The organism is Pseudomonas sp. GW821-FHT12A04, from assembly GCF_058807755.1.
On the sequence record NZ_JBXAQZ010000004.1, the window covers coordinates 170,906 to 225,603 of the forward strand.

Here is a 54,698-nt window from a genome sequence, read left to right on the forward strand (position 1 = left end):
AAACCACCGAAGCATTTCGCCTTGTGGTTCAGCCCCTCAGGCTACGAGCGGATTGCCTTGCGCGGTACTTTCGAGAAAGAAAACGAACAGGGCTTCTACGCCTATCAACTGAGCCTGAGCGATACCGATGAAGCCGAGCGTCTGCGCCAGTTCATCCTGCAACAGCATCGTTTGACTCATCCCGCGCTGCATCTCTGAACGTCAAGTATCCAGAGTACCCGCCAGGAACTGCTTCAGACGCTGGCTCATGACCTCCCCTTCATTGCCCAGGCAACCGATCGATGACCCGGCCAGGCTTTCCTGTGCCAGGTCAGAAGCATCGCCGGCCAACAACAATCGGCACTCCAGACTCATGGCCAGGCGATTCAGACGCCGCGGCAACTCGGGAGCCGGCACATGATTGGAAAACAGCACCAGAGCCAGGGGCTTGATCCTTTCACACATCAGCGCCAGTTCCTCGAATGGCTGGCCCATGTTCAGTACGCGAACGGCCAATGGCCCGGAACTCAGGAACAGGGCGGCGACCAACAGTTCCAGTTCCCGGCAATTGCCATCCAGGGCACAGATGACCACGCGACGCGGCTGTTTTTCGCGCATCAACAACAGACGCTGCAACATCCGGGAACGCAAAAAGCCATCCAGGAACAGCCACTCGCTGGTGCCGCCGAACTGGTCCTGGCGTTGCAACAACCGCTTCCAGACGGGCATCAGAATGCCCTGGAACACCACCGGCAGGGAGTAGCTGGAAAAGACTTGCCCGTAGAGCTCCTCCAGCCGAAGCTCGTCAAACCCGTTGACCGCAACATGAATCTGCTGCCGCCACTGCGCGTAATCGGCTTCCACGAGGTTGTTGGGGATGATATGCGACAACGCCTGGAGTGGCTCGGTCCTGGCCAGGATCTTGCCGATCCTGCTGACGGCAACCCCGCGCTCGATCCAGCCGAGAATGCTATGGACACGCTCAATATCGGACATCGAATACAGTCGATGCCCACTGTCGGTGCGTGTTGGAACAATCAGGCCATATCGTCGCTCCCAGGCTCGAAGCGTGACCGGGTTGACACCTGTCAGTCGCGCCACCTCGCGAATGGGAAAGAGCTCTTCCTGTTCGAGAGCGACGGCCTGCGTGGAGCCTGAAGCGACGTCTGTAAATATGGGCATCCTGTTGAAACATCCTTGTATCGTCCAAGGCGTATTCTAACGCCCCTGCCCCGTAAAGTTTCCGTAAAAAAATTCCATGCCGCGAACGAGCGAAAAACGCCGCAGACGCGATTGACTGAATCAGGAATAATCCTTGCTTGTTTCGAGTCGCAGCCCACCACCCCGGCGCTGTGCCTGGCGAAGTTCCTATCCGGAGCGACGCAAATGCCTTACGGAGATACACAATGTCTACCCCTCCCGTCACGCTGATGGTTGCACGCCGCGTTGCCAATGGACGCTACCAGGACCTGATCGCCTGGCTGCGCGAAGGCGAACAACTGGCCACCGATTTTCCCGGTTATCTCGGCTCCGGTGTGCTCGCTCCGCCGCCCGGCGATGACGAATTCCAGATCATTTTCCGCTTCGCCGACGAGCAGACCCTGCAGGCCTGGGAACATTCCGCTTCGCGCAGCGCCTGGCTCGGACGTGGCGGCGACTTGTTCGCCCACCCGACAGAACACCGGGTCAGCGGCATCGAGGGCTGGTTCGGTGCCGTCGGTCAACGCCCGCCACGCTGGAAACAGGCCGTGGCGATCTGGCTGGCGTTCTTTCCGGTCTCGCTGCTGTTCAACTTTGTGCTGGGGCCGCTGTTGAGTGACATGAGCCTGCTGCCGCGGGTGTTCATCAGCACCCTGTGCCTGACGCCGCTGATGGTTTACCTGTTCATTCCATTGTCGACCCGTTTGCTGGCCGGCTGGCTGAACAGCACGCCGGCACGCCCATTGCGTGCCGAACCCTCCACACAGAATCATTGATCCCTTCTGTGGGAGCGAGCTTGCTTGCGATGAGGGCGTGTCAGTCAACATATGTGTCGTCTGACAGTCCGCAATCGCGAGCAAGCTCGCTCCCACACTTGTTTCCCTCGCAATAGGTAGAGCGCTCCCGTCGCTGGTATAGTTTTGCTCTCACCGCGATGCGAGCCGTTCATGACTTCTTCCGCAGCCCCTGTCCTCATTACCGGCGCCGGCCAGCGTGTCGGCCTGCACTGCGCCCGACGATTGCTGGAAGATGGCCATCGGGTGATTTTCAGCTACCGCAGCGAGCGTCCCGGCGTACAAACCCTGCGCGACCTGGGGGCCACCGCGGTGTTCGCGGACTTCGCCAGCGAGGCCGGGATCTTCGCCTTCATCAACGAGTTGAAAACCCATACCGACAGCCTGCGGGCAATCGTCCACAACGCTTCCGAATGGCTGGCTGAAACGCCGGACACCGACGCCGCGGCATTCACCCGCATGTTCAGCGTGCACATGCTGGCGCCCTACCTGATCAACCTGCATTGCGCCGACCTGCTGCAACGCTCGAGCCCCGCCGACATCGTGCACATCAGCGATGACGTGACCCGCAAGGGCAGCAGCAGGCACATCGGCTATTGCGCCAGCAAAGCCGGGCTCGACAGCCTGACCCTGTCCTTCGCCGCCAGGTACGCGCCGGCCATCAAGGTCAACGGGATCGCGCCGGCCCTGCTACTGTTCAACCCTGAAGACGACGCGGCCTACCGCGCCAAGGCGCTGGCCAAGTCCGCGCTGGGCATCGAACCCGGTTGCGAAGTGATCTACCAGAGCCTGCGCTATCTGCTCGACAACCCTTATGTCACCGGCACCACCCTGACCGTCAATGGCGGAAGGCACATCAAATAGTGTCCCGCGAGGATTTTCCATGACGTTATCCCTGCCCCAGAATTATCGAGAGATCCTCATCGGTCTCGGTGAAAACCCCGACCGCGAGGGCTTGCTCGATACGCCGACGCGTGCAGCCAAAGCCATGCAGTACCTTTGCCATGGCTATGAACAAAGTGTCGAAGAGATCGTCAATGGCGCGCTGTTCGCCTCCGACAATGATGAAATGGTAATCGTCGACAACATCGAGCTGTACTCGCTGTGCGAACACCACATACTGCCCTTCATCGGCAAGGCGCATGTGGCTTATATTCCAACCGGCAAGGTGCTGGGCCTGTCGAAGATCGCGCGGCTGGTGGACATGTTCGCCCGGCGCCTGCAAATCCAGGAAAACCTCACCCGGCAAATCGCCGACGCGGTGCAGCAAGTGACCGGCGCGGCAGGCGTCGCAGTGGTCATCGAGGCGCAGCACATGTGCATGATGATGCGCGGCGTCGAGAAACAGAATTCGACCATGAACACCTCGGTGATGCTCGGTGCCTTCCGCGAGTCGAGCAATACCCGCCAGGAGTTCCTGCAATTGATTGGACGGAGCAAGTAGCAATGCCACAACTTCAGCCAGGCATGGCACGCATCCGGGTCAAAGACCTGTGCCTGCGTACCTTCATCGGCATCAACGAGGATGAAATCCTCAACAAGCAGGATGTGCTGATCAACCTCACCATTCTGTACGCAGCCCAGGAAGCGGTACGGGACAACGACATCGATCACGCGTTGAACTACCGGACCATTACCAAGGCAATCATCGCCCATGTGGAAGGCAACCGCTTTGCGCTGCTCGAACGTCTGACCCAGGAAATTCTCGACCTGGTGATGGCCAACGCATCGGTGCTGTACGCCGAGGTCGAGGTCGACAAGCCCCACGCGTTGCGATTCGCCGAGTCGGTGTCGATAACACTCGCGGCAAGCCGCTGAGCTTCAAGCTTCAAGCCGCAAGCGGTAGACTTCAAGCCACCGCAATCCAACTTGCAGCTTCAAGCGTGCCGCTTGAAGCTGTCTCGCAGAGACCGCCATGACCGATCAACAACGCCTGGAACTCGAAGCCGCCGCCTTTCGTCGGCTGGTGGCCCACCTGGACAGCCGCAAGGATGTGCAGAACATCGACCTGATGAACCTCTCGGGCTTTTGCCGCAACTGCCTGTCCAAGTGGTACAAGGCCGCGGCCGACGACCGCCAGATCGAGGTCAGCCTCGACGAAGCCCGCGAAGTGGTTTACGGCATGCCGTACGCCGAATGGAAAGCCCAATATCAGCAAGAAGCCAGCGCCGACCAGCAAGCGGCGTTCGCCAAAGGAAAACCCAATGAGTGATTTGAACACCCTGCGCGCCAGCCTCAAGACCGGCGAACACGCCTTCGCCGACACCCTTGCGTTCATTGCCGCCGGTTACGACTACCAGCCTCAGGCCTTCAACAACGGCGGTGTGGAAAACGCGGCCGGGCAGAACGAAGGCTCGTGCAAGACCCTGGGCCTGGCGCTGCTCGAAGGCTTGAGCGATGAAGAAGCCTTGCTGGCTTTCGGCGAGCACTACCGTTCGGTGCTGGCGACGCCTGAAGGCAGCGATCACGGCAATATCCGCGCGTTGATTGCCCATGGTCTGGCCGGTGTGAAGTTCTCTGAACAGCCGCTGACACGCCGCTGATTTGATTTGTAGGAGCGAGCCCGCTCGCGATGGACTGAAGAACGCCACGGGGTGTCAGGCTCCCAGCGTCATCGTTCACCACCATCGCGAGCAAGCTCGCTCCTACAGGTTTTGTGTTCATGACGCGGAATTGATCACAAGCACAACCCGACTTTTAAGATTGACCCGGCAACTTTATTTCGTTTGCCCCCTACCGCTGCTCACGGCTTAGATAAAAAGAAGTCCTCCTTCTTCCGAGTCGGTCATTCATGCGCAGCGAAACCATCAGCCAGTCGATCAACATCGTTCACCCTGTCACGCTCAGCCACGGCAAGAATGCCGAGGTCTGGGACACCGATGGCAAACGCTACATCGACTTTGTCGGCGGCATCGGCGTGTTGAACCTCGGCCATTGCCACCCGCGCATCGTCGAGGCCATTCGCGAACAAGCCACCCGTCTGACCCACTACGCGTTCAACGCTGCACCCCATGTGCCTTACCTCGAACTGATGGATTGCCTCAGCGCATTCATGCCTGTGGCTTACCCGGTCAGCGGCATGCTCACCAACAGCGGCGCGGAAGCGGCGGAAAACGCCCTGAAGATCGTCCGTGGCGCCACCGGCCGCAGCGCGGTCATCGCCTTCGACGGCGCTTTCCACGGCCGCACACTGGCCACCCTCAACCTCAATGGCAAAGTCGCGCCGTACAAACAGAAAGTCGGCGTACTGCCGGGGCCGGTGTTTCACCTGCCCTTCCCCAGCCAGGACAACGGCGTCACCTGTGCCGAGGCCCTCAAAGCTATGGAGCGCCTGTTCAGCGTCGAGATCGATGTCGAAGATGTCGCCTGCTTTATCGTCGAACCGGTGCAGGGTGAAGCGGGTTTCCTGGCCATGGACGTCGAGTTCGCCCAGGCGCTGCGCAAGTTCTGCGACGACAAGGGCATTGTGCTGATCGCCGATGAAATCCAGTCCGGTTTCGGCCGTACCGGGGAGCGTTTCGCCTTCTCGCGGCTGGGCATCGAGCCCGATCTGATCCTGCTCGGCAAAAGCATCGCCGGCGGCGTGCCGCTGGGTGCGGTGGTCGGGCGCAAGTCGCTGCTCGACAATTTGCCCAAGGGCGGACTCGGTGGCACTTACTCCGGCAATCCCATCGCCTGTGCAGCGGCACTGGCAACCCTGGACGAAATGACCGATGCCAACCTGCATGCCTGGGGCACCCAACAGGAAGAAGCGATTGTCGGTCGCCATGCAACCTGGCGCGCGAACAACCTGACGCCGTACCTGGGACGCCTGACCGGCGTCGGCGCCATGCGTGGTATCGAGTTGATCAACGCCGATGGCTCGCCCGCACCGACACAATTGACCCAACTGCTGGCACTGGCGCGCGACGCTGGTTTACTGCTGATGCCGAGCGGCAAGTCGCGGCACATCATTCGCTTGCTGGCGCCGCTGACCATCGAGGCTGCGGTGCTGGAGGAAGGGCTGGATATCCTTGAGGCGTGTCTGAAGAAATTGGCCTGATCCACAGCGCCCACTGTAGGAGCGAGCATGCTCGCGAAGAACCTGAGGGCCCTGCGGGGTGTCAGGCTCCCAGCGTTATCGTTGACGACCATCGCGAGCGCGCTCGCTCCTACAGGGACATGTGTATTTTCCGAAGGCACAAAAAAACCGGCCGACGCCGGTTTTTCGTTTCTACAGAATCAAGCGTTCTGCAGATTATCCAGGTAACGCTCGGCATCCAGTGCCGCCATGCAACCTGCGCCAGCCGAGGTGATGGCCTGACGGTACACGTGGTCTGCCACGTCACCAGCGGCGAAGATACCTTCGAGGCTGGTGGCAGTGGCGTTGCCGTCACGGCCGCCCTGCACAACCAGGTAGCCGTCTTTCAGGGTCAACTGGCCTTCGAACAGCGAAGTGTTCGGGGTATGGCCGATGGCAATGAACACGCCGTCGACTTTCACTTCGTCGAAGCTGCCGTCGTTGTTCTTCAGGCGGGCACCGGTCACGCCCATGTTGTCGCCCAGCACTTCATCCAGGGTCGCGTTCAGCTTCAGCTCGATCTTGCCTTCGGCGACACGGGCGTTCAGCTTGTCGATCAGGATCTTCTCGGCGCGGAAGGTTTCACGACGGTGGATCAGGGTGACTTTGCTGGCGATGTTGGCCAGGTACAGGGCTTCTTCGACAGCGGTGTTGCCGCCGCCGACCACGGCCACCGGCTTGTTGCGATAGAAGAAACCGTCGCAGGTTGCGCAGGCGGAAACGCCTTTGCCCATGAAGGTTTCTTCCGATGGCAGGCCCAGGTAACGAGCGCTGGCGCCGGTGGCGATGATCAGGGCGTCACAGGTGTAAGTCGCGCTGTCGCCGGTCAGGGTGTATGGCTTGGCGGCGAAGTCGACGGCATTGATGTGATCGAAAACGATCTCGGTTTCAAAGCGCTCGGCGTGCTCGCGCATCCGCTCCATCAACGCCGGGCCGGTCAGGCCGTGGACATCGCCCGGCCAGTTGTCGACTTCGGTGGTGGTGGTCAGTTGACCGCCGGCCTGCATGCCGGTGATCAGCAGTGGCTTGAGGTTGGCACGGGCGGCATAGACCGCGGCGCTGTAACCGGCAGGGCCGGAACCGAGAATAATCACTCGCGAATGACGGACTTCAGACATGACCTGCTCCTGTTGACCGGCCCGGATTACCTGGCACGGAACGCCGGATTGCCGGCTGGAATAAAAAAGAACGGTTGAAAGCACTTGGGGAAGGCTTGACCCGACCGTCCTGTAAAAAGATTGGGTGCAGCGTATCGAGGGGGCGAAGATTAAGGAAATACGGTTTAACAATCCAGCTCATAGGTGGTCTCTATGGCATCTGACCGACGATATCGACGTCTTTGTTACAGTGAATGTCGATACCGCCACCGCGCTTTCGCCTGTGAAGCAAAGCCGGTAAGGTCGGCGCGTTTTCCCTCTGCTCGGAGCACCTTATGCCCGCCCCTGTTCTGTCCGGCCCGCAATACCTGCGCGAAGGCCTCAAGCTGGTGTTGAGCCCCAGCCTGCGTTTGTTTGTGCTGTTGCCATTGGCAATCAACCTGGTGCTGTTCGTCGGATTGATCTACCTGGCCAGCCATCAATTCAGCCTGTGGGTCGACACCTTGATGCCATCGCTGCCCGACTGGCTGAGTTTTCTCAGCTACATCCTCTGGCCATTGTTCGTGGTGCTGGTGGTGTTGATGGTGTTCTTCACCTTCACCATGCTCGCCAACGTCATTGCCGCGCCGTTCAACGGCTTCCTCGCGGAGAAAGTCGAAGTGGTGGTGCGCGGCACCGACGACTTCCCGGCCTTCAGTTGGGGTGAGTTGATCGCCATGATTCCGCGTACCCTGGCCCGGGAAATGCGCAAGCTCGGCTATTTTCTGCCCCGGGCGATCGGGCTGTTCATCCTCTCGTTCATCCCGGTGGTGAACATCATCGCCGCGCCGCTGTGGCTGTTGTTCGGGGTGTGGATGATGGCGATCCAGTACATCGACTACCCGGCGGACAACCACAAGCTGGGCTGGAACGAGATGCTCGCCTGGCTGCGCGAGAAGCGCTGGCAGAGCATGAGCTTCGGCGGCAGCGTGTACCTGGTGCTGCTGATCCCTGTGGTGAACATCCTGATGATGCCGGCTGCCGTGGCCGGGGCGACGCTGTTCTGGGTGCGTGAGCGCGGGGCAGAAAACCTGGTGACCCAGCGCTGAGTCACAAATCCATCATCCCGACGTCACACTGACGACATGGCCCCAGCCGACACTGGGGTCATGACGACAGCTCTGCATATCACCCTGATCACCGAAACCTTCCCACCGGAAATCAACGGCGTGGCCAATACCCTTGGTCGCTTGTGCGACGGTTTGCGCGCGCGCGGGCATCAAGTGGAGCTGGTGCGGCCGCGTCAGGGCTGCGACCAGCAACTGGGCAGCGACGATGAATTGCTGCTGTGCCGCGGCTGGCCACTGCCGGGCTATCCCGGCCTGCAATGGGGTCAGTCGTCGATGCACAAGCTGCTGCGGCGCTGGACGCGTCACCGCCCGGATGTGCTCTACATCGCCACCGAGGGCCCGCTGGGTCTTTCTGCGTTGCGTGCGGCACGGCGACTGGGAATTTCCGTGGTCAGCGGTTTCCACACCAATTTCCAACAGTACTCCAACCAGTACGGGCTTGGTTTGCTCACGCGCCTGCTCACTCACTACCTGCGCTGGTTCCACAACCGCTCGACCATGACCCTGGTGCCCAGCGTCAGCCAACGCATGGAACTGGAGCGGCGGCATTTCGAGCGCCTGGCGTTGCTGTCCCGAGGGGTCGACAGCGAATTGTTTCACCCGGCCAAACGCTTGAATGCCCTGCGCGAGCAATGGGGGCTGGCCGAGGCAGACATCGCCGTCATTCATGTCGGACGCCTGGCCCCGGAAAAAAACCTTGGCCTGCTCAAGCGCACCTTCAATACCCTCAAGGCGAGTTATCCCCAGCGCACGCTGAAACTGGTCGTGGTCGGCGATGGCCCGCAGCGCCAGGAACTGGAAAACGAAATGCCCGAGGCGATTTTCTGCGGCACCCAACGGGGTGAAGCCCTGGCGTGTCACTACGCGTCAGGCGACGTGTTTCTGTTTCCGAGCCTGACCGAAACCTTTGGCAATGTGGTGCTTGAAGCACTTGCCTCGGGGCTCGGCGTGGTCGCCTACGACCAGGCGGCGGCGGCCCAGCATATTCGTCATGGCTACAACGGCGTATTGGCGATGCCGGGGGATGAAGAAGCGTTCTGCGATGCAGCGGCATGGCTGCTGGAGGAAAGGGAAGCCTTGCGCAATGTCAGGCTCAATGCGCGCCAGCATGCCAGTCGCCAGGGTTGGGCGACGATTATCGAGCAGTTCGAGGGACAGTTGCGCGGTGCCTGTGCCGGGGAGATGGTGGTGCCGAATGCACCGACTGTTCCCTGATTTTTCAGTGATCTTGAGTCAGTCATCGCGAGCAAGCTCGCTCCTACAGGATTTGTGTACAACGCACACCCTGTGGGAGCGAGCTTGCTCGCGATGAGGCCTTCCCGGTCGCCGCTTAAACCAGCGTCATCAACGCCTCACGGCTGAACGGCAGAATGTCCTCTTCACGGCCGTCACGCACTTTCTGCGCCCAGTCCGGGTCCACCAGCAACGCACGACCGACCGCCACCAGGTCGAACTCATCGTTGTTCAGGCGCTCCAGCAGTTTTTCCAGGCTGGCAGGCTGCGCGACCTTGTCGGTGTTGACCATGAACTGCAGGAACTCGCCGTCCAGGCCGACGCTGCCCACGGTGATGGTCGGCTTGCCGGTGAGTTGGCGGGTCCAGCCAGCCAGGTTCAGCTCGGAACCGTCGAACTCCGGCTCCCAGAAGCGGCGGGTCGAACAGTGGAAAATGTCCACGCCTGCGTCGGCCAACGGCTTGAGGAACTCGCCCAAGGCTTCAGGGGTTTGCACCAGACGTGCGGTGTAGTCCTGCTGCTTCCACTGGGAGAAACGGAATATGATCGGGAAACCTTCACCGACCGCGGCACGCACGGCCTGAATCAACTCAATGGCGAAGCGCGAACGGTTGGCCAGGCTGCCGCCGTATTCGTCGGTACGCTGGTTGCTGCCTTCCCAGAAGAACTGGTCCACCAGATAACCGTGGGCACCGTGGATTTCCACGCCGTCCATGCCGATGCTCTGGGCATCCCTGGCGGCCTGGGCGAACGCGGCGATCACGTCCTGGATATCCTGTTTGGTCATGCCGTGAACCACGACCTGGCCTTCCTTCAGTTTTTCCGACGGGCCATAACCCGGCACGCTGGCGTCCGGCTCGGTGCCGATCCGGCGCACGCTGCCCACATGCCACAACTGCGGAACGATCTTGCCGCCTTCGGCGTGAACGGCGTCGACGACTTTTTTCCAGCCGGCCAGGGCTGCTTCGCCATAGAAATGCGGAACGTTCGGGTAGCCGTTGGAAGCCTTGTGACCGACGGTGGTGCCTTCGGTGATGATCAGGCCGACGCCGGCTGCGGCGCGGCGGCGGTAGTACTCGATCACTTTGGAATTAGGCACGCCGCCTGGGGAAAAGGAGCGGGTCATCGGCGCCATGACGACGCGGGTCGGCAGTTCGAGGGTGCCGAGGTGGAACGGTTTGAACAGGGCTTTGACGGGCATGGGACGCTCCACAGAAATGACTTTATGACGGCGATAATATGGAGGTTCGCACGTACTGAACAGCACTATTGATTTGGGTGATGTAGGAGCGAGCTTGCTCGCGATGGTGGTCAACGATAACGCTGGCGGTCTGATGCCCCGCGGTGTTCCTACAACCATCGCGAGCGAGCTCGCTCCTATAGGGGGGATATCAGCTCAGCGCTTTTTCAATCGCGTGAACGATGGTCGGATCATCCGGCGCCGTGCGTGGCGAGAACCGTGCCAGCACACGCCCGTCCTTGCCCAGCAGGAACTTCTCGAAGTTCCAGGTGATGTCGCCGGGAAACTCCGCGCCCTCTCCCGCCAGCAGGCGATACAACTGATGACGTTCATGCCCGTTGACTTCCAGCTTGCTGGACAGCGGAAAGGTCACGCCATAGTTGAGGCTGCAGAAATCCTTGATTTCCTGCTCGGTCCCCGGTTCCTGCCCGGCAAACTGGTTGCACGGCAAGCCCAGGACGCTGAAGCCCTTGGCCTTGAATTGCTGATGGAGGTTTTCCAGCGCCGCGTACTGCGGGGTCAGGCCGCATTTGGAGGCGACGTTGACCACCAGTACGACTTGGCCTTTGAAAGGCGCCAGAGGTAGCTCCTGTCCATCCAGGGCTGTCAATTTAAGGTCGTGAAAAGCACTCATGGCGTACTCCAGATTCCCGTGTTCTTCTCGAAACAGCCACTTGGCGGTGTCATCAGGGACGGCCGCAGACTAAAAAGGCGCCCACAAGGCGCCTCTCCAGTTATCTGAGCTTAGCGCAGAAATCAGTGGTGATGGCCACCTTCGCCATGGACGTGACCATGAGCGATTTCTTCCTGGCTGGCGTCACGGATGGCAACGATCTTGACCTGGAAATTCAGGCGCTGACCGGCCAACGGGTGGTTGCCGTCAACGGTGACGTCGTCGCCGTCCAGATCACGGATGGTCACGATCTGCATCTGGCCGTCCGGAGCGGAAGCGTGGAACTGCATGCCCACTTCCAGCTCGTCGACGCCTTCGAACATGCTGCGGCTCAGGGTGCTGACCAGTTCGGCGGCGTATTCGCCGTAAGCGTCTTCCGGTTCAACGGCTACGGTCAGCTCGTCGCCGACAGCCTTGCCTTCCAGAGCCTTTTCCAGGCCCGGGATGATGTTGCCTGCACCTTGCAGGTAGACCAGCGGCGCGCCGCCGGCGGAGCTGTCGATGACCTCACCAGCGTCGTTGGTCAGGGTATAGTCGATGGAGACAGCCTTATTGGCGGCGATCAGCATGGGGCGAGACCTTTTGCATAGGAAAATTGAAAGGCCAAGTTTAGCGAAGCAATCGTCCGAAAGCGAACACAACCCGGACAGACGGGATTCGACGATCACAGGCTTCCATCAGGACGAGGACGGACACTGGGTGGCCGAGCTTTCCTGCGGCCACACCCAGCACCTGCGGCACCAGCCACCCTGGCAATCCCGCGCCTGGGTCATGGACCCTGTGCAACGCCTTGAAAAAATAGGCCAGCCCTTTGCTTGCGGTTGGTGCGCACAGGGCTCGGTTAGCGATAACCTTGGCGACTGAATTTCGGTAGATCGTCAGATATAGATGATCACCTTTGCCATGCTCCTTCAGAGAATCCGCATGCAAACTTTTTTTATCGCGCCCACCGATTTTGGTGTGGGTCTGACCTCCATCAGCCTAGGGCTGGTACGCACCCTTGAGCGAGCCGGGCTCAAGGTCGGTTTTTTCAAACCGATTGCCCAGCCGCATCCGGGCGACACGGGCCCGGAACGTTCCACCGAACTGGTGGCGCGTACCCACGGCTTGAAACCGCCCCAGCCCCTGGGCCTGGCCCATGTCGAGCGCATGCTCGGCGACGGCCAGCTCGATGAGTTACTCGAAGAAATCATCACCCTTTATCAGCAGGCTGCCATCGGCAAGGACGTGCTGATCGTCGAAGGCATGGTGCCGACCCGCAGCGCCAGTTATGCCGCGCGGGTCAACCTGCACCTGGCCAAGAGCCTCGACGCCGAGGTGATCCTGGTCTCGGCACCGGAAAACGAAGTGCTGACCGAGCTCTCCGGTCGCGTCGAGTTGCAGGCGCAGTTGTTCGGCGGCCCGAAAGACCCGAAAGTCCTCGGTGTGATCCTCAACAAGGTCAAGACCGAAGAAAGCATGGAGGCCTTCGCCACGCGCCTGAAAGAGCATTCGCCGTTGCTGCGCAGTGGTGATTTCCGCTTGCTCGGCTGCATTCCGTTCCAGCCGGAACTGAACGCCCCGCGCACCCGCGACGTCGCCGACCTGATGGGCGCGCAAGTGCTCAACGCCGGTGATTACGAAACCCGGCGCATGACCAAGATCATCATTTGCGCCCGCACCATGCGTAACACCGTGGAGTTGCTCAAGCCCGGCGTGCTGGTGGTGACCCCTGGCGACCGCGACGACATCATCCTCGCCGTCAGCCTTGCGGCCTTGAACGGCGTGCCTCTGGCCGGCCTGCTGCTGACCAGCGACACCCTGCCCGACCCACGCATCATGGACCTGTGTCGCGGTGCCCTGCAGGCCGGATTGCCGGTGCTGTCGGTGAGTACCGGCTCCTACGACACCGCCAACCTGCTCAATGGCCTGAACAAGGAAATCCCCATCGATGACCGCGAGCGCGCCGAAATCATCACCGATTTCATCGCCAGCCACCTCGATGCCAACTGGCTGCATCAGCGCTGCGGCACACCACGGGAGATGCGCCTGTCGCCAGCGGTGTTCCGCTATCAACTGATCCAGCGCGCCCAGGCGGCCAACAAGCGCATCGTACTGCCCGAAGGCAGCGAGCCGCTGACCGTGCAGGCCGCCGCGATCTGCCAGGCCCGTGGCATCGCTCGCTGTGTGTTGCTGGCCAAGCCCGAGGACGTGCAGGCCGTCGCCCGTGCCCAGGGCATCGAGCTGCCACCGGGCCTGGAAATCATTGATCCGGACTCGATCCGCGAACGCTATGTCGAGCCGATGGTCGCGCTGCGCAAAAGCAAAAGCCTCAATGCGCCAATGGCCGAGCAACAACTGGAAGACACCGTTGTGATCGGCACCATGATGCTGGCCCTGGATGAAGTCGACGGCCTCGTATCGGGCGTGATCAACACCACCGCCAACACCATCCGCCCGGCCCTGCAGCTGATTAAAACCGCGCCAGGCTGCACCTTGGTGTCGTCGGTGTTCTTCATGCTGTTTCCGGAAGAGGTGCTGGTCTACGGCGACTGCGTGATGAACCCGCACCCGAGCGCCAGTGAACTGGCCGAGATCGCCCTGCAAAGCGCTGATTCGGCCGCCGCGTTCGGCATCACGCCACGAGTGGCGATGATCAGCTACTCCAGCGGTGAGTCGGCCAGCGGCGAAGAAGTCGAGAAGGTCCGCGAGGCAACCCTGCTCGCCCACGAACAACAGCACTCGCTGCTGATCGACGGCCCCTTGCAGTACGACGCCGCCGCCAACGAAAGCGTGGCCCGGCAACTGGCGCCGAACAGTCAGGTGGCCGGTCGTGCCACGGTTTACGTATTCCCCGACCTCAACACCGGCAATACCACGCACAAGGCCGTACAGCGCAGCGCCGACTGCGTCAGCCTCGGGCCGATGCTGCAAGGCCTGCGCAAACCGGTGAACGATTTGCCGCGCGGCGCGCAGGTCGATGACATCGTCTACACCATCGCCCTGACCGCGATTCAAGCCGCCAACCGACCTATGGATGTGTAAATGCTGGATTTCTTACCTGCTGCGCTGCGGGGCGTGATCGCCTCGCTGCTGTTGGCATTGAACACGATTCTGCTCTGCTCGTTCCTGTTCTGCGTGGCACTCGTCAAGGTATTGCCGTTCGCCCTCACCCAGCGCCTCGCGGGCTGGCTGATGAGCCATACCCACGAAGCCTGGATCAGCATCAACAAAGGCTGGATGAACCTGGTGCGCCGCACACGCTGGCACATCAGCGGCCTGCAAGGCCTCGACTATCAGCATTCGTACCTGATCACCAGCAACCACCAGAGCTGGGTCGACATCCTGGTGCTGCAATACGTGCTAAACCGGCGCATTCAGCCACTGAAGTTCTTTCTCAAGCAGGAGCTGATCTGGGTTCCGGTGATCGGTCTGGCCTGGTGGGCGCTGGGCTTTCCGTTCATGAAGCGTTACTCCAAGGCCTATCTGGAAAAGCACCCGGAGAAGAAAGGCAAGGACCTGGAAACCACCCGCAAGACCTGTGCGAAATTCCGCGACAACCCGGTGGGCATTTTCAACTTCGTCGAAGGCACGCGCTTCACCGAGGGCAAACACAAGCAACAGCAGTCACCCTTCAAGTACCTGCTCAAGGCCAAGGCCGGTGGCATTGCCTTTGTGCTGGATGCGATGGGTGAGCAGCTTGAATCCCTGGTCAACGTGACCATCCACTACCCCGCCGGGCGCCCGGGTTTCTGGGATTTGCTGTGCGGGAACGTTGCGGACGTGGTGGTGCACTTTGAAGAACTGAAGATCCCGCCGCAGTTCATCGGCAAGAACTATGACCAGGACGGTGAATACCGCCTGCAGTTTCAGGGCTGGATCAATCAGTTGTGGCTGGACAAGGATGCATTACTGGAACAGCTGCACCACGAATTCCCAGGCAAACACTAATCCCTTGTGGGAGCGAGCTTGCTCGCGATTGCGGACTGACATTCAACATTGATGTCGACTGATCCGCCGCTATCGCGAGCAAGCTCGCTCCCACAGGTTTAGTGTTTGTTTTGACTGATTACCAGACACAAAAAAACCCGCCGATGATCACTCATCGACGGGTTTCTTTTTACCGGTCAGCGCTTAGATCGCGCCACGCTCACGCAGCAGACCCAGCACTTGCTTGACGCCTTCCTCCAGCGACACGGACTGGGTGTCGATCACCAGGTCGGCATCCAGCGGCACATCGTACGGGAAGGACTCGCCCGGGATGTTATCCCCGGCCGCCGCGTACAAACCTTGCGGATCACGCTCGGCGCAGACCGTCGGCGAAGCCTGGACGTAGACCGTCAGCAGACGCTCCTTGCCGATCAGTTCCCGGGCCTGTTCACGCCCTTCGGCACTCGGGGCAACGAACGCAGCGAGGGTCAGCAGACCAGCCTCGTTGAACTGACGCGCCACGTGCGCGGCACGACGCCAGTTCTCGGTACGCCCGGCGCGATCCTGTGGCAGACCTTTGTTCAGGTCGTGACGCAGGTTCTGGCCATCGAGCACGAACACCGCGCGCCCCAGGTCGAACAGCTTGCGTTCAACCGCATACGCCAGGGTGCTTTTGCCCGCGCCCGACAAGCCGCTGAACAACACGGTGGCCGGTTGCTGGCCGAAGCGCTGTGCACGCTCTTCGGTGGCGACATGGGCCAGTTTGCCGTGGTGCGTACTGGTGCCATGGGCCAAAGGCTGGGCGACGATCATGCCCGCGCCAACGGTGCCGTTGGTCAAGCGGTCGATGATGATGAAGGCGCCGGTGGTGCGGTTGCTGTCGTAACCGTCGAGGGCAATCGGCGCATCGAGCGCGATCTTGACCTTGCCGATTTCGTTCAGCTGCAACGCACTGGCCGGACCTTCTTCCAGGGTGTTCACGTCGACCTTGTTGACGATGCTGGCGATGGAGCCCGGCACGTAACTGGTGGCGCGTTTGATGTCGTACTTCTTGCCCGGCAGCATCGGCTCTTCAGCCATCCACACCAGCATCGCTTCGAAGCTGTCGGTGACTGGCGGCACGTTGTCGGCATGTACCAACAGGTCGCCACGGGAAATATCGATTTCGTCTTCCATGGTCAGCGTTACAGCCTGACCAGGACCTGCGTGCTCCAGTTCACCTTCGAAGGTGACGATGGATTTCACGCGGCTGCTCTTGCCCGACGGCAGGACCACGACTTCGTCGCCTTTCTTGACGATGCCGCTGGCCAGGGTGCCGGCGAAGCCACGGAAGTTCAGGTTCGGACGGTTGACGTACTGAACCGGGAAACGCAAGTCGGTGAAGTTGCGATCGCCCGCCACTTCCACGGTCTCGAGGATCTCCATCAGCGACTGGCCGGTATACCACGGCGAGCGCTCGGACTTGTTCACCACGTTGTCGCCTTTCAGCGCAGACATCGGCACGAAGTGCATGCTGGTGGGCTTGAGCTTCAAGCCTTCGGCGAACTGCAGGTAGTCGGCCTTGATCGACTCGAACACACCCTGGTCGAAGTCCTTGAGGTCCATCTTGTTGATGGCCACGACTATGTGCTTGATGCCCAGCAACGAGGCGATGAAGCTGTGGCGACGGGTCTGGGTCTGCACGCCGTAACGGGCGTCGACCAGGATGATCGCCAGGTCACAGGTGGAGGCACCGGTGGCCATGTTGCGGGTGTACTGCTCGTGGCCTGGGGTGTCGGCGATGATGAATTTGCGCTTGGCGGTGGAGAAGTAGCGGTACGCGACATCGATGGTGATGCCTTGTTCACGCTCGGCCTGCAGGCCGTCGACCAGCAGCGCCAGGTCGATGTCTTCGCCGGTGGTGCCGACTTTTTTCGAATCGCGGGTAATGGCTTCCAGGTGATCTTCGTAGATCATCTTGGAGTCGTGCAGCAGGCGCCCGATCAGGGTGCTCTTGCCGTCGTCGACGTTACCGCAGGTCAGAAAGCGCAGCAGCTCTTTACGTTCGTGCTGGCCCAGGTAGGCGAGGATGTCCTCGCTGATCAAATCAGATGCGTGCGACATGACAACCCCTTAGAAATAACCCTGACGTTTTTTGTCTTCCATCGAGCCTGCGCCATCGTGGTCGATGACACGGCCCTGGCGCTCGGAAGTTCGCGTCAGGAGCATTTCCTGAATGATGTCCGTGAGGCTTTCGGCCTCGGACTCCACCGCGCCCGTCAACGGGTAGCAACCAAGGGTACGGAAACGCACTTTCTTTTTGACGATGCGCGCTTTGTCTTCGTCGCTCAGGTGCTCGAGGATGCGCTCGTCGTCGATCATGATCAGCGTGCCGTTCTTCTCGATGACTTCACGCTCGGCGGCGAAATACAGCGGAACGATCGGGATGCCTTCAAGGTAGATGTACTGCCAGATGTCCAGCTCGGTCCAGTTCGACAGCGGGAAGACGCGGATCGACTCGCCCTTGTTGACCTTGCCGTTGTAGACGTTCCACAGCTCGGGGCGCTGGTTTTTCGGATCCCAGCGGTGCTTGCTGTCGCGGAACGAGTACACGCGCTCTTTGGCGCGGGATTTCTCTTCATCGCGACGAGCGCCGCCGAATGCTGCGTCGAAACCATACTTGTCGAGTGCCTGCTTGAGGCCCTCGGTCTTCATGATGTCGGTGTGCTTGGCGCTGCCGTGGGTGAACGGGTTGATGTCCTGCGCCACGCCGTCCGGGTTGACGTGGGTGATCAGGTCGAGGCCCAGCTCGGCGACCATCTTGTCGCGGAAGCTGTACATCTCCTTGAATTTCCAGCGAGTGTCGACGTGCATCACCGGAAACGGCAGCTTGCCCGGGAAGAACGCCTTGCGTGCCAGATGCAGCATCACGGCGGAGTCTTTACCGATGGAGTACAGCATCACCGGGTTATCGAACTCGGCGGCCACCTCGCGGATGATGTGGATGCTTTCCGCCTCCAGCTGTTTCAGATGCGTCAGTTTGTCGACCATGGCTACTCACGAAAACTTTCTTATGAACGGCCACCGGGCCGTGTTCGAGCGGGGATCCTAGCACAGCGCCCCCTTCTAATCAGGACGCCAACTAGATCGAAAGAGCATATGAATATGCCTGCCTGTTTGGCCTGTAGGAGCGAGCCTGCTCGCGATGGTCGTCAACGATAACGCTGGGAGTCTGACACCCCGCGGTGTTCTCGGGTACATCGCGAGCAAGGCTCGCTCCTACAGGGATAGCGTTTCGTCAGATCGGATTCGGGCAATCGATGAAGATGTGCTCCAGCGCAAACCGACGGGCCAGATAATCCCCCAGCGCCTGAACGCCGTAGCGCTCGGTCGCATGGTGACCGGCGGCGATGAAGCTGATGTCGTTTTCCCTGGCGCTGTGGAAGGTTTGCTCGGAAGCCTCGCCGCTGAGGTACAGATCGACACCCGCCAGAATGGCTTGATCGATGTAACCCTGGCCACCACCGGTGCACCAGCCGACGCGGCGTACCATGGCGCTGCCTTCGATCAACAGCGGCTCACGCCCCATCACTTCCTGGACGCGGCGGGCGAAATCCCGGGGCATCATTGGCTCATTCAGCGAGCCGACCAGGCCGACAATCTTCAGGTTGTCCGGGTCCAAAGGACCTTCGACGGTGATGTCGAGCTGTCGCGCGAGCTGCGCGTTATTGCCGACATCCGGGTGCAGGTCCAGCGGCAGGTGATAGGACAACAGGCTGATATCGTGCTTGAGCAGGGTCTTCAAGCGGCGCTGCTTCATGCCGGTGATGCACGGATTTTCACCTTTCCAGAAGTAGCCATGATGCACCAGCACCAGGTCTGCGTTGGCCTCCACGGCCGCATCGAGCAAGGCCTGGCTGGCGGTGACCCCACTGACAATGCGCATCACTTGTGGCCGCCCCTCGACCTGCAGGCCGTTGGGGCAATAATCGGCGATTTTGGCGCTGTTGAGGTAGCGGTCGGCTTCTTCGACCAGGGTGCTCAGGGCGACGGCCATAAAAGACTCCTAAATATCCCGTTCAGAGGCGCGTGCGGCCTCGTATAATGCGCGTCATTATGAGCGGTCTCAGACCGCCTGCAACTCTCTCAGGAACTGCTTAATGCTCAAGGCGCTGCGTTTTTCCGGCTGGCCGCTGTTGGCCGGCGTGCTTGTCGCTCTTTTGATAATCCAGCGTTACCCGCAGTGGGTCGGGCTCCCGAGCCTCGACGTCAATCTGCAACAAGCGCCGCAAACCACCAGCATGCAGCAGGGTCCGGTGTCTTATGCCGAAGCGGTATCCACCGCGGCGCCATCGGTGGTGAACCTGTACACCACCAAAGTCATCAACAAACCCAACCATCCGCTGTTCGAAGATCCGCAGTTTCGTCGCTTCTTCGGCGATAACTCGCCCAAGCAGAAACGCATGGAGTCGAGCCTCGGTTCCGGCGTGATCATGAGCCCGGAAGGCTACATCCTGACCAACAACCACGTGACCAGCGGTGCCGACCAGATCGTGGTGGCGCTCAAGGACGGCCGGGAAACCCTGGCGCGAGTGATCGGCAGCGACCCGGAGACCGACCTCGCGGTTCTGAAAATCGACTTGAAAAACCTGCCGGCGATCACCGTGGGGCGTTCCGACAACATCCGCATCGGCGATGTGGCGCTGGCCATCGGCAACCCCTTCGGCGTCGGCCAGACCGTAACCATGGGCATCATCAGCGCCACCGGGCGCAATCAATTGGGCCTGAACAACTACGAAGACTTCATCCAGACCGATGCGGCGATCAACCCGGGCAACTCAGGCGGTGCGCTGGTGGATGCCATCGGCAACCTGACCGGTATCAACACGGCGATCTTTTCCAAGTCCGGGGGCTCCCAGGGCATTGGGTTCGCAATCCCCGTGAAGCTGGCGATGGAAGTGATGAAGTCGATCATCGAGCACGGCCAGGTGATTCGTGGCTGGCTGGGTATCGAGGTGCAGCCGCTGACCCAGGAACTGGCCGAGTCGTTCGGCTTGTCCGGTCGTCCAGGCATTGTCGTGGCGGGAATTTTCCGCGATGGCCCGGCACAGAAGGCCGGTCTGCAACTGGGTGATGTGATTCTTGCCATCGATGGCGAACCGGCCGGTGATGGCCGTCGCTCGATGAATCAGGTAGCGCGGATCAAGCCGACCGACAAGGTCGCGATCGAGGTGATGCGCAACGGCAAGGAGCTCAAGCTGATGGCTGAAGTCGGCCTGCGTCCGCCGCCGGCTCCGATCAAGGAAAAAGAAGAAGAGTAAGCGGACAACCCAAAAACCTGTGGGAGCGAGCTTGCTCCGGGCGGCGCTCCGACGATGAGGCAATAACATTCAACATACTCGTTGACTGTAAATCCGCTATCGCGAGCAAGCTCGCTCCCACAGGGTCGTGCCTGGTTTTACAAGTCGCCCAGGCCGTCGATCAGCGCCTGATTCTGCTCCGGCGTGCCGATGGAGATCCGCAGGAACTGGGCAATCCGCTCCTGCTTGAAGTGCCGGACGATCACGCCTTGCTCGCGCAGCTTAGCCGCAAGCCCCGCCGCATCGTACCGGGGGTGACGGGCAAAAATGAAGTTCGCCGCCGATGGCAGCACTTCAAAACCCTTCTCCTCCAGCTGTGCAACGACCTTCTCGCGATTCTCGATCACCAACCGGCAGGTCTTGTCGAAATACTCGCGATCCTCGAACGCGGCGGCAGCGCCGACATTCGCCATGCGATCCAGCGGATAGGAGTTGAAGCTGTTCTTGATCCGCTCCAGCGCCTCGATCAGGTCCGGATGGCCGACCGCCAATCCAACCCGCAGGCCCGCCAGGGAACGGGACTTGGACAGGGTCTGGGTCACCAGCAGGTTCGGATAACGGTCCACCAGGGTGATTGCCGTCTCGCCACCGAAGTCGATGTAGGCCTCGTCGACCACCACCACCGAATCCGGGCTCGCCTTGAGAATCTGCTCCACCGCTTCCAGCGCCAACAGGCAGCCGGTCGGCGCGTTCGGGTTGGGGAAGATGATCCCGCCGTTCGGCCTGGCATAGTCCGCCGGGTTGATCTGGAACTGCTCGTCCAGCGGCACCGCGTCGAACTTGATGCCGTACAAACCGCAGTAGACCGGGTAGAAGCTGTAGCTGATGTCCGGGAACAACAGCGGCTGATCGTGCTGCAGCAAACCGTGGAAGATGTGCGCCAGCACTTCATCGGAACCGTTGCCGAGGAACACTTGATTGCTTTGCACACCGTAGTACCTGGCGACCGCGTTCTTCAGCAGATCGCTGTTCGGGTCCGGGTACAGACGCAGGTTGTCGTTCAGTTCGGTTTGCATCGCGGCCAAGGCTTTGGGCGATGGACCGTACGGATTTTCATTGGTGTTGAGCTTCACCAGTTTTGCCAGCTTCGGCTGCTCGCCCGGGACGTAAGGCACCAGATTCTTGACGAACGGGCTCCAGAATTTACTCATGTTCAGTTCCCCTGCCCTTGTGGAAAGTCTTCGTCGACGATGCGGTACTCGGCGCTACGCGCGTGGGCGGTCAGCGATTCGCCACGGGCCAGCACGGAAGCGGTTTTGCCCAACTCGGAAGCGCCCTGCTCGGAACAGAAGATGATCGACGAGCGTTTCTGGAAGTCGTACACACCCAGCGGCGAGGAGAAACGCGCGGTGCCGGAGGTCGGCAATACGTGGTTGGGACCTGCGCAGTAGTCGCCCAAGGCTTCAGAGGTGTGGCGGCCCATGAAGATCGCGCCGGCGTGGCGGATCTGCGGCAGCCAGGCTTGTGGATCGGCAACGGACAATTCGAGGTGCTCCGGCGCGATGCGGTTGGCCACTTCGATGGCTTGCTCCATGTCGCGCACCTTGATCAGTGCTCCTCGGCCATTGATCGAGGTTTCGATGATCGCGGCGCGCTCCATGGTCGGCATCAGCTTGGCGATGCTGGCGGCGACCTTGTCGAGGAATTCGGCGTCGGGGCTGACCAGAATCGCCTGGGCGTCTTCGTCGTGCTCGGCCTGGGAGAACAGGTCCATGGCGATCCAGTCCGGATCGGTCTGGCCGTCGCACACCACCAGGATCTCGGAGGGACCGGCGATCATGTCGATTCCGACCTGGCCGAACACGTGGCGCTTGGCGGTGGCGACATAGATGTTGCCCGGGCCGACCACTTTATCGACCTTCGGCACGCTTTCGGTGCCGTAAGCCAATGCGGCAACGGCTTGAGCGCCACCGATGGTGAACACACGGTCAACGCCGGCGATGCAGGCAGCGGCCAGCACCAGTTCATTGATTTCACCGCGCGGGGTCGGTACGACCATGACCACTTCGGTGACGCCGGCGACCTTGGCCGGAATCGCGTTCATCAACACCGACGACGGGTACGACGCCTTGCCACCCGGTACGTACAGGCCGGCACGGTCCAGCGGCGTGACTTTCTGGCCCAGCACGGTGCCGTCGGCCTCGGTGTAGCTCCAGGAGTCCTGCTTCTGTTTTTCGTGGTAGCTGCGCACACGGGCGGCGGCGACTTCCAGCGCTTCGCGCTGAGCCACGGTAATGCGCGTCAGTGCCAATTCCAGACGCTCACGCGGCAGGATCAGGTCGGCCATGGACTTCACGTCCAGGCCGTCGAACTGGCGGGTAAAGTCCACCAGTGCCGCGTCGCCACGTTCACGCACAGCCTTGATGATGTCCAGCACCCGCTGATTGACCGAGTCGTCAGACACACTTTCCCAGCTCAGCAGATGATCCAGATGATGCGCGAAATCCGGGTCAGCAGCGTTGAGTCGGCGAATTGCAGTCGGTGCGGTCATAGCGAGAGCCTCATAGGAATGGCAAAAACTCAGGCGCCCTAACTTAGCAGTCGTTTCCGCTTGGGCACCTGAGAATTCTGGCTATGAGGCGGATAGACGGGCGCGACTTAACGTCGCGCAGGTGAATCAGCCGCGGTGTCGAGACTCCACTGCCTTGCGCAGGGTGTCGATCAACGCCTGGATACGGGCGTGCTGCATCTTCATCGAAGCTTTGTTGACGATCAGCCGGGAGCTGATGGCAGCAATGAAATCCTGTGGCTCCAGACCGTTGGCCCGCAGCGTGTTACCAGTGTCGACCACGTCGATGATCTTGTCCGCCAGGCCGATCAGCGGCGCCAGCTCCATCGAACCGTAGAGCTTGATGATGTCGACCTGACGGCCCTGTTCGGCGTAGTAGCGCTTGGCAACGTTGACGAACTTGGTGGCGATACGCAGGCGGCCCTTGGGCTCGACCGCGCCGACCTTGCCGGCGGTCATCAGCTTGCACTGGGCAATTTGCAGGTCCAGCGGCTCGTACAGGCCCTGGCCGCCGTATTCCATCAGCACATCTTTACCGGCGACACCGAGGTCGGCGGCACCATGCTCGACGTAAGTCGGCACATCGGTGGCACGCACGATCAGCAGGCGTACATCTTCCTGGGTCGTGGGAATGATCAGCTTGCGGCTCTTGTCCGGATTCTCGGTCGGCACGATGCCCGCTTCAGCCAGAAGCGGCAGGGTGTCGTCAAGGATGCGGCCCTTGGACAGTGCGATGGTCAACATGGGAAACGTCAGTCCTTATCAAGGTACTCATGCCCGGTCGCAAATGGCGCCGGACACACATCGAGCCGAAAACGGCTCGACTTCAACAAATCAACGGGCATGTCCTTATGCCCATACAGCAGGGACTAGCCCGGAACGCGGCGGATCTTGGCGCCCAGCATCTGCAGTTTTTCTTCGATGCACTCGTAGCCACGGTCTATGTGGTAGATGCGGTCGATCAGCGTGTCGCCTTCGGCGATCAGGGCCGAGATCACCAGGCTGGCCGAAGCACGCAGGTCGGTCGCCATCACTGGCGCGCCCTTGAGCTTTTCGGTGCCGGTGACGATGGCGGTGTTGCCTTCGACCTGGATCTTGGCGCCCATGCGGTGCAGCTCGTAGACGTGCATGAAGCGGTTTTCGAAGATCGTCTCGATCACAGCGCCGGTGCCTTCGGCAATGGCGTTGAGGGAGATGAACTGCGCCTGCATGTCGGTCGGGAACGCCGGGTACGGAGCGGTCCGCACGTTGACGGCTTTCGGACGCTTGCCGTGCATGTTCAGCTCGATCCAGTCTTCGCCACAGGTGATTTCGGCACCGGACTCACGGAGTTTTTCCAGAACGGCTTCGAGGATGGTCGGATCCGTATCCTTGACCTTCACACGACCACCGGTCACCGCCGCCGCCACCAGATAGGTGCCGGTTTCGATGCGGTCAGGCATTACTTTATAAGTGGTGGTGTGCAGACGCTCGACGCCATCGATGGTGATGGTATCGGTACCGGCGCCGGAAACCTTGGCGCCCATGGCGTTCAGGAAGTTCGCCAGGTCGACCACTTCAGGCTCGCGAGCGGCGTTTTGCAGGACGCTACGGCCCTTGGCCAAGGCCGCGGCCATCATGATGTTTTCGGTACCGGTCACACTGACGGTATCGAAGAAGAAGTGCGCACCGCGCAGGCCACCTTCAGGCGCCTTGGCCTTGATGTAGCCGCCTTCGACGTCGATGACGGCGCCCATGGCTTCCAGGCCACGGATGTGCAGGTCAACCGGACGCGAACCGATGGCGCAACCGCCAGGCAAGGCGACTTCGGCTTCACCGAAACGAGCAACCATCGGACCGAGCACCAGAATCGACGCACGCATGGTTTTAACCAGTTCGTAAGGTGCGACCAGGGTCTTGATGGTGCGCGGGTCGATTTCGACGGCCAGCTTCTCGTCGATCACAGGTTCGATACCCATGCGCCCGAACAGCTCGATCATGGTGGTGATGTCGTGCAGGTGCGGCAGGTTGGCCACAGTCACCGGGCCATCGCACAGCAGGGTAGCCGCCAGGATCGGCAGGGCAGAGTTCTTTGCCCCGGAGATGCGGATCTCGCCGTCAAGACGAGCACCGCCAGTAATAATCAATTTATCCATAAGAATCTCGACGCCCTTGGGCTCAGGTGCGCTCGGCCCAGGCCGCGCTGCTGAAAAATTTCATAGTGACCGCATGGATGCTGCCATCGGTGATCCATGGGTTCAAATGGGCATAGACCTGCTGCTGACGCTTGACCGGGCTTAACGCCGCCAGTTCATCGCTAATCACGTTCAGCTGGAAATTGCAGCCTTCGCCCTCGACTTCTACTTTCGTTCCGGGCAGCTTTCCTTCAAGAAAGCTCTTAACTTCGTTGGCCTGCATGCTCAACCTCAATCGGCGCCCTGTGCGCGCGGGTCGGACATCATACAAAAAAGCCCCGCGCCTGCGAACCCCGCCAAGCAGGACTCAGACGGGGGGCTTATTCATAGATGCGGGTTAGGGATGCGCCAACAGCTCGGTCAGCTCGCTGACCTGAGCGATTTCACGCATGTCTTCCGGCATCCCACGGATGCTCAGGGCCTTGCCGGCCTCCTGCGCATCACGGATAAAGCACAGCAGCAACGACAAACCGACACTGCTGGACTTGGTTACCGCCGAGCAATCGACCACCAGCGCTGCAGCGTTGCTGGCTTTGATCAGCGCCTTGCCCTGCTCGCGCAGGCCAGGGCCGGTGCGGTAATCCAGCACGCCACTGAGTCGCAGCTCGCCCGCTTCGTCCATCTGGACTGCCGACTCACTCATTGGGCTGACTGCTCTGGTTTCTTGTCGGTGGCTTCCTTGGCCTTGGCGACTTCCCCGGCCCAACCATTGATGGTCTTGTCCAGGTCGTTGCCATTGCGCTGCATCGCATCGGCGAACTGATCGCGGAACAGCTTGCCGATATTGATGCCATTGATGATGACGTTACGCAGTTTCCACTCGCCGTTGATCTTTTCCAGCGTGTAGGACACTGGATAGATCGCGCCGCTGCTGCCTTTGACAGTCATGCCTACACTGGTACGGTCGCCCGACTCGTCTTTGGCCGGCTCAACGGTGATGCCCTGGTTGTTGTACTCCAGCAAGGCATTGCCATAGAACTGGAACAGCCCCTTCTTGAAATTTTCTTCGAAGGTCTTCATCTGTGCAGGCGTAGCTTTACGCGAGTACTTGACCGTCATGATGCTCTTGGAAATACCCTCGGCATCCACGACCGGCCCGACGATGGTGTTCAGTGCCGCATAAAAGTCTTGCGGATCCTGCTTGTACTTCTCTTTGTTTGCCGCCAGGTCCGCGAGCATACGGTTGGTTGTGTCCTGCACCAGATCGTGCGCCGAAGTCGCCGCTACGGCGTGGGACACCAACGGAAACACCGCGAGCATTACCAACAGGCCACGTCGCAAGATAGAGATCATTTAACAGTTCCTCATTTAGCTTCTTTGCTAACGGTATTGAGCAGGAATTTACCGATCAGGTCTTCGAGCACCAGCGATGACTGCGTGTCATGGATGGTTCCACCATCCTTGAGCAGGGTGTCTTCCCCGCCCACGCTGATACCGATGTACTTCTCGCCCAACAGGCCAGCAGTCAGGATAGATGCAGTGGAGTCCGCCGGCAGATTATCGATGCGTTTTTCCAGCTGCATGGTCACCCGACCGGTGAAACTGTCGCGATCCAGATCGATGGCCGTGACCTTGCCGATGGTCACACCGGCCATGGTCACCTTTGCTCTGACCGTCAAACCGGCGATATTGTCGAAGTAGGCGTAAAGTTTATACGTGTCGGTGCTCGGAGTCGGGGACAGGCCACTGACCCGCAACGCCAACAAGAGCAAAGCCAGGATGCCAGCCAGCAAGAAAAGGCCGACACCGATTTCCAGGGTGCGGTTTTGCATCAGAAATCTCCAAACATCAAGGCGGTCAGAATAAAGTCCAGGCCGAGTACTGCCAACGAGGCATATACAACGGTCTTGGTAGTGGCACGACTGATCCCCTCGGAAGTGGGTTCGCAGTCATAGCCTTGGAATACGGCGATCCAGGTCACGACAAAGGCAAAGACGATACTTTTGATGATCCCGTTGAGCACATCGTCGGCGAACGTCACGCTGTTCTGCATGTTCGACCAGTAGGAGCCCTCATAGACCCCCAGCCAGTCGACCGCTACCCACGAGCCGCCCCAGATACCCACCACGCTGAAAATCATCGCCAGCACCGGCAGGGAGATGAAACCGGCCCACAGGCGTGGCGCGATGATGTACTTGAGCGGGTCGACCCCGATCATTTCCAGGCTGGACAACTGCTCGGTGGACTTCATGTTGCCGATTTCGGCGGTCAACGCCGAACCTGCGCGCCCGGCGAACAGCAAGGCGGTCACTACCGGCCCCAGTTCACGCAGCAGCGTCAGCGCCACCATCTGCCCGACAGCCTGCTCCGAACCATAGCTGGAAAGAATGTTGAAGCCCTGCAGCGCCAGCACCATGCCGATGAACACCCCGGAGACCACGATGATCACCAGGGACATCACGCCCACCGAATGCAACTGCTTGACCAGCAGCCCGAAGCCGCCACCGATACCGCCCCGGCCGAGCAAGGCATGGAACAGGAACAGGCTCGAACGCCCGAACACCGCCAGCACATCGATGCCGGCCTGGCCGAAGCGGCGAACGCGCTCCATCAATGAAATTCTGCGCATCAGCGCTTCCCCAGAAGATCTGCGCGGTAATCCGTCGCTGGAAAGTGGTACGGAACCGGGCCATCGGGTTCGCCGGTCATGAACTGACGAATGCGCGGTTCATCCGAATTCATCAACTCGTCAGGCGTCCCCTGCCCCAACACCTGCCCATCGCCCACCACATAAATGTAGTCGGCAATGCTCGCGGTCTCGGCCAGGTCGTGGGATACCACGATGCTGGTGATGCCCAGCGCATCGTTGAGCAACCGGATGAGGCGCACCAGAACGCCCATTGCGATGGGGTCCTGGCCGACAAAGGGCTCGTCGTACATGAGGATCTGCGGGTCGAGCGCAATCGCCCGGGCCAGCGCAACACGGCGTTTCATGCCGCCGGAAAGCTCGTCGGGCATCAGTTCGATAGCACCGCGCAAGCCCACGGCCTGCAATTTGAGCAGGACAATGTCGCGGATCATTTCATCCGGCAGCTGGGTATGAACACGCAACGGAAAAGCGACGTTCTCGAAGACATCGAGGTCGGTAAACAGTGCGCCGCTCTGAAACAGCACGCCCATGTGCTTGCGCGCGTCGAACAGGTCGCTGCGCGACAGTTTTGGCAGGTTCTGACCGTTGACCCAGACTTCGCCCTTGGTGGGCCGCAACTGGGCGCCCATCAGACGCAAGAGCGTGGTCTTGCCACACCCGGAAGGCCCCATGATGCCGGTGACCTTGCCGCGCGGGATACGGATATCGACATTATTGAAAATGCTGCGCGCACCGCGCTTGAAGGACAGTCCCTTCAGCTCGACCGCGTAGGCTTTATCGGCACTCATCTAAACTCCTTGCGATGCAGCCTCTCACTCGGACGCCTGGCTTTCTGACAAAAGCACATACCTCCCGGGCAGGCCGAACTGGCGGCGAACTATATCACTGCAACGGCTGCGCGCCCAAGGCCAAAGCCAGGTCATGTTCAGCCGCATGACAGGTTGAAGGCCCCGTTTAGAAGGTTTCCGGCAACAAGGATGGCAATGCGCGACGAACTAGCGTGAGGGATTCGATCATAACCGTTATAATCGCCGCCTTTTCATCAGGCTATACGATTTCTGACATGAGCCAATCCAGCGACCTGATTCAATCAGCACAACGCACCATCCGCCTCGAGGTAGAAGCCGTGCAAGGCCTGCTACCCCATATCGACGCAGATTTCGTACGCGCTTGCGAGATGATTCTGGCCAGCAAAGGCCGCGTGGTCGTGGTCGGCATGGGCAAGTCGGGACACATCGGCAACAAGATTGCCGCGACCTTGGCCAGCACCGGCACCACGGCGTTTTTTGTGCACCCGGCTGAAGCCAGCCACGGTGACATGGGCATGATTACCCGCGACGACATCATTCTGGCGCTCTCGAATTCCGGCTCCACCAATGAAATCGTGACCCTGCTGCCACTGATCAAGCGCCTGGGCATTCAGTTGATCAGCGTGACCGGCAAGCCTGACTCGCCGCTAGCCAAGGCCGCCGAGGTCAACCTGAATGTTCACGTCGAGCACGAAGCCTGTCCGTTGAACCTGGCCCCCACCTCGTCGACCACCGCCGCCCTGGTCATGGGCGATGCCTTGGCAGTCGCGCTGCTGGAAGCCCGTGGCTTTACCGCCGAAGACTTCGCCTTTTCCCATCCCGGCGGCGCCCTGGGCCGACGCCTGCTGCTGAAAGTGGAAAATGTCATGCACGCCGGGCAAGAGTTACCGCAAGTACAGCGCGGCACCCTGCTGAAGGACGCGCTAATGGAAATGACCCGCAAAGGCCTGGGCATGACCGTGATCCTGGAGGCCGACGGAAAGCTGGCCGGGATCTTTACTGACGGTGACTTGCGTCGCACGCTGGACCGTAGCATCGACATCCATAGCGCTACCATCGAACAGGTCATGACAGCACACGGCAAGACTGCCCGCGCCGAGATGCTCGCCGCCGAAGCGCTGAAAATCATGGAAGACCATAAAATCAACGCGCTGGTCGTAGTCGACAGTGAAGACCGCCCGGTCGGCGCCTTGAACATGCACGACTTGCTGCGTGCAGGAGTAATGTAATGAGTGCGGACCTGCTGCAACGCGGCAAACAGATCAAGCTGGCGGTGTTCGATGTCGATGGCGTCCTGACCGATGGGCGCCTGTACTTCCTCGAAGACGGCAGCGAGTTCAAGACGTTCAACACCCTCGACGGCCAGGGCATCAAGATGCTGATGGCCGCCGGCGTGCAGACCGCCATCATCAGTGGCCGCAAGACCCCGGTGGTCGAGCGGCGGGCCAAAAACCTCGGTATCCCGCACCTCTATCAGGGTCGCGAGGATAAACTGGTGGTACTCGACGAACTGCTGGCCCAACTCAACCTGAGCTATGAACAGGTGGCCTACCTCGGCGACGACCTGCCGGACCTGCCGGTGATTCGCCGCGTCGGCCTGGGCATGGCGGTGGCCAATGCCGCCAGCTTCGTGCGTGAACACGCCCACGGCATCACCCTCGCCCGTGGCGGCGAAGGTGCCGCTCGCGAATTCTGCGAATTGATCCTGCGCGCCCAGGACCGCCTCGACGCGGCCAATGCGGCGTACCTGTGAGCCCACTATGCTGAGCAAAAAATTTCGCAACACCCTGATGTTCAGTTGCATCGCGGCGATATTCGCTGCGGTTGGCTACTGGAACATCAGCCCGGAACGTTTCCTCGACAAGCCGGTAACGCCGGTCGATGAAAGCGCGATCGACTATTACGCCATCAACGCCCACAGCGTGCAGTACCTGCCCGACGGCAAGCTGCAATATGATCTGGTGTCCGACAAGGTCGAGCACGTGAAAGCGACCGAGGTGACATTGCTGACCAACCCCGACCTGAATGTGTTCCGCGGCACTGAATTCCCGTGGCACGTCCAGAGCCTGCGCGGCGAGGTCAACCCTGATGGCACACAGGTCGAACTGATCGATGACGTGCGCATCACGCGCTTCGACGAGAAAAACCGTAGAACCCTGATCACCAGCACCCGCATGACCGTGTTCCCGCAGCAGCAATATGCGCAGACCGAGCAAGACGTTAGAATCGACGGCGCTGGCGGTGTATCGACTGGCAAGGGAATGAAAGCGTATTTGAAAGAAAGCAGGATACACCTGCTATCGAACGTAAGAGGACAGTATGAGGCTCGTTAAAACCCTCCCGATTTTGCTCAGTCTGGGCGCAGCACTGGGAAGCGTGAGCGCCTGGGCTCTGCCGGAAGACCAACAGCAGCCTATCCGTATTCAGGCCGACGATGCCCAGCTGGACGACAAGCAAGGTATTGCTACCTATAAGGGTGACGTGATCATCACCCAAGGCTCGATGAAGGTGACAGGCAACACCGTTACCATCACCCGCACCCCGGCTGGCGACATTGACGTAGTGACCTCGGTGGGCAACCTGGCGTACTTCGAGCAATTGCAAACGGCTGGCGATACCAAGCCTGTCCAGGGTTGGGGCGTGACGATCCAGTATCACGCTTCGCAAAATCGCGTCGTACTGATCGACAAGGCCAAAGTTGTCGACAAGGACAACAACGTCACCCAAGGTGAGAAAATTGTCTACGACACGGACAAGAAACTCGCCAGCGCCGGTCGCGCCACAGGCAGCAAAGTCACCGAGGCGCGTCCGCGTATCGACATGGTGATCCAGCCGAAGAAGAAAACCGACGAGAAAAAGGCCCAGTAATGGCAACTCTGAAAGCTCAGCATCTGGCCAAGAGCTACAAGAGCCGCCAGGTCGTGCGTGACGTCAGCCTGTCCATCGACAGCGGCCAGATCGTCGGCCTGCTTGGCCCGAACGGCGCCGGCAAGACCACCTGCTTCTACATGATCGTCGGCCTGGTGCAAGCCGATCAGGGCCGTGTCCTGATCGATGACCTGGACGTCAGCCACCAACCGATGCACGGCCGCGCAAAGGCCGGTATCGGCTACTTGCCGCAGGAAGCATCGATCTTCCGCAAACTGTCGGTGGCCGACAACATCATGGCCATCCTCGAGACCCGCAAGGAACTCGACAAGGCCGGTCGTCGCAAGGAGCTGGAAAGCCTGCTGCAGGAATTCCACATCAGCCACATCCGCGACAACCTGGGCATGAGCCTGTCCGGTGGTGAGCGCCGTCGCGTGGAAATCGCCCGCGCCCTGGCCACCAACCCGAAATTCATCCTCCTCGACGAGCCCTTCGCCGGCGTGGACCCGATTTCGGTCGGCGACATCAAGCAGATCATTCACCACCTCAAGGCCAAGGGCATTGGCGTGCTGATCACGGACCACAACGTTCGTGAAACCCTGGATATCTGTGAAACCGCCTATATCGTCAATGACGGCCAACTGATTGCCGAAGGCGACGCAGAGACCATCCTGGCCAACGACCTGGTCAAGGAAGTGTATCTGGGCCATGAGTTCCGCCTGTAAGCGCTGAGCCGTGCCCAGGCAGCTTGCCCGGGCACCTGACCAGCCACTCACCAGCGCTTCCGTGCCGACAAGCGTGGTCAGCCCTCGACAAGGGCAGCGCTGCAACACAGCTTTATAGTTTTTTATTGTTACAGCGCTCTAGGCAAACCCTTTAGTTTCAGGCATATAATTTGCTTAAGTTTGGCGCCCCGGCGCCCTGTAGTGGATGGCGCATGTGCGCCGGCGAATAAGGTGTTAAGCCCCTGCCATGAAACCATCGCTAGTCTTGAGAATGGGCCAGCAGCTGACGATGACACCGCAGCTGCAACAGGCCATCCGCCTGCTCCAATTGTCAACCCTGGACCTGCAACAGGAAATCCAGGAGGCCCTGGAGTCCAATCCGATGCTCGAACGCCAGGAAGAAGGCGACGACTTCGACAATTCCGACCCCCTGGCCGACAACGCCGAACAAAAGCCCAACACCGACATCCAGGAGCCCTCCTACCAGGAAAGCGCCCCGACGGTTGATAACCTCGATGAGGGTGACTGGAACGAGCGTATCCCCAACGAACTCCCCGTCGACACCGCGTGGGAAGACGTTTACCAGACCAGCGCCAGCAGCCTGCCCAGCAATGATGATGACGAGTGGGACTTCACCACCCGCACCTCGGCCGGCGAAAGCCTGCAGAGCCACTTGCTGTGGCAACTGAACCTGGCCCCGATGTCCGACACCGATCGCCTGATCGCCGTGACCCTGATCGACTGCATCAACAATCAGGGCTACCTGGACGAAACCCTCGAGGAAATCCTCGAAGCGTTCGACCCGGAACTGGACATCGAACTGGACGAAATCGAAGCCGTCCTGCACCGCATCCAGCAATTCGAGCCCGCCGGCATCGGCGCCCGCAACCTGGGCGAATGCCTGCTGCTGCAATTGCGCCAGCTGCCTGCCAAGACCCCTTGGCTGGCCGAGGCCAAGCGCCTGGTCACCGATTACATCGACCTGCTTGGCAGCCGCGACTACAGCCAGTTGATGCGTCGCATGAAGCTCAAGGAAGATGAGCTGCGCCAGGTCATCGAGCTGGTCCAGAGCCTCAACCCGCGCCCGGGCTCGCAGATCGAGTCCACCGAAGCCGAGTACGTCGTTCCTGACGTCATCGTGCGCAAGGACAACGAGCGCTGGCTGGTGGAGCTCAATCAGGAGTCGGTGCCACGGCTGCGGGTCAATGCCCAGTACGCCGGTTTCGTGCGCCGCGCCGACACCAGCGCCGACAATACCTTCATGCGCAATCAGTTGCAGGAGGCCCGCTGGTTCATCAAGAGCCTGCAAAGCCGCAATGAAACCCTGATGAAGGTTGCCACCCAGATCGTCGAGCATCAGCGCGGCTTTCTGGAGTACGGCGACGAAGCCATGAAGCCGCTGGTCCTGCATGACATCGCCGAAGCGGTCGGCATGCATGAATCGACGATTTCACGGGTGACCACCCAGAAGTTCATGCACACCCCCCGGGGCATTTATGAACTGAAGTACTTTTTTTCCAGTCACGTAAGCACCTCCGAAGGCGGCGAATGCTCGTCCACGGCGATCCGGGCGATCATCAAAAAACTGGTTGCAGCGGAAAATCAGAAAAAGCCGTTGAGTGACAGCAAGATCGCTGGTTTACTGGAGGCACAAGGCATTCAGGTGGCTCGCCGCACCGTCGCCAAGTACCGCGAATCCCTCGGGATCGCGCCTTCGAGCGAACGCAAGCGGTTGATGTAGGGCCACGCCACAGCGTTCCAGTGGTAGATCATCTGATCTGCCGCTTTATGCACTGGCAACGAAGGAGAAGCTGTATGCAAGTCAACATCAGTGGACACCAACTGGAAGTGACCGAACCTCTTCGCACCTACATCGGCGAAAAACTCGAACGATTGGAGCGACATTTCGACAAGATCACTAATGTGCAGGTCACGATGACCGTCGAAAAACTGAAGCAGAAAATCGAAGCCACGCTGCATATTCCCGGGAATGAAGTGGTCGCCAACGCGGAACATACCGATATGTATGCCGCGATCGACGCACTCACCGACAAGCTGGATAAACAACTCAAAAAGCATAAGGAAAAGACCCAGAGCCTCCTCCAGGGCGCAACCGGTCGTTAACACTCCCAACCCATGATCCGACTTGAAAGTATCCTGACCCCCGGCCGTTCCCTGGTGAACGTGCCGGGAGGCAGTAAAAAGAAAGCCCTCGAACAAATTGCCAATCTTATCGCCCGCGAAGTGCCGGCCCTGGAGATGCAAGATGTCTTCGAGGCGCTGATCGCCCGTGAAAAACTCGGCTCCACCGGGTTTGGCAATGGCATCGCTATTCCACATTGCCGTCTCAAGGGCTGTGTTTCGCCCATCAGTGCATTGATGCACCTGGACGCCCCTATCGATTTCGACGCCATCGACGGCGCGCCGGTTGACCTGCTGTTCGTGCTGTTGGTCCCGGAAGCCGCCACCGATGCGCACCTTGAGCTGCTGCGACAGATCGCCAGCATGCTCGACCGCAAGGAAGTTCGCGAAAAGCTGCGTAGTGCTACAAGCAACGAAGCCCTGTATCAGGTTGTCCTTGACGAGCAAAACGGTCAGTAATCATGCGCTTGATCATCGTCAGTGGCCGTTCCGGCTCAGGTAAAAGTACCGCCCTCGACGTTCTTGAGGACAGCGGCTACTACTGCATCGACAACCTGCCAGCCGGTCTGCTGCCGGAGCTGGCCGAACGCGCCCTGGTTCATACCGAGATGTTGCAGCCGCTGGTCGCCGTTTCCATTGACGCGCGCAACCTGCCCAGCCACCTGTCACGCTTCCCCGACCTGCTCGAGGAAGTCCGTGCCCGCCACATCCAGTGCGATGTGCTGTACCTGGACGCCGACGAAGAAACCCTGCTCAAGCGTTTCTCGGAAACCCGCCGACGTCACCCCCTGACCAACGCCAACCGCTCGCTGGCCGAAGCCATCAGCGTCGAGAGCGTCCTGCTCGGGCCGATTGCCGACCTCGCCGATCTCAAGATCAACACTACCAGCCTGAACCTGTATCAACTGCGCGATGCCATCAAACTGCGTCTGTTGAATCAGCCGGAGCCGGGGACTGCGTTCCTGGTGGAATCCTTCGGCTTCAAGCGCGGCATGCCGGTGGACGCCGACCTGGTGTTCGATGTGCGCTGCCTGCCCAACCCTTACTGGAAACCGGAGTTGCGCGAACAGTCCGGGCTCGATCAACCGGTTGCCGAATACCTGGCGGCTCAGCCGGATGTCGAAGAGATGTTCCAGGACATTTCCACATACCTGCTAAAGTGGCTGCCTCGCTTTGCCGCCAGCAACCGCGCCTACGTCACCATTGCCATTGGCTGCACTGGCGGACATCACCGTTCCGTCTACCTGACCGAGCGTCTGGGGCAAACGCTGCAACAATCCCTGAAGAACGTCCAGGTCCGCCACCGCGACCTCAGCTAAAGGATTCACATCGCGATGCCTGCTCTGGAAATCGAAATCATCAATAAACTGGGTCTGCACGCTCGCGCTTCTGCAAAATTCGTTGGGGTAGCAGGTCAGTTCCCGTGCCAGATCAGGGCCGGACGTACACCACAGTCCATGGTCGATGGCAAAAGCATCATGGCGATGATGATGCTGGCCGCCGGCAAAGGCACCACGATCCACTTGAGTACAGAAGGCGAGCAGGAACAGGAAGCGCTGGATGCTCTGGTGGCGTTGATCAACAACTTCTTCGACGAAGGCGAGTAATACAACCACAAAAGCCCCTCACCACAAATCAAGCGAGGGCTGTATCCATCACCATCATCAAACAAAACCCCATCAGCAGCCCGAGGCTGGCAAGCTTGTCATGACCATTGCGGCGCGACTCGGGAATGACTTCGTGGGTCACCACCAGCAGCATCGCCCCCGCCGCCAGCGCCAATCCCAAAGGCAGCAGCAGTTCAGCCAGGCTCACCAGCCACGCGCATAGCAGTGCGAACACCGGTTCTACCAAACCTGACGCCGCACCGATCAGGAACGCCTTGCCCCGGGACATCCCTGCCCCGGCCAGCACCAAAGCGATGACCAACCCTTCCGGTACATCCTGCAAGGCAATGCCCATGGCCAGGCTGTCGGCGTCAGGCATTGCGCCACCGGCCGAAACACCTACCGCCATGCCTTCCGGGATGTTGTGGGCGATGATGGCAAATACGAACAGCCAGATCCGCGGAGCAATGACCGGTCGTTCCAGCGTACCGACCAGCATGTCCGGGCTGGCGCCAGAGACCTTCCGATCCACCAGGAACAACAGGAAGGCGCCGAGCATAATGCCGAAGCTGATCAGCCCACTGGACGCCCAAGGTGACAGTCCAAGCCCTTCGGCGGCAGAGATGCCCGGAACGATCAGCGAAAATGCCGTCGCAGCCAGCATCACGCCAGCGCCAAAGCCAAGCAAAGTGTCGCTGAGCATCTGCGGCATCCGCCGAATCACCAACACCGGCACCGCGCCCAGCGCGGTACCCAAGGCGCAGATCGCACCGCCCTGCAGTGCGCGCAGCAACTTCGGCTCAAGGTCGAGCCATGCCAGCCCATGGGCAACCAAAAGGCTCATTCCCGCCAGCAGTAACAGCGATCCAAACGCGTAACGAAACATCCGTCCATTTCCGATCGCCAGTGTTTCAGTGCCCATAGTCCAGCCTTGGATTGTTTTTATGGAAGACTTAAACCAGTGCGGCCTGATAGCGCGCAGCGACTTGCGGCCAATTGATCACGCGGTAGAACGCGCTGATGTATTCCGGACGACGGTTCTGATAACGCAGGTAATAGGCGTGCTCCCAGACGTCGAGACCCAGAATCGGGGTATTGCCGCTCATCAACGGGCTGTCCTGGTTACCGCTGCTTTCCACTACCAAGGTCTTTTGCGGGGTCACGCTCAGCCAGGCCCAGCCGCTGCCGAAGCGGGTCAACGCGGCCTTGGTAAAGGCTTCCTTGAAGCTGTCGAGACCGCCCAGTTGTTCATCGATGGCCTTGGCCAGCACGCCTTCGGGCTCGCCACCACCGTCGGGCGCCATGACTTCCCAGAACAACGAATGATTGGCGTGGCCGCCACCTTGGTTGATCACCGCCGTCCGTAGTTTTTCCGGCAGTTGCTTAACGGCGGACACCAGCTTCTCCACGGGCCACTCGGCATACTCGGTGCCTTCAACAGCCGCGTTCAGGTTATTGATGTAGGTCTGGTGATGCTTGGTGTAGTGGATCTCCATGGTCTGCGCATCGATGTGCGGCTCCAGGGCGTCGTAGGCGTACGGCAAGGCAGGCAAGGTAAAAGCCATGTTCAATGGACTCCATGATGATGAGGCGCAGGCGAAGCGACATCGATGTGCAGCAGCCGATGGGTACGCGGATACTCGCCGTGCTCACTGATGAAATTCAGCAGCTCGACGTAGGTCTTGCTGCTCTGGCGCAACGCGGCTTCTCGCAATGTTTGAGGTAGCCGCGGGTCCTGCATGGTCTGCAGCAGCCGTTGGTGGATGGCACACAAGTATTCGGCGCTCTCCTCCGGCTGATTCAGACGCAAGTGCAGGTCCGCCAGGTTGTGATGGGAAATCACGCAGGCCGCTACCGCTTCGTCGGCATCCGCCCAGCGCTCGAACAACACCTGGGCCAGAGCCAATGCCTGCAGGTACGCCTCGCGGGCATCGACCAGTTCACCCAGCATGAAAAAGCGATTGGCTCTTTCGATCGTGCGTTTCCAGTGCTCCATGGTGCGCCTCCAAAGCGGTAACGGGGCTTAGACGCCGCCCGCTGTGAGTTTTTCCGGGTTGAGCAATTCTTCCAGCTGGCTGCGCGACAGGTCGGTGTGTTCCAGCGCGACGTCAATCACCGGCCGACCTTGCTGATAGGCCTTCTTGGCAATCTCGGCAGCTTTCTGGTAACCGATGATCGGGTTGAGCGCGGTGACCAGAATCGGGTTGCGTGACAGTGCTTCCTTGATCCGGCCTTCGTTGACCTTGAAGCTGGCGATGGCCTTGTCTGCCAGCAGACGGCTGGAATTGGCCAGCAACTCGATACTGCTCAGCAGGTTCTGGGCGATGATCGGCAGCATCACGTTCAGTTCGAAATTGCCCGACTGACCGGCGATGGTGATAACACTGTCGTTGCCGATGACCTGAGCCGCGACCATCGCGGTGGCCTCTGGAATGACCGGGTTGACCTTGCCCGGCATGATCGAAGAACCCGGCTGCAAGGCTTGCAGTTCGATCTCGCCAAGGCCGGCCAGCGGGCCGGAGTTCATCCAGCGCAGATCGTTGGCGATTTTCATCAGCGACACGGCAGTGGCCTTTAGCTGTCCGGAGACGGCAACGGCAGTGTCCTGGGAGCCGATCAGCGCGAACAGGTCCTTGCCTGGCTGGAACTCAACCCGGGTCAATTTGCTTAGCTGCTGACTGAAACGCGCCGCGAACTCGGGGTGGGCGTTGACACCCGTGCCCACCGCCGTGCCGCCTTGAGCCAGGGATTGCAGGCTTGGCTGCAAGTCCTGCAGATGGCCGATGTTGGCCTTGAGCTGCTGCGCCCAACCGTTGAGCACCTGGCTCATGCGCACCGGCATGGCGTCCATCAGGTGCGTACGCCCGGTTTTGACGTGGTGATGAACCTGCTCGGCCTTGCGCTCGATGACCTGCACCAGATGCGTCAGCGCCGGCAGCAGTTGTTCATGGAGCGCCAGTGCTGCGCTGACGTGAATGGTGGTCGGGATGATGTCGTTGCTGCTCTGCCCGCAGTTGACGTGATCGTTGGGGTTCACCGCCTCGCCCAGCAAGCGGCTGGCCAGCGTGGCGATCACTTCGTTGGCGTTCATGTTCGAGCTGGTGCCGGAACCGGTCTGGAACACATCCACCGGGAAGTGCTGCATGAAATCACCTTCGAGCAAGCCCTGGGCTGCGTCGACGATGGCTTTGCCCTGGGCTTCGCCGATCTGCTTGAGCTCGACGTTGGTGCGGGCGGCCGCTGCCTTGGCCAGGATCAAGGCGCGGATGAACTGAACCGGCATCGGTTTGCCGCTGATCGGGAAGTTATCCACCGCACGCTGGGTCTGTGCGCCGTAGAGGGCGTCTTCCGGGACCTGAAGCTCGCCCATACTGTCGCGTTCGATACGGGTATTACTCATCGGGAGATCCTTGCATCAGTTCTATGAGAGGAATCGAGGGCTGCAACTCACAGGTAGCGAGTTGCCAGGTGTAGCTCTGCCAGCGCTTGAGGCGGCATTTGCACAACGAGAGGCGTTCCAGTTCGCGCAGCGGGCGCCAGGCCTGGTCGAGACAGTAAGTGCGCCAGTGCCACGGCAGCGCGACATCGGCGGCGGTATCGAGCAACAATCGGAAGGAAGTTTCGGCGACGGTCCACGGCGAGGTGGCCGTGCAACACGCCAGGTACCGGCCTTCGGCCAGGTAGTGGTCGATCAGGCGAGGCTCGTCGGGGTTCATCGCGCAACGGATCTGGCGACTCATCCAGCGCCAGCTTTCGAGATAAGGCTGCTCTTGCAAGGCAGAACTCATGATCCGGGGCTCATTCGATAATGAGATTTATTATTATATGATAATGAGAACCAAAACAAGTCCGTGCCGACACAGCAGATCCATTGTGGGAGCGAGCCTGCTCGCGAAGGCGTCATCACTTTCAACATTGATTTCGTCTGACACGCTGCTATCGCGAGCAAGCTCGCTCCCACAGGGGATCTGAGTTGTAGCCAACAAAAAAGGCGCGCCACCCAATGGGTGGCGCGCCTTTTGGTGAAGCGGCCGAGGCTTAGCTGCCTGCCACCGTCATCCGCTCGATCAGCACCGAGCCGGTGCGAATGTTACTGCGCAGTTCCAGGTCATTACCCACGGCAACGATCTGCTTGAACATGTCGCGCATGTTGCCGGCGATGGTCACTTCCTGGACCGCGAACTGGATTTCACCGTTCTCGACCCAATAACCCGCTGCACCACGGGAGTAATCGCCGGTGACCATGTTGAGGCCCTGCCCCATCAATTCAGTCACCAGCAAGCCACGCCCCATGCGCCGCAGCAACGCCGCCTGGTCTTCGTCGCCATGGGTGACGAACAGGTTGTGCACGCCACCGGCGTTGGCCGTGCTCGGCATGCCAAGCTTGCGGCCGGAATAGGTGCCGAGGATGTAAGACACCAACTCGCCCTTTTCGACAAACGGTTTGGCGTAGGTTGCCAAACCATCACCGTCGAACGCTGCACTGCCCATGGCACGCATCAGATGCGGACGTTCGTCGATGGTCAGCCACTCCGGAAACAGCTTCTGCCCGAGGGTACCCTCAAGGAAGGACGACTTGCGATACAGGCTGCCGCCGGAAATCGCCGACAGGAAACTGCCGAACAGCCCCCCAGCCAACTCTGCGGAAAACAGCACCGGCACCTCGCAAGTCGGCACCGGACGCGCGCCCAGACGACTTGCCGCCCGTTGCGCAGCGCGTTGACCGATGCTCACCGGGTCGGCGAGCAGATTGCCCTGGCGGTTCACGTCGTACCAGTAATCGCGCTGCATCTGGCCATCGGCCTCGGCGATCATCACGCAGCTCAGACTGTGCCGAGTCGATGCGTAACCGCCGATAAAGCCGTGGCTATTGCCATAAACGCGGCAGCCCTGATGGGTACTGAGGGTGGTGCCGTCGGCGTTCTTGATCCGGCTGTCGGCGGCAAACGCCGCGGCTTCGCAGGCCAGGGCCTGTTCGATGGCTTGTTCCGGAGTGATGTCCCATTGGTGGAACAGGTCGAAATCCGGAATATCGCGCGCCATCAGCGCGGCATCCGCAAGGCCCGAGGCTTCGTCTTCTGAAGTGTGCTTGGCGATAGCCAGTGCAGCGGCGACGGTTTCGCGAATCGCATCAGGACCGCTGGCCGAGGTGCTGGCCGAGCCTTTGCGCTGCCCCACGTACAAGGTGATGCCAAACCCCTGGTCGCGGTTGAACTCAACGGTTTCGACTTCACGCTGGCGCACCGAAGTCGACAACCCCTGCTCCAGCGACACCGCCACTTCACAGGCGCTGGCCCCCTGGCGCTTGGCTTCAGCGATGATCTGCTCGACTTGTTCCTGCAGTGCCGGCAACGCTTGTGGGCCGACGCTTTCAACTGCACTCATGCTGTTCTCCACTCAAATTCTGCTTTCGGTAACGGTCATCGAGCGACCGGGCCGGACAAGCGGCCCCCGACTGGTTATCATGGCGGCGTTTCTTTGCGGACGGCCACCATGGTTGATTCTTACGACGACTCCCTCGATACGGGAGAAAAAAGCAAATCCCAGGTCAAACGCGAGCTGCATGCTCTGGTTGACCTTGGCGAGCGCCTTACAACACTCAAGCCTGACTTGCTGGCAAAACTGCCCTTGACCGACGGAATGCGTCGGGCTCTGGCCGATGCGCCCAAGCACACCGCGAACATCGCGCGAAAACGGCACCTTCAGTTCATCGGCAAACTGATGCGCGATCAGGACACTGCCGCCATTCTGGTTCTGCTCGATCAACTCGATGCCTCCACCCGTCAATACAACGAACGCTTCCATAACCTGGAACGCTGGCGCGATCGTCTGATTGCCGGCGACGATGCCGTACTGGAAAAATTCGTCGTCGACTACCCGGACGCGGACCGCCAGCAATTGCGATCCCTGATCCGTCAGGCCCAGCATGAGGTTGCGCAAAACAAACCTCCTGCTTCCAGCCGTAAAATCTTCAAGTACATCCGTGAGCTGGACGAGACTCAACGCGGTCTGCGTTAATTCTCGAAGCGGGTGAGCTGCCTCGCAGCTCACCCGCAGCCTCACTTCTTACGACCCCGTGCCACCCACGGTGATCGCATCAATCTTTAGCGTTGGCTGGCCGACACCCACCGGCACCGACTGCCCATCCTTGCCACACGTACCCACGCCGCTGTCCAGCGACAGATCATTACCGACCATCGACACCTTGCTCATGGCTTCCGGCCCGTTGCCGATCAGGGTCGCGCCCTTGACCGGAGCGGTAATCTTGCCGTCCTCGATCAGGTACGCCTCGCTGGTGGAGAACACGAACTTGCCGCTGGTGATATCCACCTGACCGCCACCCAGGTTGGCGCAGTAAATGCCGCGCTTCACCGAAGCGATGATTTCCGCCGGGTCGCTTTCGCCGGCGAGCATGTAGGTGTTGGTCATGCGCGGCATCGGCAGGTGCGCGTAGGATTCGCGACGGCCGTTACCGGTGCGTGCCACGCCCATCAGGCGGGCGTTGAGCTTGTCCTGCATGTAGCCTTTGAGTACGCCGTTTTCGATCAGCGTGGTGCACTCGGTCGGCGTGCCTTCGTCGTCGACACTCAACGAGCCACGGCGACCGGCCAGGGTGCCGTCATCGACAATGGTGCACAGCTTCGACGCAACCATCTCGCCCATGCGACCGCTGTAGGCCGAACTGCCCTTGCGGTTGAAGTCGCCTTCCAGACCATGACCGACCGCTTCGTGCAGCAATACGCCCGACCAGCCGGAACCGAGCACCACCGGCAAGGTACCGGCCGGTGCCGGAATGGCTTCGAGGTTGACCAGCGCCTGGCGCAACGCTTCACGGGCATAGCCCATGGCGCGGTCTTCGCCGAGGAAATAACGGTAATCGGTCCGACCGCCACCACCATGCCCCCCGCGCTCGCGGCGACCGTTCTGCTCGACAATCACGCTGACGTTGAAACGCACCAGCGGCCGTACATCCGCCGCCAGACCGCCGTCGGTGGAAGCCACCAGAATCCGTTCCCAGACACCGGCCATGCTCACGGTGACTTGCTGGATGCGAGGGTCGAGGGCGCGGGTCGCGGCATCGATTCGCTTGAGCAAATCGACTTTCTCGGCACGGGTCAGCACTTCCAGGGGATTGTCCGGCGCATACAACTGCGCGACATCCTGGCTGGTGAATGCCTGCACGGTGCCATTCTGGCCAGCGCGGGAAATCGAGCGGGCGGCCCGCGCCGCCGCGCCAAGGGCTTCCAGGGTGATGGCATTGCTGTAGGCAAAACCGGTTTTTTCACCCGATTGCGCGCGCACGCCCACACCTTGGTCAAGGTTGAAGCTGCCTTCCTTGACGATGCCGTCTTCCAGCGCCCAGGACTCGGAGATCTGCCCCTGGAAATACAGGTCGGCCGCATCGATGCCCGGCCCGGCCAGGTCGCCTAGCACGCCTTGCAGGCTCTCGATCGTGACGCCACCGGGCGCCAGCAGGTGTTCACTGACTGAGGACAACAACTCGCTCATATGCTTTACGCCTTAAATTCGTCGTTCTGATGCAGGTCGCTGGGCGCCCTGCGAGAAAAAGCGCCGGTGACTGGACACCGGCATCCGCGCCCGGATGGACGCCTGTTCGCTGCTGTCGCGTTCGGCCAGCAGCACGGCCTCGCCTTGATCCTGTTGTGCCAGCACACGCCCCCACGGGTCGATGATGGCAGCATGACCGAAAGTTTCCCGCGGCCCCGGATGCGTCCCACCCTGGGCAGCCGCGAGCACATAACATTGTGTCTCGATGGCCCGTGCGCGAATCAGCACATCCCAATGCGCCGCGCCGGTCACCGCCGTGAAGGCCGAAGGGGCGGTAATCAGTTCCGCGCCGGCCGCGCGCAATTCGCTGTACAGCTCCGGGAAGCGCAAGTCGTAACAGACCGTCAGGCCAACCCGCCCAACCGGTGTGTCCGCCACCACGACCCCACTGCCATAAGCATAGTCATCGGATTCACGATAACGGCCGCGATTGTCGGCCACGTCGACGTCGAACAGGTGCAGCTTGTCGTAGCGCGCCACCGTTTCACCCTGGTCATCGACCAGCAACGAACAGGCATGCACCTTGGCCGCCGGTTGATCCACCGGCGGCAACGGCAACGTGCCGGCCACAATCCATAACTTGAGGTCGCGTGCGGTCTGTTTCAACCAGGGCAGAATCGGGCCTTCGCCCAGTGCTTCGGCGCGCCCGATGTCGGCAATGTCGCGCCGGCCCATGGCGGCGAAGTTTTCCGGCAATACCGCGAGCTTCGCGCCACCGGCGGCCGCTCGCTCGAGCAGCCGACGGGCCTGGGCCAGATTGGCCAGCACATCGCTCTGGCTGACCATTTGAATCACCGCTAGAGACATGGCCTTTTCCTTATTGAAACCAACACAGACCTTGTAGGAGCGAGCTTGCTCGCGATGAGTTTGAATGCGACGCGTTTTTTCAGACAGCCTGCGTCATCGTTCACGTCCATCGCGAGCGAGCTCCTACAAGGGGCGAGCCGCAATGGCCATGCTACTCCATAGGCCCGAAGGATGGCGTTTCAAAAAGCCTTGTCGAAGGCAATCTTCGGTTCTTTCCAAGGCCCTTTGACGGTGTACTTCACACTGGCGAAACGGGCGACCCGGTCTCCGATCAGCTTGTCGATCAGGAACAGCGCCCCGCCGACCGCAGGTGCACCGACGATCAATGCGGCAATCGGCAGGTTATTGGTCACCGGCAAGGTCACCATCAGTTTCGCATCGATCTGATCGGCCACCATGTTCAGGGTGCCGTCGAGTTCAATGGTGCTCGACGGCCCCGTCAGCTGGATCGGCTTACGGGTGACATACACACCATTGGTCCCGACCAGCAGCCCCTTGACCCGGTCATAACTCAGGCCTTTGCCGAACAGGTCGGAGAAATCCAGGCGCAGGCGCCGGCCGATGGAGTTGAAGTTGAGCAAGCCAAATACCCGCAGCGCCTGGGCACTGCCCTCAACCTCGACGAACTGACCCTGATTAAGGGTCGCATCAAGCGTGCCGGAGAAACGCTTGGTCGCCACCCAGGCCGGTGAGCCGGGCCAGCGGCCATCGACATCCATATAGAAGTCCTGGCTGGTGACGCTCGGCGCAAACCCCCAGCCCTTGAGCACATCGGCGAGGTTCTTGCCGCTGATACGACCCTTGTACCAGCTGTTGCTGGCGCCAGGCACGCCTTCCCAACCACCGCTGCCCACCAACAGCATGCCCTTGAGGCCCAGGTCCAGGGAGTTGAACTCTATGCCCTTGGGCGTCGGACGAATTTTCAGCGACCAGCCCCCCACCAGATCCTGCCCCTGGAATAGCTGATTGATGGTGATGTCCATCGCGGGGATTTTTGTCGGGTCCACCGACGCCAGCGGATCCGGCGAGTTTTCATCGGCCAGCACGGTCGGGTCCGGTGCGGGCAGGCGCACAGTTTGCAGATTGATCGTGATCGGCGTGGCTTTCGCATCGGGAAGGCTGGCGCTGCCATTGATCTGCTGGCTGTCCAGTTGTAGCGCCCAGGCGGAAGGCTTGCGCGCCAGCTGGATCGAGGCCTGATCGAGGGTGGTGCCGATACCGCTGAGCTTGCCCACCTTGAAATCCGCGCCGCTGAGCAGTTGCCTGGCGCTGCCGCCGGGGTCTTGTCCGGCGTATCTGTCCACCAGATCCTTCCACGGGCCAACGTCCAGCTCCGACAGCACGCCCCGTATCCGCAGGCCTTTGGTGCCAGGCAAGACGGACTCGCCGCCACCGAGGAACAACTCCCCGCGACCGTCGGCGAAACTACTGGCCGGGGCCGCGAACGTGAAACTCGCCAAGTCCCCGTAGTTGACCCAATAGCGCCGCTCGGCGCCCTGCAAGGTCATGCGGAACGTGGTGTCGCGCCCGGCCTCGGAGGTTATGCCGAACGGTGCAGGCAAGTCGACGGCCACGCCCTTGAGGCTGGAATTGACCATCAACTGGCTGTCGGCGCCGTCCAGGGTCAGTTGCAGTTGATACGGGATCACACCGCTCACCGGCAGAGGCTGGGTGACCTTCAGCCAGTCGGTCAGTTTCTTGACCTCGACCTGCCCTGACGCGGCCACCCGGGTACTGTGCTTGCCCGGGCTGCCATCGGCAAATATCTGTGCGGTGACCGGTTTGTCGAACGCCCGGGCGCTGATGTTCTGCCCGCTCAGGCCTTTGCCGCTGTCAAAACGGAAATCACCTTTGAGTTGGGTCAGTTCCAGCGCAGGTTCGGCCAGTTTCAAGCGCGCCTTGGCGGTCTTGAAATCGACGAGGATCTTCGGCTCCTCGCCTTTTGCCAGGGGAATATCGAGCTTCAACTTGCCTTGCAGGTCACCCTCGCCTTCCCAGCCGGCAAAGGTTGCTGCGGTGCCGATCGGTGCTTCCTGGAGGATTTTCAGGCCATCGCCCAAACCGCCGGCAAATCCGCCATCGAGGAACAAATGAACGTTCTGCCCGGCCGGCACATGGGGAATGTCGACGTAGATATCGTTGACCTGGGTGTCGAGCAACTGGCCCGTGCTGGCCAGAATCCGCACGCCGCTGTCTTCGACAAACACATCACCGCTGACCTTGCTGACATGGGGCCAGCCCGGCTGGAAGGCCAGTTCGGCATCGTGAACCTTGAAGTACAGGCTGATGCTGCGATCGACATCCGCGGCACCGGGGCTGAGCGACCCTTGATACTGGAAGAAGCCTTGATCCACCGCGCCCTTGAGAATCGCCGTGCGCAGCCATTCGTCCAGCGCCGGACTGAGGACCGTCGGCAAGTACTTGGCAGTGTAGCGACCGTCACCGTCCACCAGGCCGACCCGCAGGTCCATGTAGTCTTCCCGGGTGTGATCGAAATACAGGCGAATCAGGAAGTCGCCGGCGATCTTGCCTTCCTCGCCCAGCACTTTCAGATACGGCGCGATCAGGGTGAAACCTTCTTTATCGAGTTTCCAGGTCAGCCGCGCATTGGCCTGAATGTACTGCCATGGCTTGGCGAAAATCGGATCCAGGTGCAGCATGAAATCCTTGCTGTCCATGCGCAGTTCGCCGTGCCCCAGGTCACCGCTGATGCTGCCGCTGACATTTCGCGCCGCCGGCGCACCGTGATAGGCGTCGAAGCCCACCTGGTCGAGGTTGGCGGCAAACCCGAACTTGCTGTCGTCGGTGGCATTGGGACGGAAGTCGACCAGCACGTTACGCAGGCCACCCGTGACCTTGAGCCGCTCGACGACCGTGGCAAAACCCTCTGGTAACGGCGCCAGTGCGTTGAGCAGCGGGGTCAGCGGCGTGAGATCAACCCGGTCGGCTTGCAGGTGCCAGAGTTCTTCGGTTTTATCGGTGGCGGCGTTTTGCGTGAGCTGCAGATGCGTTTCCCAGCGGGTCTCGCCGAAGTTCATCGCCAGGGAATCCAGAGTCACTGACGCCCCTTTGGCACTGCGCTGGAAGTAACCATTGAGCGCCAGGTTATTGATCTGGATCGGCTTGCGCTCGGCGTAGGCACCCTTGAGTTGTGGCGCGTTCACGCGCACCGCAGCGCTTTGCAAGGCGCCTTTGCCCCAGGTCACCCACAGCTCGCCGCCGGCCTTGATCTCGGAAAAATTCCACTGTTGGGTCAGACGTTCAGGCAACCACTTCGACCAGTCGCTTTGCGGCAGGCTCAGGTAGACCTCGGCTTCACCGTCCTTCCATTGGCTGGCTCGAATACGGGTACGCAGGCTCATGGCCACCGGTTGCCCGTCAGGCAGGGTCAGCCGTGCGTCGAGCCGCTGCCGTGACGCCCCGGTTTTCAGATTCAGGCCGACATAAGTCAAGGTCAGCGGCGATTCGCCAAACGGCTGCAAGGTCACCTGGCTGTCGAGCACCGACAGTTGCTGGATCATCTGCATCTGATTGAGCAGTTGCTCCGGATCGGTGGGTTGGTCCTGACGCATCGGCAAACCTTCCAGAGCCCACTGACCGCCCTCACCTTGCCTGAGGTTGATCTTGAGGCCGCTGAACTCCAGATGAGCGATGCGTACCTGACGAGCCAACAGGCTGGCCCAAAGGTCCGGCACCGCGCGCACCTGATCCAGGTGCAAGGCATTTGCGCCGTCGCCGACCGTCACGTCGCGGGCCATCAATATAGGGGCGAATCCACTCCAGTTGCCTTCGAGCTCGCCGATCTGAAACGGCATGCCCAAGGCATCGCTGGCTTTGGTTTCGATGTCGGCGCGGTACTCGGCGACTAGCGGCGTCAGCTCCCGGCCAAGGCTGACGTAGAGCGCCATCAACACCAAAACCAACGCGCACAGGCCCAGACCCCAGCGGGTCAGTGCGGCCAATATGCGTGTCAGACGGTCCATGTCAGGTGGCTCCCATGGCAAAAGTTTTGCAAAAAGCTGAGGCCAGCCATTCTCGAACAATCAAAACAAAACGCTTCAGAGCAGCACCACGTCGTATTGTTCCTGGGAATACATGGTTTCGACCTGGAAGCGGATGGTGCGCCCGATAAACCCTTCCAGTTCGGCAACGTTGCCCGACTCTTCGTCGAGCAGGCGGTCCACCACTTTCTGGTTTGCCAATACACGATAGCCTTCCGCCTGATAGGCGCGAGCCTCGCGCAAGATTTCACGGAAGATTTCGTAGCAAACGGTTTCCGGGGTCTTGAGTTTGCCCCGTCCCTGACAGGCATTGCACGGCTCGCACAACACCTGTTCAAGGCTTTCGCGAGTGCGCTTGCGGGTCATCTGCACCAGGCCCAGCTCGGTGATACCGATGATGTTGGTCTTGGCGTGATCGCGCTCCAGTTGCTTTTCGAGCGTGCGCAACACCTGGCGCTGGTGCTCTTCATCTTCCATGTCGATGAAGTCGATGATGATGATTCCGCCCAGGTTACGCAGGCGCAATTGACGGGCGATAGCCGTCGCGGCTTCGAGGTTGGTCTTGAAGATGGTCTCTTCGAGATTGCGGTGGCCGACGAACGCCCCGGTATTGACGTCGATGGTGCTCATGGCTTCCGCCGGATCGACCACCAGATAACCGCCGGACTTGAGCGGGACCTTGCGTTCGAGTGCCTTCTGGATTTCGTCTTCGACGCCATACAGGTCGAAAATCGGCCGCTCGCCCGGGTAATGCTCCAGGCGGTCAGCGATCTCGGGCATCAGTTCGGCGACGAATTGCGTGGTTTTCTGAAAGGTTTCCCGGGAGTCGATGCGGATCTTCTCGATTTTCGGGCTCACCAGGTCACGCAGGGTGCGCAGCGCCAGACCGAGGTCTTCGTAGATTACGCTAGGCGCACTGATGGTTTTGATCTGGGCGTTGATCTGATCCCAGAGACGGCGCAGATAACGGATGTCCATGAGGATTTCATCCGCGCCGGCACCTTCGGCTGCCGTGCGCAGGATGAAACCGCCAGCTTCCTTGATACCTTCCTTGGCCACGCAATCAGTGACCACCTGTTTGAGGCGTTCGCGCTCGGCTTCGTCTTCGATCTTCAGAGAAATACCGACATGGGCCGTGCGCGGCATGTACACCAGATAACGTGAAGGAATCGAAAGCTGGGTAGTCAGGCGTGCGCCTTTGGAACCGATCGGATCCTTGGTCACCTGCACCACCAGGCTCTGGCCCTCGTGCACCAGTGCACTGATGCTCTCGACCGCCGGGCCTTCTCGCAGGGAAATTTCCGACGCATGAATGAACGCGGCACGGTCCAGGCCGATATCGACGAATGCCGCCTGCATTCCAGGCAATACCCGCACGACTTTGCCTTTATAGATGTTGCCGACGATCCCGCGCTTTTGCGTACGCTCGACGTGGACCTCTTGCAGGACACCGTTTTCGACCACCGCCACGCGCGACTCCATCGGCGTGATGTTGATCAGAATCTCTTCACTCATGGCAGGGTCTCGTTCAGGCATGTTCACGATAATGGCCGCATCTGTTCAGAACGTTGCTTGGTGTGCGTTCCGGGGTTGCCAACAGGGTATGCCGAAATGGCCGAGCAGTTCCGCGGTTTCGCAAAGCGGTAGTCCGACCACCGCTGAATAACTTCCATCGAGCCCGGCGACAAACACCGCACCCAGTCCTTGAATGCCATAACCGCCCGCCTTGTCCCGTGGTTCGCCGCTGGCCCAGTAGGCTGCGGCTTCCTCACGACTGATATCTCGAAAACGTACCCGGCTGGTGACAACCCGGGACTCGCAACGTCCGCCATCGAGCACGGCAATCGCGGTCAGGACTTCATGTTCACACCCTGACAGCATCGTCAGCATGGCGCACGCATCCGCTTGATCAACCGGTTTGCCGAGAATTTTTCCATCGAGCACCACGGCGGTATCGGCACCGAGCACGCAGAATGGTTCGTCAGACACGACGACGCCGCGCCCGGCCTCGGCCTTGCCGCGTGCCAGACGCTCGACGTAGGCCGATGGGGATTCTTGAGCTAAAGGAGTTTCATCGATGTCCGCATTGACGGCGCAGAACGCAACGCCGATCTGCGTGAGCAATTCACGTCGACGCGGCGAACCAGAGGCGAGGTACAACCGTTTCATCAAGACCTCTCCCTGTCCCATGCCTGAGCGAATTAATTGATTTTGTAGCGTCGACGCAGTCCGCGCAAACCGAAACTGATCCAGGGCCAGAGCAACGCACTGACCAGTGCCGGCAGCACCAGCGCCAACGTCGGCTGACGATTGCCGGTCAAGGCACTGAGCCACAGTTGTACAAGCTGGGCGAGGCCGAAGATCACCAGGATCACCAGGCTCTGTTGCCACATCGGGAACATCCGCAGGCGCTGCTGCAGCGCCAGCACCAGATAGGTGATGAGCGTCAGGATCAAGGCATTCTGACCCAGCAAGGTACCGTAGAGCACGTCTTCAGCCAGCCCCAGGCAAAACGCCGTCACCATCCCGACGGTCTGCGGCAGGTTCAACGCCCAGAATGCCAGCAACAACGCCAGCCACAGCGGGCGCAGGATTTCCATGAATTGCGGCAGAGGCGAAACGCTCAACAGCAGACCGACGGCGAACGTCAGCCAGACTATCCAGCCGTTTCGGGATGCTTTCACACCGCCCATTATTCTCTCCCCACTGGAGTGGCCGGCGCGGACACTGGCGGTTTGGCGGCAGGCTTCGCGGCAGCGGGTTGCGCCGCCGGCGGTTTAGTCGCGGCCGCAGGCTTGGCTGGCGTGGTGGTTGGCTTGGCTGGCGCGGTGACCGCAGGTGCCGCCGTCGCAGGAATCGCCAGTGCGGCGGCCGGTGCAGCGGGGACCGCGGGGCTGACCGGTTTCGGAACCGTCGACGGAATGATCGGCCCACCGCCCTGCGCATCCAGGCTTTCCTGGGCCTGGGCGGCAGCGTTGACGCGCTCTTCGGCAGTCCGGTTGTCGCTGAACACCAGCAACAGGTAACGGCTACGGTTCAAGGCGGCGGTCGGAACGGCGCGGACAATGGCAAACGGCTGGCCGGAATCGTGAATCACTTCCTTGACCGTCGCCACCGGATAACCCGCCGGGAAACGCTGACCGAGGCCGGAGCTGACCAGCAGGTCGCCCTCCTTGATGTCGGCGGTATCGGCCACATGCCGCAACTCGAGACGTTCCGGGTTGCCGGTGCCGCTGGCAATCGCCCGCAAACCGTTACGGTTCACCTGCACCGGAATGCTGTGGGTGGTATCGGTCAGCAGCAAGACGCGGGAGGTGTAGGGCATCAACTCGACCACCTGCCCCATCAGGCCACGGGCATCGAGTACCGGCTGACCGAGGACCACGCCATCGCGCTCACCTTTATTGATGATGATGCGATGGGTGAAGGGGTTGGGGTCCATGCCGATCAACTCGGCCACTTCGACCTTCTCGTTGACCAGGGCCGAAGAGTTGAGCAACTCGCGCAGCCGAACGTTCTGCTCGGTCAGGGCGGCAAGCTTCTGCATGCGCCCCTGCAACAGCAGGTTCTCGGTCTTGAGTTTTTCGTTTTCGGCGACGAGTTCGGTCCGGCTGCCAAACTGACTGGCAACGCCTTCCCACAGCCGTCCGGGCAGGTCGGTGATCCAGTAGGCGTCCATCAGCACCAGCGACATCTGGCTGCGTGCAGGCTTGAGCAGACTGAAACGGGCATCGACCACCATCAGCGCGACCGATAGCACGACCAGCACCAACAGGCGCACGCCAAGTGAAGGGCCCTTGGTGAAAAGCGGTTTAATAAGCCGCTCCTCCCAGGCAAATGTTCTGTTTATTCATACGGCAGCAATCCGGCCTGGATGCAGACTGACAGAAGATAAACGCGAACAGGCAGCACTGCAAAGTGCTGCCTGCGCGCTCAACAGCATAGAGGCAATCCGGCGACTTATTCGCTGGAAAGCAGGTCCATGGTGTGTTTATCCATCATTTCCAATGCACGGCCACCGCCGCGAGCAACGCAGGTCAGCGGGTCTTCGGCAACGATCACCGGCAGACCGGTTTCCTGGGCCAGCAATTTGTCCAGGTCACGCAGCAAGGCGCCACCACCGGTCAGTACCAGACCACGTTCGGCGATATCGGAAGCCAGCTCCGGAGGCGATTGCTCCAGGGCGCTTTTCACGGCCTGAACGATGGTTGCCAGCGACTCTTGCAGAGCTTCCAGCACTTCGTTGGAGTTCAGGGTGAATGCGCGTGGAACGCCTTCGGCCAGGTTACGGCCGCGAACGTCGACTTCGCGAACTTCGCCGCCCGGATACGCGGTACCGATTTCCTGCTTGATGCGCTCGGCGGTGGATTCACCGATCAGGCTGCCGTAGTTGCGACGCACGTAAGTGATGATCGCTTCGTCGAAGCGGTCGCCGCCCACACGTACGGATTCGGCGTAAACCACACCGTTCAGGGAGATCAGCGCGATTTCAGTGGTACCACCACCGATATCCACGACCATCGAACCGCGAGCTTCTTCAACCGGCAGGCCGGCACCGATCGCAGCGGCCATTGGCTCTTCGATCAGGAACACTTCACGGGCACCGGCGCCAAGGGCCGATTCACGGATGGCACGACGCTCAACCTGGGTGGATTTGCATGGAACGCAGATCAACACGCGTGGGCTAGGCTGCAGGAAGCTGTTTTCGTGAACCTTGTTGATGAAGTACTGCAGCATTTTTTCGCACACGCTGAAGTCGGCGATCACGCCGTCTTTCATCGGACGAATGGCAGCAATGTTGCCCGGCGTACGACCCAGCATGCGCTTGGCTTCGGTGCCGACAGCAACGACACTTTTCTGGTTACCGTGTGTCCGAATGGCCACAACGGAGGGCTCATTCAGGACGATACCGCGCTCGCGCACGTAAATAAGGGTGTTGGCAGTGCCCAGGTCAATGGAAAGATCGCTGGAAAACATGCCACGCAGTTTCTTGAACATGGGAAAGGGACCCTAGGCAACGCGTGGGTAAAAAAGTGCGGCAAACTCTAACAACGACAGGGATTTTGGGCAAGGCGCCAATATGTTAAATTGGCCGCTTTTCTGTGCACCAAGCCCCACAATCGCGGCCTTATGACCGTAGAAGTGCGGTAGTGTTCCGACAATCTAACACACGGACGCCGTCCGTTTTGTTTTCCACTGGAGAATCCCAATGGCGCTTGAACGCTCCGACGTGGAAAAAATCGCTCATCTGGCCTGCCTTGGCCTTAATGATGCCGATCTTCCACACATCACTTCGGCCCTTAACAGCATTCTCGGGCTGGTCGACGAAATGCAGGCGGTCGATACCGATGGTATCGAACCGCTGGCCCACCCACTGGAAGCCAGCCAGCGCCTGCGCGCAGACGTCGTGACCGAGACCAATCACCGCGAGGCCTACCAGTCCATCGCACCAGCGGTCGAAAACGGCCTGTACCTGGTTCCGAAAGTCATCGACTAATAGGGAAAGAGCCTGCAATGCATCAATTGACTCTGGCCGAGATCGCCCGCGGACTCGCCGATAAAAAGTTTTCCTCCGAAGAGCTGACCAAGGTCCTGCTGGCGCGCATCGCCCAGCTCGATCCGCAGCTCAACAGTTTCATCAGCCTCACCGAAGACCTGGCGCTGACGCAGGCGAAAGCCGCTGACGCCCGCCGGGCCAATGGTGAGAGCGGCGCCCTGCTCGGCGCGCCGATCGCCCACAAGGACCTGTTCTGCACCCAGGGCATTCGCACCAGCTGCGGCTCGAAGATGCTCGACAACTTCAAGGCCCCGTACGACGCCACCGTCGTCGCCAAGCTGGCCGCTGCCGGCGCCGTGACCCTGGGCAAGACCAACATGGACGAATTCGCCATGGGTTCGGCCAACGAGTCGAGCTACTACGGCGCGGTGAAAAACCCGTGGAACCTGGAACACGTGCCAGGCGGTTCGTCCGGCGGTTCGGCGGCGGCGGTTGCCGCTCGTCTGCTGCCTGCGGCTACCGGGACCGACACTGGCGGCTCGATCCGCCAGCCAGCAGCATTGACCAACCTCACCGGCCTGAAACCGACGTACGGTCGCGTATCGCGCTGGGGCATGATCGCTTACGCCTCCAGCCTCGATCAGGGCGGCCCGTTGGCGCGCACGGCCGAAGACTGCGCAATTTTGTTGCAAGGTATGGCTGGCTTTGATCCGAATGACTCCACCAGCATCGACGAACCCGTGCCGGACTACAGCGCCAGCCTCAAC

At 60.5% G+C, this 54,698-nt stretch carries 59 protein-coding genes and 1 pseudogene (2 of these 60 running past the window's edge); 27 read left to right on the forward strand and 33 right to left on the reverse strand.

Going from position 1 to position 54,698, the window contains the following annotated elements; genetic code table 11:
* Nucleotides 1–198: the end of a hypothetical protein gene (locus AC1RS8_RS08415; protein WP_057716397.1), read on the forward strand. It extends 408 nt beyond the left edge of the window; 198 of the gene's 606 nt are visible here — the last part of the coding sequence; its start codon lies off the left edge, out of view; its stop codon occupies nt 196–198.
* A 3-nt stretch (nt 199–201) separates the two neighbouring features.
* Here AC1RS8_RS08415 and AC1RS8_RS08420 read toward each other — a convergent pair whose 3' ends face one another.
* Complete coding sequence (locus AC1RS8_RS08420; RefSeq protein ID WP_057716398.1) at nt 202–1,161, reverse strand: MerR family transcriptional regulator; 960 nt, start codon at nt 1,159–1,161, stop codon at nt 202–204.
* Nucleotides 1,162–1,385: 224 nt separating this feature from the next.
* Here AC1RS8_RS08420 and AC1RS8_RS08425 point away from each other — a divergent pair, with 224 nt between their 5' ends.
* The 7 genes from AC1RS8_RS08425 (at nt 1,386) to AC1RS8_RS08455 (ending at nt 6,015) form a co-directional block, all read left to right on the forward strand.
* The gene (locus AC1RS8_RS08425; RefSeq protein WP_340315198.1) at nt 1,386–1,955 is read left to right on the forward strand and encodes an antibiotic biosynthesis monooxygenase; all 570 of its coding nucleotides are present in this window, start codon (nt 1,386–1,388) and stop codon (nt 1,953–1,955) included.
* 171 nt (nt 1,956–2,126) lie between these two features.
* Nucleotides 2,127–2,837 (forward strand): dihydromonapterin reductase, encoded by a 711-nt coding sequence (folM, locus tag AC1RS8_RS08430; protein WP_057716400.1) that lies wholly within the window; start codon nt 2,127–2,129, stop codon nt 2,835–2,837.
* A 19-nt stretch (nt 2,838–2,856) separates the two neighbouring features.
* Nucleotides 2,857–3,417, forward strand: a complete 561-nt coding sequence (folE, locus tag AC1RS8_RS08435; protein ID WP_008046221.1) for a GTP cyclohydrolase I FolE — start codon at nt 2,857–2,859, stop codon at nt 3,415–3,417.
* A gap of 2 nt (nt 3,418–3,419) precedes the next feature.
* Nucleotides 3,420–3,791 (forward strand): dihydroneopterin triphosphate 2'-epimerase, encoded by a 372-nt coding sequence (gene folX, locus AC1RS8_RS08440; RefSeq protein ID WP_007970304.1) that lies wholly within the window; start codon nt 3,420–3,422, stop codon nt 3,789–3,791.
* A 97-nt stretch (nt 3,792–3,888) separates the two neighbouring features.
* The gene (locus tag AC1RS8_RS08445; protein WP_046040093.1) at nt 3,889–4,185 is read left to right on the forward strand and encodes a DUF1244 domain-containing protein; all 297 of its coding nucleotides are present in this window, start codon (nt 3,889–3,891) and stop codon (nt 4,183–4,185) included.
* Nucleotides 4,178–4,516, forward strand: coding sequence for a HopJ type III effector protein (locus AC1RS8_RS08450; RefSeq protein WP_407514357.1), 339 nt, complete (start codon nt 4,178–4,180; stop codon nt 4,514–4,516). Before AC1RS8_RS08445 ends, AC1RS8_RS08450 begins: the two co-directional genes overlap by 8 nt.
* 248 nt (nt 4,517–4,764) lie before the next feature.
* Complete coding sequence (locus AC1RS8_RS08455; protein WP_489339752.1) at nt 4,765–6,015, forward strand: 2-aminoadipate transaminase; 1,251 nt, start codon at nt 4,765–4,767, stop codon at nt 6,013–6,015.
* A 2-nt stretch (nt 6,016–6,017) separates the two neighbouring features.
* Here AC1RS8_RS08455 and AC1RS8_RS08460 read toward each other — a convergent pair.
* Both AC1RS8_RS08460 and trxB read right to left on the reverse strand, forming a co-directional pair.
* Nucleotides 6,018–6,107 (reverse strand): annotated as a pseudogene (locus tag AC1RS8_RS08460) (outer membrane lipoprotein carrier protein LolA); the annotation flags it as partial.
* An 87-nt stretch (nt 6,108–6,194) separates the two neighbouring features.
* Nucleotides 6,195–7,151 carry a thioredoxin-disulfide reductase gene (trxB, locus tag AC1RS8_RS08465; RefSeq protein ID WP_057716403.1) on the reverse strand — a complete coding sequence of 319 codons (957 nt, stop codon included), beginning with the start codon at nt 7,149–7,151 and terminating at the stop codon, nt 6,195–6,197.
* Between the two features lie 314 nt (nt 7,152–7,465).
* Here trxB and cysZ point away from each other — a divergent pair, with 314 nt between their 5' ends.
* Both cysZ and AC1RS8_RS08475 read left to right on the forward strand, forming a co-directional pair.
* Complete coding sequence (gene cysZ, locus AC1RS8_RS08470) at nt 7,466–8,218, forward strand: sulfate transporter CysZ (RefSeq protein WP_057716404.1); 753 nt, start codon at nt 7,466–7,468, stop codon at nt 8,216–8,218.
* A 36-nt stretch (nt 8,219–8,254) separates the two neighbouring features.
* Complete coding sequence (locus AC1RS8_RS08475; protein ID WP_340315170.1) at nt 8,255–9,454, forward strand: glycosyltransferase family 4 protein; 1,200 nt, start codon at nt 8,255–8,257, stop codon at nt 9,452–9,454.
* A 115-nt stretch (nt 9,455–9,569) separates the two neighbouring features.
* On the opposite strand, the gene AC1RS8_RS08480 is transcribed toward AC1RS8_RS08475, so the two are convergent.
* The 3 genes from AC1RS8_RS08480 to AC1RS8_RS08490 form a co-directional block, all read right to left on the reverse strand.
* The gene (locus AC1RS8_RS08480) at nt 9,570–10,673 is read right to left on the reverse strand and encodes an NADH:flavin oxidoreductase (protein ID WP_150812799.1); all 1,104 of its coding nucleotides are present in this window, start codon (nt 10,671–10,673) and stop codon (nt 9,570–9,572) included.
* 190 nt (nt 10,674–10,863) lie between these two features.
* The gene (locus AC1RS8_RS08485) at nt 10,864–11,346 is read right to left on the reverse strand and encodes a glutathione peroxidase (RefSeq protein WP_150812800.1); all 483 of its coding nucleotides are present in this window, start codon (nt 11,344–11,346) and stop codon (nt 10,864–10,866) included.
* Between the two features lie 122 nt (nt 11,347–11,468).
* Nucleotides 11,469–11,954 (reverse strand): FKBP-type peptidyl-prolyl cis-trans isomerase, encoded by a 486-nt coding sequence (locus tag AC1RS8_RS08490; RefSeq protein WP_007942189.1) that lies wholly within the window; start codon nt 11,952–11,954, stop codon nt 11,469–11,471.
* Here AC1RS8_RS08490 and AC1RS8_RS08495 point away from each other — a divergent pair.
* The 3 genes from AC1RS8_RS08495 to yihG are packed head-to-tail and all read left to right on the forward strand — an operon-like array spanning nt 11,923 to nt 15,315.
* A complete protein-coding gene (locus AC1RS8_RS08495) occupies nt 11,923–12,249 on the forward strand; it encodes a DUF3565 domain-containing protein (RefSeq protein ID WP_057716672.1) in 327 nt (108 codons plus the stop codon). The two genes, AC1RS8_RS08490 and AC1RS8_RS08495, sit on opposite strands and share 32 nt — an antisense overlap.
* A 60-nt stretch (nt 12,250–12,309) precedes the next feature.
* Nucleotides 12,310–14,409: a phosphate acetyltransferase gene (pta, locus tag AC1RS8_RS08500; protein ID WP_429520772.1), complete on the forward strand. Its 2,100-nt coding sequence runs from the start codon at nt 12,310–12,312 to the stop codon at nt 14,407–14,409.
* A complete protein-coding gene (gene yihG / locus AC1RS8_RS08505) occupies nt 14,410–15,315 on the forward strand; it encodes a 1-acylglycerol-3-phosphate O-acyltransferase, YihG family (RefSeq protein WP_090453101.1) in 906 nt (301 codons plus the stop codon).
* A gap of 183 nt (nt 15,316–15,498) precedes the next feature.
* Here yihG and cysN read toward each other — a convergent pair whose 3' ends face one another.
* The 3 genes from cysN to AC1RS8_RS08520 all read right to left on the reverse strand — a co-directional run bounded on the left by cysN (nt 15,499) and on the right by AC1RS8_RS08520 (nt 19,330).
* Nucleotides 15,499–17,397: a sulfate adenylyltransferase subunit CysN gene (gene cysN / locus AC1RS8_RS08510; protein ID WP_340316850.1), complete on the reverse strand. Its 1,899-nt coding sequence runs from the start codon at nt 17,395–17,397 to the stop codon at nt 15,499–15,501.
* Between the two features lie 9 nt (nt 17,398–17,406).
* Nucleotides 17,407–18,324, reverse strand: coding sequence for a sulfate adenylyltransferase subunit CysD (gene cysD / locus AC1RS8_RS08515; protein ID WP_008046199.1), 918 nt, complete (start codon nt 18,322–18,324; stop codon nt 17,407–17,409).
* A gap of 247 nt (nt 18,325–18,571) precedes the next feature.
* Complete coding sequence (locus tag AC1RS8_RS08520; RefSeq protein WP_057716409.1) at nt 18,572–19,330, reverse strand: Nif3-like dinuclear metal center hexameric protein; 759 nt, start codon at nt 19,328–19,330, stop codon at nt 18,572–18,574.
* A gap of 103 nt (nt 19,331–19,433) precedes the next feature.
* On the opposite strand from AC1RS8_RS08520, the gene algW reads away from it, so the two are divergent.
* The gene (gene algW / locus AC1RS8_RS08525) at nt 19,434–20,594 is read left to right on the forward strand and encodes a Do family serine endopeptidase AlgW (protein ID WP_057716410.1); all 1,161 of its coding nucleotides are present in this window, start codon (nt 19,434–19,436) and stop codon (nt 20,592–20,594) included.
* A gap of 137 nt (nt 20,595–20,731) precedes the next feature.
* Here algW and hisC read toward each other — a convergent pair whose 3' ends face one another.
* The 10 genes from hisC to AC1RS8_RS08575 form a co-directional block, all read right to left on the reverse strand.
* Nucleotides 20,732–21,784, reverse strand: coding sequence for a histidinol-phosphate transaminase (gene hisC, locus AC1RS8_RS08530; protein ID WP_057716411.1), 1,053 nt, complete (start codon nt 21,782–21,784; stop codon nt 20,732–20,734).
* Nucleotides 21,785–21,786: 2 nt separating this feature from the next.
* Nucleotides 21,787–23,124: a histidinol dehydrogenase gene (gene hisD / locus AC1RS8_RS08535; RefSeq protein ID WP_057716412.1), complete on the reverse strand. Its 1,338-nt coding sequence runs from the start codon at nt 23,122–23,124 to the stop codon at nt 21,787–21,789.
* A gap of 126 nt (nt 23,125–23,250) precedes the next feature.
* Nucleotides 23,251–23,886 carry an ATP phosphoribosyltransferase gene (gene hisG / locus AC1RS8_RS08540; protein WP_008018703.1) on the reverse strand — a complete coding sequence of 212 codons (636 nt, stop codon included), beginning with the start codon at nt 23,884–23,886 and terminating at the stop codon, nt 23,251–23,253.
* Between the two features lie 125 nt (nt 23,887–24,011).
* On the reverse strand, nt 24,012–25,277 hold the full coding sequence (murA, locus tag AC1RS8_RS08545; protein ID WP_056728381.1) for a UDP-N-acetylglucosamine 1-carboxyvinyltransferase: 1,266 nt from the start codon (nt 25,275–25,277) through the stop codon (nt 24,012–24,014).
* Between the two features lie 22 nt (nt 25,278–25,299).
* Nucleotides 25,300–25,539, reverse strand: coding sequence for a BolA family protein (locus AC1RS8_RS08550; RefSeq protein ID WP_020796650.1), 240 nt, complete (start codon nt 25,537–25,539; stop codon nt 25,300–25,302).
* 114 nt (nt 25,540–25,653) lie between these two features.
* Nucleotides 25,654–25,959, reverse strand: a complete 306-nt coding sequence (locus AC1RS8_RS08555; protein ID WP_090453094.1) for an STAS domain-containing protein — start codon at nt 25,957–25,959, stop codon at nt 25,654–25,656.
* Nucleotides 25,956–26,609, reverse strand: a complete 654-nt coding sequence (locus AC1RS8_RS08560; protein ID WP_057716414.1) for an MlaC/ttg2D family ABC transporter substrate-binding protein — start codon at nt 26,607–26,609, stop codon at nt 25,956–25,958. The genes AC1RS8_RS08555 and AC1RS8_RS08560 overlap by 4 nt, the downstream gene beginning before the upstream one ends.
* Nucleotides 26,610–26,620: 11 nt before the next feature.
* Nucleotides 26,621–27,088 (reverse strand): outer membrane lipid asymmetry maintenance protein MlaD, encoded by a 468-nt coding sequence (gene mlaD, locus AC1RS8_RS08565; protein ID WP_007970271.1) that lies wholly within the window; start codon nt 27,086–27,088, stop codon nt 26,621–26,623.
* On the reverse strand, nt 27,088–27,885 hold the full coding sequence (gene mlaE / locus AC1RS8_RS08570) for a lipid asymmetry maintenance ABC transporter permease subunit MlaE (RefSeq protein ID WP_057716415.1): 798 nt from the start codon (nt 27,883–27,885) through the stop codon (nt 27,088–27,090). Before mlaE ends, mlaD begins: the two co-directional genes overlap by 1 nt.
* Nucleotides 27,885–28,694 carry an ATP-binding cassette domain-containing protein gene (locus AC1RS8_RS08575; protein ID WP_489339751.1) on the reverse strand — a complete coding sequence of 270 codons (810 nt, stop codon included), beginning with the start codon at nt 28,692–28,694 and terminating at the stop codon, nt 27,885–27,887. Before AC1RS8_RS08575 ends, mlaE begins: the two co-directional genes overlap by 1 nt.
* Nucleotides 28,695–28,969: 275 nt before the next feature.
* On the opposite strand from AC1RS8_RS08575, the gene AC1RS8_RS08580 reads away from it, so the two are divergent.
* The 10 genes from AC1RS8_RS08580 (at nt 28,970) to AC1RS8_RS08625 (ending at nt 36,057) form a co-directional block, all read left to right on the forward strand.
* Nucleotides 28,970–29,944, forward strand: coding sequence for a KpsF/GutQ family sugar-phosphate isomerase (locus tag AC1RS8_RS08580; RefSeq protein ID WP_218494925.1), 975 nt, complete (start codon nt 28,970–28,972; stop codon nt 29,942–29,944).
* Nucleotides 29,944–30,468 carry a KdsC family phosphatase gene (locus AC1RS8_RS08585; RefSeq protein ID WP_008018712.1) on the forward strand — a complete coding sequence of 175 codons (525 nt, stop codon included), beginning with the start codon at nt 29,944–29,946 and terminating at the stop codon, nt 30,466–30,468. Before AC1RS8_RS08580 ends, AC1RS8_RS08585 begins: the two co-directional genes overlap by 1 nt.
* A gap of 7 nt (nt 30,469–30,475) precedes the next feature.
* The gene (lptC, locus tag AC1RS8_RS08590; RefSeq protein ID WP_057716417.1) at nt 30,476–31,048 is read left to right on the forward strand and encodes an LPS export ABC transporter periplasmic protein LptC; all 573 of its coding nucleotides are present in this window, start codon (nt 30,476–30,478) and stop codon (nt 31,046–31,048) included.
* Nucleotides 31,035–31,583, forward strand: coding sequence for a lipopolysaccharide transport periplasmic protein LptA (lptA, locus tag AC1RS8_RS08595; RefSeq protein WP_057716418.1), 549 nt, complete (start codon nt 31,035–31,037; stop codon nt 31,581–31,583). The genes lptC and lptA overlap by 14 nt, the downstream gene beginning before the upstream one ends.
* Nucleotides 31,583–32,308, forward strand: a complete 726-nt coding sequence (lptB, locus tag AC1RS8_RS08600) for an LPS export ABC transporter ATP-binding protein (protein WP_008054366.1) — start codon at nt 31,583–31,585, stop codon at nt 32,306–32,308. Before lptA ends, lptB begins: the two co-directional genes overlap by 1 nt.
* 247 nt (nt 32,309–32,555) lie before the next feature.
* Nucleotides 32,556–34,049 carry an RNA polymerase factor sigma-54 gene (locus AC1RS8_RS08605; protein WP_015093497.1) on the forward strand — a complete coding sequence of 498 codons (1,494 nt, stop codon included), beginning with the start codon at nt 32,556–32,558 and terminating at the stop codon, nt 34,047–34,049.
* 74 nt (nt 34,050–34,123) lie between these two features.
* Entirely contained in the window at nt 34,124–34,432 is a 309-nt protein-coding gene (gene hpf, locus AC1RS8_RS08610; protein ID WP_007941242.1) for a ribosome hibernation-promoting factor, HPF/YfiA family, read from the forward strand.
* 12 nt (nt 34,433–34,444) lie between these two features.
* Nucleotides 34,445–34,909 carry a PTS IIA-like nitrogen regulatory protein PtsN gene (ptsN, locus tag AC1RS8_RS08615; RefSeq protein ID WP_110659033.1) on the forward strand — a complete coding sequence of 155 codons (465 nt, stop codon included), beginning with the start codon at nt 34,445–34,447 and terminating at the stop codon, nt 34,907–34,909.
* Nucleotides 34,910–34,911: 2 nt separating this feature from the next.
* Complete coding sequence (rapZ, locus tag AC1RS8_RS08620; RefSeq protein ID WP_057716419.1) at nt 34,912–35,769, forward strand: RNase adapter RapZ; 858 nt, start codon at nt 34,912–34,914, stop codon at nt 35,767–35,769.
* A gap of 15 nt (nt 35,770–35,784) precedes the next feature.
* Nucleotides 35,785–36,057, forward strand: coding sequence for an HPr family phosphocarrier protein (locus tag AC1RS8_RS08625; RefSeq protein ID WP_057716420.1), 273 nt, complete (start codon nt 35,785–35,787; stop codon nt 36,055–36,057).
* A 28-nt stretch (nt 36,058–36,085) separates the two neighbouring features.
* Here AC1RS8_RS08625 and AC1RS8_RS08630 read toward each other — a convergent pair whose 3' ends face one another.
* From AC1RS8_RS08630 to pmbA, 6 genes are all read right to left on the reverse strand, one after another.
* A complete protein-coding gene (locus AC1RS8_RS08630) occupies nt 36,086–36,979 on the reverse strand; it encodes a ZIP family metal transporter (protein ID WP_218494924.1) in 894 nt (297 codons plus the stop codon).
* A 31-nt stretch (nt 36,980–37,010) separates the two neighbouring features.
* A complete protein-coding gene (locus tag AC1RS8_RS08635; protein ID WP_489339750.1) occupies nt 37,011–37,622 on the reverse strand; it encodes a superoxide dismutase in 612 nt (203 codons plus the stop codon).
* Between the two features lie 2 nt (nt 37,623–37,624).
* Nucleotides 37,625–38,053: a DUF2753 family protein gene (locus AC1RS8_RS08640; RefSeq protein ID WP_154861584.1), complete on the reverse strand. Its 429-nt coding sequence runs from the start codon at nt 38,051–38,053 to the stop codon at nt 37,625–37,627.
* Nucleotides 38,054–38,080: 27 nt separating this feature from the next.
* Nucleotides 38,081–39,457 carry a class II fumarate hydratase gene (locus AC1RS8_RS08645; RefSeq protein ID WP_489339749.1) on the reverse strand — a complete coding sequence of 459 codons (1,377 nt, stop codon included), beginning with the start codon at nt 39,455–39,457 and terminating at the stop codon, nt 38,081–38,083.
* A complete protein-coding gene (locus tag AC1RS8_RS08650) occupies nt 39,450–39,845 on the reverse strand; it encodes a FagA protein (RefSeq protein ID WP_489339748.1) in 396 nt (131 codons plus the stop codon). Before AC1RS8_RS08650 ends, AC1RS8_RS08645 begins: the two co-directional genes overlap by 8 nt.
* A 250-nt stretch (nt 39,846–40,095) precedes the next feature.
* On the reverse strand, nt 40,096–41,442 hold the full coding sequence (gene pmbA / locus AC1RS8_RS08655) for a metalloprotease PmbA (protein WP_057716426.1): 1,347 nt from the start codon (nt 41,440–41,442) through the stop codon (nt 40,096–40,098).
* Nucleotides 41,443–41,550: 108 nt separating this feature from the next.
* Here pmbA and yjgA point away from each other — a divergent pair, with 108 nt between their 5' ends.
* Nucleotides 41,551–42,075, forward strand: coding sequence for a ribosome biogenesis factor YjgA (gene yjgA, locus AC1RS8_RS08660; protein WP_056728351.1), 525 nt, complete (start codon nt 41,551–41,553; stop codon nt 42,073–42,075).
* Between the two features lie 48 nt (nt 42,076–42,123).
* On the opposite strand, the gene tldD is transcribed toward yjgA, so the two are convergent.
* From tldD to mreB, 8 genes are all read right to left on the reverse strand, one after another.
* On the reverse strand, nt 42,124–43,566 hold the full coding sequence (gene tldD, locus AC1RS8_RS08665) for a metalloprotease TldD (protein ID WP_057716428.1): 1,443 nt from the start codon (nt 43,564–43,566) through the stop codon (nt 42,124–42,126).
* Between the two features lie 12 nt (nt 43,567–43,578).
* The gene (locus tag AC1RS8_RS08670) at nt 43,579–44,433 is read right to left on the reverse strand and encodes a carbon-nitrogen hydrolase family protein (protein ID WP_057716429.1); all 855 of its coding nucleotides are present in this window, start codon (nt 44,431–44,433) and stop codon (nt 43,579–43,581) included.
* Between the two features lie 179 nt (nt 44,434–44,612).
* Nucleotides 44,613–48,416, reverse strand: a complete 3,804-nt coding sequence (locus AC1RS8_RS08675; RefSeq protein ID WP_489339747.1) for a YhdP family protein — start codon at nt 48,414–48,416, stop codon at nt 44,613–44,615.
* A 75-nt stretch (nt 48,417–48,491) separates the two neighbouring features.
* Complete coding sequence (rng, locus tag AC1RS8_RS08680; protein ID WP_008018726.1) at nt 48,492–49,949, reverse strand: ribonuclease G; 1,458 nt, start codon at nt 49,947–49,949, stop codon at nt 48,492–48,494.
* Nucleotides 49,950–49,994: 45 nt separating this feature from the next.
* Nucleotides 49,995–50,603 carry a Maf family protein gene (locus AC1RS8_RS08685; protein ID WP_429520781.1) on the reverse strand — a complete coding sequence of 203 codons (609 nt, stop codon included), beginning with the start codon at nt 50,601–50,603 and terminating at the stop codon, nt 49,995–49,997.
* Between the two features lie 32 nt (nt 50,604–50,635).
* On the reverse strand, nt 50,636–51,127 hold the full coding sequence (gene mreD, locus AC1RS8_RS08690; RefSeq protein ID WP_007970244.1) for a rod shape-determining protein MreD: 492 nt from the start codon (nt 51,125–51,127) through the stop codon (nt 50,636–50,638).
* A complete protein-coding gene (mreC, locus tag AC1RS8_RS08695; protein ID WP_079246811.1) occupies nt 51,127–52,251 on the reverse strand; it encodes a rod shape-determining protein MreC in 1,125 nt (374 codons plus the stop codon). The genes mreD and mreC overlap by 1 nt, the downstream gene beginning before the upstream one ends.
* A 143-nt stretch (nt 52,252–52,394) precedes the next feature.
* The gene (gene mreB / locus AC1RS8_RS08700; protein WP_002555108.1) at nt 52,395–53,432 is read right to left on the reverse strand and encodes a rod shape-determining protein MreB; all 1,038 of its coding nucleotides are present in this window, start codon (nt 53,430–53,432) and stop codon (nt 52,395–52,397) included.
* 211 nt (nt 53,433–53,643) lie between these two features.
* Between mreB and gatC the strand changes: the two genes are divergently transcribed.
* Both gatC and gatA read left to right on the forward strand, forming a co-directional pair.
* Entirely contained in the window at nt 53,644–53,931 is a 288-nt protein-coding gene (gatC, locus tag AC1RS8_RS08705) for an Asp-tRNA(Asn)/Glu-tRNA(Gln) amidotransferase subunit GatC (RefSeq protein ID WP_003221657.1), read from the forward strand.
* Nucleotides 53,932–53,948: 17 nt separating this feature from the next.
* Nucleotides 53,949–54,698, forward strand: partial view of an Asp-tRNA(Asn)/Glu-tRNA(Gln) amidotransferase subunit GatA gene (gene gatA, locus AC1RS8_RS08710; protein ID WP_057398872.1) — the 5' portion only. The gene runs 702 nt beyond the window's last position; the window shows 750 of its 1,452 coding nt (coding positions 1–750); its start codon is at nt 53,949–53,951; its stop codon lies beyond the right edge, outside the window.

Excerpts from the sequence above, each read along its gene's own strand:
- AC1RS8_RS08580 (WP_218494925.1), top strand. The coding sequence starts at position 28,970 with ATGAGCCAATCCAGCGACCTGATTCAATCAGCACAACGCACCATCCGC.
- yihG (WP_090453101.1), top strand. The coding sequence starts at position 14,410 with ATGCTGGATTTCTTACCTGCTGCGCTGCGGGGCGTGATCGCCTCGCTG.
- gatC (WP_003221657.1), top strand. The coding sequence starts at position 53,644 with ATGGCGCTTGAACGCTCCGACGTGGAAAAAATCGCTCATCTGGCCTGC.
- folE (WP_008046221.1), top strand. The coding sequence starts at position 2,857 with ATGACGTTATCCCTGCCCCAGAATTATCGAGAGATCCTCATCGGTCTC.
- AC1RS8_RS08675 (WP_489339747.1), bottom strand. The coding sequence starts at position 48,416 with ATGGACCGTCTGACACGCATATTGGCCGCACTGACCCGCTGGGGTCTG.
- ptsN (WP_110659033.1), top strand. The coding sequence starts at position 34,445 with ATGATCCGACTTGAAAGTATCCTGACCCCCGGCCGTTCCCTGGTGAAC.
- AC1RS8_RS08555 (WP_090453094.1), bottom strand. The coding sequence starts at position 25,959 with ATGAGTGAGTCGGCAGTCCAGATGGACGAAGCGGGCGAGCTGCGACTC.
- AC1RS8_RS08420 (WP_057716398.1), bottom strand. The coding sequence starts at position 1,161 with ATGCCCATATTTACAGACGTCGCTTCAGGCTCCACGCAGGCCGTCGCT.
- cysZ (WP_057716404.1), top strand. The coding sequence starts at position 7,466 with ATGCCCGCCCCTGTTCTGTCCGGCCCGCAATACCTGCGCGAAGGCCTC.
- algW (WP_057716410.1), top strand. The coding sequence starts at position 19,434 with ATGCTCAAGGCGCTGCGTTTTTCCGGCTGGCCGCTGTTGGCCGGCGTG.
- AC1RS8_RS08605 (WP_015093497.1), top strand. The coding sequence starts at position 32,556 with ATGAAACCATCGCTAGTCTTGAGAATGGGCCAGCAGCTGACGATGACA.
- AC1RS8_RS08455 (WP_489339752.1), top strand. The coding sequence starts at position 4,765 with ATGCGCAGCGAAACCATCAGCCAGTCGATCAACATCGTTCACCCTGTC.
- AC1RS8_RS08560 (WP_057716414.1), bottom strand. The coding sequence starts at position 26,609 with ATGATCTCTATCTTGCGACGTGGCCTGTTGGTAATGCTCGCGGTGTTT.
- AC1RS8_RS08445 (WP_046040093.1), top strand. The coding sequence starts at position 3,889 with ATGACCGATCAACAACGCCTGGAACTCGAAGCCGCCGCCTTTCGTCGG.
- AC1RS8_RS08635 (WP_489339750.1), bottom strand. The coding sequence starts at position 37,622 with ATGGCTTTTACCTTGCCTGCCTTGCCGTACGCCTACGACGCCCTGGAG.
- hisD (WP_057716412.1), bottom strand. The coding sequence starts at position 23,124 with ATGACCGCACCGACTGCAATTCGCCGACTCAACGCTGCTGACCCGGAT.
- AC1RS8_RS08520 (WP_057716409.1), bottom strand. The coding sequence starts at position 19,330 with ATGGCCGTCGCCCTGAGCACCCTGGTCGAAGAAGCCGACCGCTACCTC.
- murA (WP_056728381.1), bottom strand. The coding sequence starts at position 25,277 with ATGGATAAATTGATTATTACTGGCGGTGCTCGTCTTGACGGCGAGATC.
- pta (WP_429520772.1), top strand. The coding sequence starts at position 12,310 with ATGCAAACTTTTTTTATCGCGCCCACCGATTTTGGTGTGGGTCTGACC.
- AC1RS8_RS08425 (WP_340315198.1), top strand. The coding sequence starts at position 1,386 with ATGTCTACCCCTCCCGTCACGCTGATGGTTGCACGCCGCGTTGCCAAT.
- AC1RS8_RS08475 (WP_340315170.1), top strand. The coding sequence starts at position 8,255 with ATGGCCCCAGCCGACACTGGGGTCATGACGACAGCTCTGCATATCACC.
- cysD (WP_008046199.1), bottom strand. The coding sequence starts at position 18,324 with ATGGTCGACAAACTGACGCATCTGAAACAGCTGGAGGCGGAAAGCATC.
- AC1RS8_RS08645 (WP_489339749.1), bottom strand. The coding sequence starts at position 39,457 with ATGAGTAATACCCGTATCGAACGCGACAGTATGGGCGAGCTTCAGGTC.
- AC1RS8_RS08650 (WP_489339748.1), bottom strand. The coding sequence starts at position 39,845 with ATGAGTTCTGCCTTGCAAGAGCAGCCTTATCTCGAAAGCTGGCGCTGG.
- lptB (WP_008054366.1), top strand. The coding sequence starts at position 31,583 with ATGGCAACTCTGAAAGCTCAGCATCTGGCCAAGAGCTACAAGAGCCGC.
- AC1RS8_RS08625 (WP_057716420.1), top strand. The coding sequence starts at position 35,785 with ATGCCTGCTCTGGAAATCGAAATCATCAATAAACTGGGTCTGCACGCT.
- AC1RS8_RS08495 (WP_057716672.1), top strand. The coding sequence starts at position 11,923 with ATGGAGACAGCCTTATTGGCGGCGATCAGCATGGGGCGAGACCTTTTG.
- hpf (WP_007941242.1), top strand. The coding sequence starts at position 34,124 with ATGCAAGTCAACATCAGTGGACACCAACTGGAAGTGACCGAACCTCTT.
- rapZ (WP_057716419.1), top strand. The coding sequence starts at position 34,912 with ATGCGCTTGATCATCGTCAGTGGCCGTTCCGGCTCAGGTAAAAGTACC.
- AC1RS8_RS08485 (WP_150812800.1), bottom strand. The coding sequence starts at position 11,346 with ATGAGTGCTTTTCACGACCTTAAATTGACAGCCCTGGATGGACAGGAG.
- mreB (WP_002555108.1), bottom strand. The coding sequence starts at position 53,432 with ATGTTCAAGAAACTGCGTGGCATGTTTTCCAGCGATCTTTCCATTGAC.
- AC1RS8_RS08670 (WP_057716429.1), bottom strand. The coding sequence starts at position 44,433 with ATGTCTCTAGCGGTGATTCAAATGGTCAGCCAGAGCGATGTGCTGGCC.
- hisG (WP_008018703.1), bottom strand. The coding sequence starts at position 23,886 with ATGTTGACCATCGCACTGTCCAAGGGCCGCATCCTTGACGACACCCTG.
- folM (WP_057716400.1), top strand. The coding sequence starts at position 2,127 with ATGACTTCTTCCGCAGCCCCTGTCCTCATTACCGGCGCCGGCCAGCGT.
- trxB (WP_057716403.1), bottom strand. The coding sequence starts at position 7,151 with ATGTCTGAAGTCCGTCATTCGCGAGTGATTATTCTCGGTTCCGGCCCT.
- hisC (WP_057716411.1), bottom strand. The coding sequence starts at position 21,784 with ATGAGTAAATTCTGGAGCCCGTTCGTCAAGAATCTGGTGCCTTACGTC.
- AC1RS8_RS08490 (WP_007942189.1), bottom strand. The coding sequence starts at position 11,954 with ATGCTGATCGCCGCCAATAAGGCTGTCTCCATCGACTATACCCTGACC.
- AC1RS8_RS08575 (WP_489339751.1), bottom strand. The coding sequence starts at position 28,694 with ATGAGTGCCGATAAAGCCTACGCGGTCGAGCTGAAGGGACTGTCCTTC.
- AC1RS8_RS08480 (WP_150812799.1), bottom strand. The coding sequence starts at position 10,673 with ATGCCCGTCAAAGCCCTGTTCAAACCGTTCCACCTCGGCACCCTCGAA.
- mlaE (WP_057716415.1), bottom strand. The coding sequence starts at position 27,885 with ATGCGCAGAATTTCATTGATGGAGCGCGTTCGCCGCTTCGGCCAGGCC.
- AC1RS8_RS08550 (WP_020796650.1), bottom strand. The coding sequence starts at position 25,539 with ATGCAGGCCAACGAAGTTAAGAGCTTTCTTGAAGGAAAGCTGCCCGGA.
- folX (WP_007970304.1), top strand. The coding sequence starts at position 3,420 with ATGCCACAACTTCAGCCAGGCATGGCACGCATCCGGGTCAAAGACCTG.
- lptA (WP_057716418.1), top strand. The coding sequence starts at position 31,035 with ATGAGGCTCGTTAAAACCCTCCCGATTTTGCTCAGTCTGGGCGCAGCA.
- lptC (WP_057716417.1), top strand. The coding sequence starts at position 30,476 with ATGCTGAGCAAAAAATTTCGCAACACCCTGATGTTCAGTTGCATCGCG.
- rng (WP_008018726.1), bottom strand. The coding sequence starts at position 49,949 with ATGAGTGAAGAGATTCTGATCAACATCACGCCGATGGAGTCGCGCGTG.
- mlaD (WP_007970271.1), bottom strand. The coding sequence starts at position 27,088 with ATGCAAAACCGCACCCTGGAAATCGGTGTCGGCCTTTTCTTGCTGGCT.
- cysN (WP_340316850.1), bottom strand. The coding sequence starts at position 17,397 with ATGTCGCACGCATCTGATTTGATCAGCGAGGACATCCTCGCCTACCTG.
- AC1RS8_RS08685 (WP_429520781.1), bottom strand. The coding sequence starts at position 50,603 with ATGAAACGGTTGTACCTCGCCTCTGGTTCGCCGCGTCGACGTGAATTG.
- AC1RS8_RS08585 (WP_008018712.1), top strand. The coding sequence starts at position 29,944 with ATGAGTGCGGACCTGCTGCAACGCGGCAAACAGATCAAGCTGGCGGTG.
- tldD (WP_057716428.1), bottom strand. The coding sequence starts at position 43,566 with ATGAGCGAGTTGTTGTCCTCAGTCAGTGAACACCTGCTGGCGCCCGGT.
- AC1RS8_RS08450 (WP_407514357.1), top strand. The coding sequence starts at position 4,178 with ATGAGTGATTTGAACACCCTGCGCGCCAGCCTCAAGACCGGCGAACAC.
- pmbA (WP_057716426.1), bottom strand. The coding sequence starts at position 41,442 with ATGAGTGCAGTTGAAAGCGTCGGCCCACAAGCGTTGCCGGCACTGCAG.
- mreD (WP_007970244.1), bottom strand. The coding sequence starts at position 51,127 with ATGGGCGGTGTGAAAGCATCCCGAAACGGCTGGATAGTCTGGCTGACG.
- yjgA (WP_056728351.1), top strand. The coding sequence starts at position 41,551 with ATGGTTGATTCTTACGACGACTCCCTCGATACGGGAGAAAAAAGCAAA.
- AC1RS8_RS08630 (WP_218494924.1), bottom strand. The coding sequence starts at position 36,979 with ATGGGCACTGAAACACTGGCGATCGGAAATGGACGGATGTTTCGTTAC.
- AC1RS8_RS08640 (WP_154861584.1), bottom strand. The coding sequence starts at position 38,053 with ATGGAGCACTGGAAACGCACGATCGAAAGAGCCAATCGCTTTTTCATG.